The following is a 57,671-nucleotide window of genomic DNA, read 5'->3' as shown; positions in this document are numbered from 1 at the left end:
TGCCTTTTGTATTTTATGATTATAATCCAAAAGATACCCGTAGAGACGTTACTTGTGTTCCCTATAAATATGGTACAGCAGTTAACGGTGTAGCAAAACAGGAGTTAGGTTCATTAAATACTTGGTATTTTGGAAAATACCGTTATGAATGGATGACTCGTAAAGTTGTTTCAGATAATGATGATGGAGTAAATAAAGTTTATATGCGTTATGCTGAAGTTCTTTTACTTGCGGCTGAAGCTGCGAATGAATTAGAGGGTGTTGCTGCGGCTAAGCCATATTTAAAAGAAATACGTAATAGAGCGTTCGCAGCAGCTGATCGTCCTTTAAATGTTGATGCATATCTAGCTGCTATAAACTCTAAAGATGATATGTTTAATGCCCTTGTAAAAGAAAACGAGTATGAATTTACAGGTGAAATGGAACGTAAACAAGCACTTATTCGCTGGAATTTACTTGCGAAAAATTTAGATCTTGCAAAAACTAAAATGAAAGCATTACAAACACGTACTGGAGATTATGCTGATGTACCAAGTACTTTATTTTTCAAATATGATCCAACTCCAGACGCAAAAGGTAACCCACTTACTACTCTTATTATTTATGGATTAAACCGTGGGGAAACAACAAGCCCTGGTATAGAATATACTGCCTGGACATGGGTTGCTCTTGATGATGCTAAAATAGCTTCACTTTACAAAACTGGTGTCAATCCAGATAACAGACAATTTTGGCCTATATGGCAAGTGTTTCTAGATTCAAGTAATGGTTTATTGAAAAATGATTATGGCTATTAAAAATCTTGCAAAAAAATTAATTATAAATTATAAGTTATTATGTTTATGAAAATAAAAAATATATTAAAAGGATTAATAGCCACATTGTTATTAACTTTAGCTATGACAAGCTGTGAGAATTACAATGAGTCGCTATTAGATGGAATAGGAAATACCAGAGAGTTTTCTCCTACCGGCCTTACAGCAAAACTAAGAAACCAGACAACAGTTGAATTAAATTGGACTGTAAAAGAAGGAGAAAATAATTATGTTGTAGAATTTAGTGCAGATGATCCAACATTTAGTACTATTTTCAAAACTGTAACGGTTACAGCTTCGCAATTGCCAATACAGATTAAATTAGAAGGTGAAACTGTTTATTCAATCAGAGTAAAAGCAGTAACCCCTGGTTTAGATGATTCGAAATGGTCTATTACTACAGCAACAACATTGTCAGAACAACTTTTCTTACCGATAATTCCTGGCGATATAACTGGAAAGCAAGCGACTCTTAGATGGGTTGCCAATAGTAATGTTACCCAAATTGTTCTTACTCCAGGTAATATCACACATACAATTACAGCCGCTGAAAAAACAGCTGGTATTGCAACAATAACAGGGTTAGCAGGTGAAACAACTTACAATGCTATTTTACAAAATGGCTCCAAAAACAGAGGCCAAACAAGCTTCACAACGGAAGTTGATCCTACAAATGCTATTGTAATATCACCTACAGATGATTTAATGAGTGCAATTGCTACTGCAGCTTCTTCAGGTAAAGTTCTACTTTTACAACCTGGTGACTATACTTCGCAAAGTGGGCTTGTGACTTTAAGTCAAACATTAACTTTGAGAGCTCTTACAAGTTGGAATAAGCCAAAATTAAAAATAAATATCTTACTTAATAACGGAGTAGGTAATCTTAATTTAATCGATTTAGATTTAACCGGAGTAGGTATTACAAATGCTAGTGTAATAACAATTTCCTCAGCTGGAACTTTTAATGATATTTTAATCAGAGGTTGTTATGTACACGACTATACTCGTTCCTTATTTGCAAACACTGCCGGTGCTGCTAAAATAAATTCGTTAACAGTTTACAACAGCATTATTAAAAATGTAAATACAAATGCTGGTGCTGAATTCATTGATGTCAGAACTGCTTATATCAAGAGCATTGTTCTTCAAAACAGTACATTTGATACTTGTTCAGATTCACGCGAATTTATTCGTTTAGATCAATCTGCTGGTTTAAATAATACAGGTTTAACATCCGATGTATTAATTAATAGCTGTACTTTATACAAAATATGTACTACAGTAGCCGCAAAAAGAATTTTATATCTTCGTTTTGCTTCAAATACTTCTACTGTAAAAAACACATTGATTACAGATACACCAACTGCATTATATTCGAATCAGAATGGTACAGCTACCCCTACGACACCGCCTACGTTTTCAAATAATAATTACTTCAATGCAAGTTTATTATATACAGTTGGCGCTGCTGCGATTACTGTTGATAAATCAACAACATATGGCACTTTAGATCCACAATTCTTAAGTGCTACAACTGGAGATTTTACAATTAAAAATCAAGCTTTGCTAGATAAAAAAGTTGGGGATCCTCGTTGGATAAAATAAAATATTTAAAAAGAGGTTTGCAGTATAGCAAGCCTCTTTAAATATAGATTAATAAGTTAATAAAAATAGGAGTTTGAGATGTCATCAAACTCCTATTTTTAAATTTTAAAAAAGCCTTGCAATAGTAAATTGAGAAAATTACTAACAATATTTTTTTTAACTTACAATGTTTTGCAAGCTCAAGCTAATTATCAAGTTCCTGATTTGGAAACAAAAAAACTATCTAGAAGCATCCCGTTCTACATTACACAAGTTTGTACAAGTAGTGGATTAGGTGAAAATCCATATAGAGACGGTTCTTTTGACTATTACATAAATGAAAAATAAAAACAGACAATTCTCATGGATTAGATGCTTTTCTTTTAACAACAATCGAATTAGATAAATAAAAATTAGTAAACATTAAATAAATACTCATGGTAAACGGAAAAACAAACGCTTTTAAAGCAGTAACTCTTTTTATTTCATTTGCGTTTCTTAACTGTAAGACGACAGCTCAAGAACCTGCAAAAAACACTGCCCCACAGAGTCAAATTACAATTTCAAAAGACTTAAAATGGTCAGACAAAATGGCTTTGACACTAATGAAACGTCACCCTGAAAGCTATATGATTGACGATTCAAAAGCTCCAAAATGGGATTACGTACATGGATTAGTTTTGTATTCATTCCAGGAATTATATAAAAAAAATTCTGACCCTAGATATACAGCCTATATAAAAAGCTATGTCGATAATTTTGTTCAAAATGACGGCACAATTAAAACGTATGAATTAGAGAAATACAACATTGACATGATTGTTGCAGGACGATTACTTTTTAATGTATATGCTACTACTAAAGAAGACAAATATTTAAAAGCAATGCAGTTGTTACGCAAACAGCTTGAGGAACATCCAAGAACTCAAAGCGGTGGTTTTTGGCATAAAAAAATATATCCTAACCAAATGTGGCTAGACGGTTTGTACATGGGAGAACCTTTCTATGCGCAATATACTGCTGCTTTTGAAAACGGAAAAAATCTAGATGATGTCGCCAAACAATTTGAACAAATTCAATTGCACGCAACTGATCCAAAAACCGGATTGTTATATCATGCATGGGATGAAAGCAAGCAAATGCCTTGGGCTAACAAAGAGACAGGAAATTCACCAAATTACTGGTCAAGAGCTTTAGGATGGTATGTAATGGCACTTGTTGATGCCTTAGATTATTTTCCTAAAGATCATCCTAAACAAAAAGAATTAGTGGGGTATTTAAATAATGTTGCTGCTAGTTTAGCAAAATATCAAGATGGAAAATCTGGCTTATGGTATCAAGTTACAGACAAAGCTGGAGAAAAAGGAAACTATTTAGAAGCTTCAGGATCTTCAATGTTTGCTTATGCTTTTGCAAAAGGAGCAAACAAAGGATATCTGCCAGCAAAATATAAAAAACTTGCAAATAAAGCATTTGACGGTTTAACCAAGCAATTAATAAAAACAGATGCCGATGGTGGAATTACTTTAACTCAAGCTTGCCAAGTGGCTGGTTTAGGAGGTACTCCATATAGAGATGGATCTTATGAATATTATATTAATGAAAGAAAAAAAGATAATGATCCTAAAGCTACTGGCCCATTCATTTTAGCCGCTTTAGAATTGAACAGATAAAAAATTATATTCCATAATTGAAATGAAGTTTACAAAAATCACAGCTGTTTTTTTATGTTGTATTGCCATTCAAACTGCAATAGGACAAGAAAAGAATGAAAAACAATATTCGCAAGTTTGGGTATCTGATAATGGTGATGGCACATATAAAAATCCAATTCTGTACGCAGATTATTCTGACCCAGATGCAATACGCGTTGGAGATGATTATTATATGACTGCTTCCTCTTTTAATTGTATTCCTGGTCTGCCTATACTCCACTCAAAAGATTTGGTAAACTGGAAATTAATTGGATATGCTCTTTCAAAACAAAAACCTCTAGAAGTATTTAACAAGGTCCAACATGGAAATGGTGTTTGGGCTCCTTGTATTCGGTACCATAACAATGAATTTTATATCTATTATCCAGATCCTGATTATGGCATCTATCAAATAAAAGCCAAAAATCCACAAGGCCCATGGAGTGAACCTGTCATGGTAAAAGAAGGCAAAGGGCTTATAGACCCTACTCCATTATGGGATGAGAATGGAAAAGTATATCTCGCTTATGCATTTGCAGGAAGCCGTGCTGGCATCAAAAGCCAACTGGCTGTCTGCACTATGAATTCCGAAGGCACATTGGCTAATAATGATGACGTAATGATTATTGACGGACATACTGAGGAAACAACTATTGAAGGTCCTAAATTCTATAAACACAATGGCTATTACTACATATTTGCACCAGCAGGCGGTGTTGCAACAGGTTGGCAAACAGTTTTAAGATCCAAAAGCGTTTTCGGGCCTTATGAAAAAAGGAAAGTAATGGATCAAGGAAAATCCAGTATAAACGGTCCTCATCAAGGTGCTTGGGTTCAAACCCAAACAGGAGAAGATTGGTTTATTCATTTTCAAGATCAATTTGCTTATGGCAGAGTGGTTCATTTACAGCCTATGAAGTGGGAAAATGATTGGCCGGTAATTGGAATAGACGAAGACAAAAATGGTACAGGAGAACCTGTAATGAGTTATAAAAAACCAAATGTTGGAAAAAAATATTTTCCAATTGAAACACCACCGGAAAGTGACGAATTCAATCTTCCTAAACTGGGACTGCAATGGCAATGGCATGCCAATCCTCAAATAACTTGGGGACTTCCTACTACCATGGGATATTACAGCCTGAATTGTATTCCTGTTCCTAAAGAAGCATCAACACTTTATGAAGTACCCAATTTGTTATTGCAAAAATTTCCATCGAATGAATTTACTGCTACCGCAAAAATTAAATTCAACCCGCGATTTGATGGAGAAAGCATGGGATTAGTCATTATGGGATTGGATTATAGCTATATCTGTTTCAAACAAGAGGCAGGTAAATTATACCTCTCTCAAAAAACGGCCAAAAATATTGATAAGAAAGGAATCGAAATAGAAAGCACCCCAATTCCTATCAGTAATCAGAATCTTTATTTACAAGTCAAAGTGAAACCAGGAGGAATCTGTACTTTCTATTATAGCGAAAATGGACAAAATTTTATCCCTTTCGGCGAATCGTTTACAGCTAGAGAAGGCCGATGGATTGGAGCCAAAATTGGTTTTACAGCACTAAGACAAGGCTTTATAAATGATGCTGGCAATGTAGCTATCGACTGGTTCAGAATAACAAAATAATATATTTTTAAAATGAAAAGTATAAAAACAAGCATCACAATAACCTTCCTGTTATTATTCAGTATCAGCGTTCATGCGCAAAAAGAGCAAAAATGGGCTTCTATTATTCGTGATAATGAAAGTAGCTGGTTTGCCACCAATGAAGCCAAAGCAATAGCCGAAAATGTATTGTTGTACCAACGCAATATTGGAGGTTGGCCAAAAAACATTCAAATGCAAAAACCATTGACGGGAGAAGAAAAACAGAAATTAATTTCGTTAAAATCTGATCCAAACGAAATAACAACGGATAATGGAGCAACCTACCAAGAAATGCTTTTTTTATCCAAAATGTATGCTCAAGTACCAGATGAAAGATATAAAAACGCATTTCTTTCGGGCTTAAATTATTTGCTTGAAGCGCAATATGAAAATGGTGGGTGGCCACAGTTTTTTCCATTGAAAAAAGGATATTACACTCACATTACCTATAATGATGATTCGATGGCCAATATTCTGAACGTCTTGAAAGAGATTGCTGAAAAAACGGATTATTACAGTATAAAAGTTCCCGATGCCACTGCTGAAAAAGCAAAAAAAGCTTTCGACAAAGGAATTAACTGCATCCTAAAAACACAATACAAGCAAAATGGAGTGTTGACAGCTTGGTGCGCACAGCACGATGAAATCACTTTTCTACCGGCAAAAGCAAGAGCTTATGAACTGCCTTCTTTAAGCGGCAAAGAATCGTCCAAAATTGTTTTGCTTTTAATGTCTCTTAAAAATCCATCCCCCGAAGTTATTACAGCTGTTAACAGTGCTGTGGCTTGGTTCGAAAAATCAAAACTTACTGGCATCAAAGTTGAAACTGGAATTGGAGAAAACGGCAAACCAGACAGAGTGGTTATACAAGACGCAAATGCAGAACCTTTGTGGGCGCGTTTTATGGAGCTGGAAAACAATGTACCTTTCTTTTGCGATCGCGATGGAATAAAGAAAGCAACATTAGCCGAGATTGGTTATGAACGAAGAAATGGTTATGCTTGGTACACGAATGAGCCGAAAGAAGTCTTAAAAAAATACGAAAACTGGAAAAAAAAAATTGAACCCGAACTCGTAGCTCCTGCAAAAAAAACAGAAATAACTTTAAAGGACGAATTTAATATTGTCGTAGACCAAAAAGGAAATGGCGATTTTAAAACAATCCAAGAAGCTGTAAATGCTGCAAGATCATATCCTAGCAAAAGAATTACCATCTTTATAAAAGACGGCACTTACTATGAAAAAGTAAAAGTTCATGCATGGAATACCACTATTTCATTCATTGGCGAAAGCCGGGAAAAAACAATCATAACGTATGATGATTATTTCAATAAAATAGGTCTTGGACGAAACAGCACTTTTTACACCTACACCGTTTTGGTAGAAGGAAATGATTTCTTTTGCAAAAACATAACCATTAAAAACACTTCTGGACCAGTAGGCCAAGCGGTTGCATTGAATGTAAATGCGAATAGAGTAATGTTTACTAACTGTACTTTTTTAGGAAATCAGGACACACTTTACACTTCGGGAGAAGGAACCAAAAACTATTTTAAGGGCTGTTATATCGAAGGCACAACTGATTTTATTTTTGGAGACGCAACGGCACTTTTCGAAAACTGTATTATTAACAGTAAAAGTGACTCGTATATTACTGCAGCATCAACGCCAAAAGACACTATGTATGGGTACATTTTTAAAAACTGTAAACTTACAGCTGACAAAAATGCAAGTAAAGTATATCTGGGACGCCCTTGGAGACCTTATGCAAAAACTGTTTATATCAATTGCGAAATGGGCAAGCACATTCTGCCGGAAGGCTGGCACAATTGGTCAAAACCAGAGGCTGAAATTTCCTCATTTTATGCTGAATATAATTGCACAGGTGAAGGTTTCCAACCCAAAACCAGAGTTGCTTGGTCTCATCAATTAAAAAATTCGGAAGCCAAAAAATATACTATTGAAAACATATTAGATTCGGGCTCTACTCCATCAACAAAACAATGGTATTTAAAAAACAATTAAAATAAAAAGCCATGAATTATAAATTTCTCATTGTATTCTTTTTATCATTATCCTGTTTTGCTCAAAAAAATGATTTCCCATCTGATAAAGTAAATGAAATTGTAAAACGCATTCAATTGCCTGCTATTCCATCCTTTAAAATTGAAGTAACAAAATTAGGCGCAAAAGGAGATTCCGTAAGTAATGCTAAACCTGCTTTCGATAAGGCTATGGCACTCTGCAAAAAGAATAATGGCGGTACAATTATTGTTCCCAAAGGTGTTTATACCCTAAACGGTCCAATTCATTTCGTCAGTAATGTAAAATTACATTTAGAAGATGGCGCAAAAATCAGGTTTGGCTCTAATCCAAAAGATTACCTACTAGTTCTAACCAGCTGGGAAGGAACAATGCTCTACAATTATAGCCCGTTAATTTATGGGAATAACGTAGAAAACGTTGCTATTACTGGAAATGGAATTATCGATGGCGAAGCTAAAAACACTTGGATAAAATGGAAACCTCTTGAAAAGAATGACCAACTATTGACGAGAGATATGAATCACAAAAACACTCCAATCAAGGATCGTATTTTTGGCGAAGGTCATTATCTGAGACCTCAATTAATTCAGTTTATCAATTCCAAAAACATTCTTATCGAAAATGTCAAAATTGAAGATTCTCCATTTTGGTGCATTCATTTACTAAAAAGCAAAAGCATAACTGTGCGTGGCGTAAAATACAATGCACACAACAATAATAATGACGGAATTGACCCTGAATATTCAAGTGATATTCTGATTGAAAATGTTCTTTTTGATAATGCCGATGATAACGTTGCTATCAAAGCTGGAAGAGATGATGAAGGACGCAGCAATTCCAATACTCCTTCTGAAAATATTGTCATTAGAAATTGTGAATTCAAAGGACTGCATGCAATTGTAATTGGAAGTGAAATGTCAGCAGGAGTTCGAAATGTATATGTCGAAAACAGCAAATTTCGCGGTTATTTGAAAAGAGGCATTTTTATAAAAACAAATTCGGATCGTGGCGGTTACATCAAAGATATTTATTTCAATAATCTCGCATTTGGAAAAGTAGAAGACTGTCTTTATATCACCGCAAATTATCATGGAGAAGGCAGTGGATTAAACCCTTCCAACGTTTCTGACATTTCGTTTTCCAATATCAGCTGTATCGAAGCGACTAATACCGGAATTGTAATCGAAGGATTCCCAGATAAAAAAGTGACAAACATCAAACTGAATAATATCAATATACAATCTGCCAAAAACGGAATGACAACTACAAACTCAGAAAATGTAACCATAAATGAAGTTGTAATTGGTCAAAAAGCAACCACACCTACAGCAGTAAAATAAACTTCAAAAACTAAAGACTATGAAATGGCTTTCCTTATTTTTTATACTAATTACAATTAATTGTTTCGCACAAAAACCAACTATCTACGGCATTGGAGATTCTACAATGGCCAATAAAGTAAAACCCGAAGAAAACCCAGAACGAGGCTGGGGACAACTGTTCCCTATGTTTCTTACCGACAATATAAAATTCGACAATAGAGCTGTAAATGGACGTAGTACTCGAAGTTTCATTAACGAAAAACTTTGGGATGCAGTGTACAAACAGTTAAAAAAAGGTGATTATGTTTTTATACAATTTGGACATAATGATGAGAAAGAAAAGGACTCTTTGCGTTACACCAACCCTCATACGGCATACCGTCATAATTTGATTCGATTTATAACCGAAACCAGAGAAAAAGGAGCTACTCCAATCCTATTTTCTTCAGTAACCCGAAGAAATTTTAATGAAAAAGGAGTCTTAATCAGTACACATGGCGAGTATACTTTAGAAGCCCGATTAGTAGCTCAGGAATACAATGTTCCATTTATAGATATGGAATATTTATCAGAATTAGTTGAGCAGTCCTACGGACCGGAAAAATCTAAACAACTGCATCTGCATTTCAAAGCCGGAGAAATTCCATATTATAAAGAAGACAAAGCAGATGATACTCACTTTTCTGTAAAAGGAGCTACAGAAATGGCTAAAATAGTAGCAGAAGAAATTAAAAAAACAAACTTGGATATCATAAAATATATCAAATAATAAACCTTAATATAGTTTTCAGTCAATATTATAAGAAGGAAATTGAAATGAGAAAAATTAGATTATATATTTTAAACACTGATTAATAAGTTTTTATAATTATAATATTGTAAAATTTGAGAATTTGAGAATTCTTGTGGTAAATACATCAGTATTTAAGACACAATGCGCTAAATTTCATAGCTTTAATCCATTATTTAAATAATAAAACGACTCATCAAACCAAGACAACATGCAGGAAAAAAATAAGACACTAGGAGAGTTTATTATTGAAAATCAAAAAGATTTTCCCTATTCATCGGGCGAATTGTCCCGAATTTTTAATTCTATAAAATTAGCATCAAAAGTAGTTAGCTACAAAGTAAATAAAGCCGGGTTGGTTGATATTATTGGAGGCGTAGGCGAAAAAAACATACAGGGAGAAGACCAGCAAAAACTGGATGTTTATGCCAATGAGGTTTTCATCCAAACCCTAATAAACAGAGAAATTGTATGCGGTATCGCCTCCGAAGAGAATGACGATTTCCTTACCATAAAAGGAAGCGACAATGGTAATAATAACAAATATGTCCTTTTAATGGATCCTTTGGACGGCTCATCCAATATAGATGTAAATGTATCAGTAGGAACCATTTTTTCGGTTTATAGAAGAATAACTCCCGTGGGAACTCCTGTCAAACTGGAGGATTTTTTACAGCCCGGAACAGCCCAGGTTGCCGCTGGCTATGTAATTTACGGAACCTCAACCATGCTGGTCTATACCACTGGTCAAGGCGTGAATGGCTTTACGCTGAATCCTGCAATTGGCACCTATTACCTATCCCATCCAAAAATGAAATGCTCTGTTGACGGTAGTATTTATTCTGTAAACGAAGGAAACTATATTCATTTTCCGCAGGGGGTAAAAGACTATATCAAATATTGCCAGCAGGAAGAAGATGACCGCCCCTATTCCTCTCGGTATATTGGCAGTTTAGCTTCCGATATTCACAGAAATATGATTAAAGGAGGCGTCTATTTATACCCGACAAGCTCCAAAGCCATAAAAGGGAAACTTAGGCTTTTATACGAATGCAATCCAATGGCATTTATCGTGGAGCAAGCAGGAGGAAAAGCTTCTGACGGAGTAAACCGAGTAATGGAAATAGAACCAACTGAATTGCATGAACGGACTGCTTTCTTTTGCGGAAGTTACAATATGGTCGAAAAAATAGAAGAATGCATCAAAAAAGCTTCGTTGAGTAAATACTAATAATCGCAACTCAATTTTTTGAAGCAGAAACATAAGGCATTTTTGGAAATATCGTCCCGTTTTCCATTACAATTTTTTGTACCGAACACCGGCACAAAAAGATTTTCACTTCAACCGGGGCTAAAAGGAAACATAGTGCTTCCCTGTTATCATTTACAATCACAATTAACTCAGCATAAGATAAAAAAAAACAGCTTAGAAAAATTTCTAAACTGTTTTTTTATGCTAAAACAAAGTAACCTGTCCGTCGTCATCCAGCTGGATATCAACAATATCATCCATTTGTCCTTGTACTTCTATTTCTTCGGGAATAATTTCCTCAGGAGCTTCATACGGCAAAGGCTCTAGCAAATTCACCTGCTTCAGTTTCTCTGTCGTCAGCTGGTTACCGAGCGCCTTAAATCCTTTTACAGCAATAAAAGACTCAATATCAACAGTCATATTCTCTTTCTGCACCCCTTTAACTTTGGTAAAAACTAATTCAGCTACGGGACGATAATCTGTCGCAACAATTTCCAATCTGGAGTTGGCATGTTCCGTGATAAAACATTCCTCTTTATTTTCTGTTTCCACCAAGAAACGCTTTAAGAAATAACGTTCTTTTTCTCCGTCATAATAAATCGCCGAAATTGGTTTTTTTGGAATCCATTTCTCTAACACTATCATATCTTCATCAAAATGAGTCGCTAATTCGGGAGTAACGGCTTTAATTTTTCCCGCTTGCGAAATCACCAAGATTTTATCGCTCGGCCTAAATTCGCCCAGCAATTCTCCTCTCGCATCTACATTCAACCGCTGAACAGTGTCATCAAACCAAATTTTTCTTGGCAACAGCGTCGAAATACCTTTCTCCTTCAATTCAATTTTCTTGATTGGATATTTGGTTACCAAATTACCTTTGGAAGCACGGCCTTTGATAGCCAAAGAAGCAAAATCAATATCAAATTTCAGTTTTTTGATACTTCCAACTTGGCGCAATAAAATTGTAATTACCTCAGCCTCACCATTTGGATTACAAGAAAAATATAAGGTTTGTGAACCTTTAGTTTCATTAGTTAAATCGTATAATTTGTCTCTGGTAACACCGGAAACATTAAATCGCTTAATATATGATGGCCCCGATTTTCCATCACGATAAATCATATTGTAAATAGTGCGTTTATCACTTTTGTCAAAAATGGCAATATGAATAATGTCTTTTCCAACAAAAGTTTTCGCATCGACTTTGGTAATCATCATTTTACCGTCACGCAAAAACACTATTACATCATCAATATCGGAACAATCGGTAACATATTCGTCTTTTTTCAAACTTGTTCCAACGAAACCTTCCTCTCTGTTTACGTACAATTTGGTGTTTCTCAAAACTACTTTTGTTGCTTCAATATCGTCAAAAATACGCAACTCAGTCTGACGTTCTCTTCCTTTTCCGTATTTCTCTTTTAATTTGGTAAAATAAGCAATGGCAAAATCGGTAAGATGCTCCAAATTATATTCTACTTCCTTCATTTCGTCTTCTAACTTAGCTATAAAATCATCAGCTTTATCGGAATCAAAACGAGTGATACGAATCATCGGAATCTGAGTCAATCGTTGCAGATCATCATCATGAATCTCTCTGACAAATGATTTCTTGAAAGGCTCAAATCGCTCATATAAATAGACATACAGCGATTCTCTGTCTCCATACAATTTGAAATCAATATACATTTCTTCACGTATGAAGATTTTTTCTAAAGTCGAGAAATGCCATTTATTTTTTAATTCTTCCAACTGAATTTCCAGTTCTTGCCGAAGCAGATCAACTGTTCTTTCTGTTGAAATTTTCAACATATGAGAAACCCCAATAAATAATGGTTTGTTATCTTCAATCACACAACCCAAAGGCGCTACCGAAGTTTCACAAGCCGTAAAAGCAAACAAAGCATCAATCGTTTTATCTGGAGAAACGCCTGGGAAAAGATGAATTAAAATTTCAACTTCCGCCGCGGTATTGTCTTCAATTTTCTTAATTTTGATTTTGCCCTTATCGTTGGCTTTCAAAATACTGTCAATCAAAGTCGTTGTATTAGTTGAAAACGGAATTTGAGTAATCACCAATGTATTTTTGTCGAGTTGGCCTATTTTGGCGCGAACCCGAACACGTCCGCCACGCATTCCGTCATTGTAATTCGACACATCGGCAATACCCTGTGTCAAGAAATCCGGATATAATGTGAATGGTTTTCCTTTCAGTATTTTAATGGACGCATCAATAAGCTCATTAAAGTTATGAGGCAATACTTTCGTCGAAAGACCAACCGCAATACCTTCCGCCCCTTGAGCCAAAAGCAATGGAAACTTTACCGGAAGATTGTTGGGTTCAGCTCGACGTCCGTCATAGGAAACGCCCCAATCGGTAATTTTTGGAGAATACAAAACTTCCAAAGCGAATTTAGATAAACGCGCTTCGATATAACGGGAAGCGGCTGCCCCGTCACCCGTTAGAATATTTCCCCAGTTTCCCTGACAGTCTATCAATAATTCTTTCTGGCCAATCTGCACCATCGCATCACCAATACTCTGATCTCCGTGCGGATGATACTGCATAGTGTGCCCAACAACATTGGCAACTTTATTGTAACGGCCATCATCCAGTTCCTTCAAAGAATGCATAATTCTTCTCTGCACCGGTTTGAAACCATCCTCAATAGCAGGAACGGCGCGCTCCAGAATTACATAGGAAGCATAATCCAAAAACCAGTCTTTATACATTCCGGTTACTTTCGTAATCACGCCCTCACCTTCTTCTTCCTGATTTTCGTAAAAATGCTGCCCTTCAAAATGTTTGGCTTCTACATGAATACTATCTTCCGAATCATTATCCTCCTGATTTTCATCATTAGAATAATCCTCCGAATTATTGTCTTCGTTTGCCGGAATTATGTTATCGTCTTCTTCGTCTTTCATTTATTTTGATTCCGAAATTAATTGTATTAAATCTTCTCTGCTTGGCAGAATTGTTTTGTATTTACTGGCAAATATTTGCTCGTTATTTTCAGGTAAAGTATATTCTACAACCAAATCACTTTTATTTTGGCAAAGTACAATTCCTATGGTTTTATTTTCATCTTCCAAACGCATCTCTCTGTCATAATAATTGACATACATCTGCATTTGCCCTAAATCCTGATGTTTTAATTCTCCTATTTTTAAATCAATTAAAACAAAACATTTTAAAACTCGATTATAAAAAACCAAATCTATTCGGAAATGTTTATCATCAAAAGTAATTCGATTTTGTCTCGCTACAAAAGTAAAACCATGACCTAATTCTAATAAAAAATGTTCAAGTTTATTAATAATTTCTTCCTCCAATTCCGATTCAGAATACTGATGCAATTCTGGCAATCCTAGAAATTCTAAAATATAAGGATCTTTGATGATATCTTTTGGTTTCTCAATAATCTGGCCTTTTTCAGAAAGTTTCAAAATTCCTTCTTTATCTCGACTTAAAGCCAATCGTGTATAAAGTGCCGAATCATATTGGCGTTTTAACTCTCTTAAACTCCACCTGTTCTTAATTGCTTCAATTTCATAAAATTTTCTTTCTTTTACTTCCTCAATATTCATCAAGAAAATATAATGAGACCATGTCAATATAAAATTCAAAGTAGATTTAGGCAATTCACTTAAACTTCCATTTTCAAAAATACGAGACACTGTCTCGTATTTTTGATTCACACCTTTAGAAATACTAGACACTGTCTCGGAAATTGAATACACCAAATACAATTTCCTCATATTCTGCAAATTATCCACAGAAAACCCCTTCCCAAACTCATTAGTCAACTGTTCTGAAAGTCCTTTTAAAAGTTTTTTACCATATTCAGCTCTGTCTTTTCCATTTTGTTCTTCTTCTACAATCATTCTTCCTATCTCAAAATAGGTAAAAACCATTGTTGAATTTACGGTATGCAAAACCTGTTGCCGAGCATTTTGCAATAGTTCGACTACTTGAGAGAATAAAGCTTTATTTTTAAGTTCTTCTGACACTAGTAAATCTGCATTATTTCACTTCTTCCAAAACATCCAACTCCACTTTCAAATTCTTGATAATAAATTCTTGTCGGTCTGGAGTATTTTTTCCCATATAAAATGACAATAATTGCTCAATCGAAGTGTTTTTGTCCATCATAATTGGGTCAAGACGAATCGTATCACCAATAAAATTCTTAAACTCATCTGGCGAAATCTCTCCCAAACCTTTAAATCGAGTGATCTCCGGTTTTGGTTTAAGTTTTTCGATAGCGTCTTTTCGTTCTTCTTCTGAATAACAATAAATCGTTTCTTTTTTATTTCGAACCCTAAAAAGCGGTGTCTGCAAAATATACAAATGCCCTTCCTTTATTAATTCAGGAAAAAACTGGAGGAAAAATGTAATCAATAGCAAACGGATGTGCATTCCGTCGACATCGGCATCGGTTGCGATTACGATGTTGTTGTAACGCAGTTTTTCCAATCCGTCTTCTATATCAAGTGCTGCTTGCAGTAAATTGAATTCTTCATTTTCATACACAATTTTTTTGCTCATTCCGTAGGAATTCAAAGGCTTACCACGCAAACTGAAAACCGCTTGGGTATTTACGTCACGTGATTTTGTAATTGATCCGGAAGCCGAATCCCCCTCGGTAATAAAAAGTGTGCTTTCTAAATTTCTCGGGTTTTTAGTATCTGGAAGATGCGCACGGCAATCCCTCAATTTTTTATTGTGCAGATTGGCTTTCTTAGCACGATCCGTAGCCAGCTTTCTAATTCCTGACAATTCTTTTCGTTCTCGTTCAGCCTGAAGAATTTTACGCAGTAAAGCTTCGGCTGTGGGAGGATTTTTATGTAAATAATTATCTAATTTGGTTTTAATAAAATCATTTACAAAAGTACGTACAGAAACTGGCGGTGTTCCATCATCCGAACCCATATCCATAGAACCCAATTTGGTTTTAGTCTGCGATTCAAAAACAGGTTCCATTACTTTGATGCTAATGGCACTCACTATCGATTTACGGACATCTGACGCCTCGAAACTTTTGTTGTAAAACTCACGAATGGTTTTCACGATTGCCTCTCTGTAAGCAGCTAAATGCGTTCCTCCCTGCGTAGTATTCTGACCATTAACAAATGAGTGATATTCCTCGCTGTATTGTGTTTTACTGTGCGTTAAAGCAATCTCGATATCATTGTCTTTCAAATGAATAATCGGATACTCTAAGTCTTCTTCACTGATTGTTTCTTCCAATAAATCCCTAAGACCATTCTCTGAAATGTATTTTTCACCATTGAAAATAATCGTCAAACCATTGTTCAGATAACAATAATTTTTGACCATTTTGATAACATATTCCAAACGGAATTTGTAGTTTTTAAAAATAGTTTCGTCAGGCGTAAAAGTAACTTTGGTACCTTTTCGCTTGGTTGTATCAATTATATCCTCTTCCAAAACTAAATTTCCTGCAGAAAATTCCGCTGCTTTTTGCTTGTCGTCACGAACAGATTCTACACGAAAATGATGCGACAAAGCGTTAACTGCTTTTGTACCCACACCATTCAAACCAACCGATTTCTGAAAAGCTTTGGAATCGTACTTTCCTCCCGTGTTCATTTTCGAAACAACATCAACCACTTTCCCTAACGGAATCCCTCGCCCATAATCACGAACCGAAACCGTTTTGTCTTTTATGGTCACTTCAATAGTTTTCCCAGAGCCCATCACGAACTCATCGATACAGTTATCTAGAACCTCTTTTAATAAAATATAAATACCATCATCCGGCGAAGAGCCATCACCAAGTTTTCCAATGTACATCCCGGGACGCATACGGATATGTTCTTTCCAGTCGAGAGAACGGATATTATCTTCGGTGTATTGATTTTGATCTGACATTTTGAATTTTGTGGATTTTAGGCTAATGTAGTGTAATTTGACAAAATTAAAAAATGTGCAATATCAAAATTATCAAGAATGATATTGACAGCTTATTACAGTAACAAAAGTTGATTAATTTTTGAAGTATTATTAAAAAACTTTGCGAAAGGAAAAGCCTTAATTTTGTAATCAAATTAAATACTATCTTTTTTGCACAAACTTAAAAGTTGCAATTACAGAACCAGAGGCATATATTTTTATAAATCTTCCGTCTCTTTTTGTATAGTCCACCTCAAATTGTTCTAAATCATCATCTATTTTATTAGGATTAACACTTATCGTATCCCCTTTCGTTGCATATCCAATTTCTTGATTTTTTGAATGATTTTTAATTTTAAAATTTATTTTTTGATTCCCTCGAACTTCTATTACTCCATTTATTGGTTCAACAATTTCAACCTCTTTATTGAAATATTCATCAAAAAAAAGAGGTCCTTTCAAAAAAAAGTCTTCATCAAGACTTTTATTATCCCACACCTTTGAAACAGGCATATGTTTCGCAAAGAAAATTTTCGGATTTGAATCAAAATAAATTGGGTTAAATTTTTTAACCCACAAATTATTTTCATTAATAATTGCACCCGCTCCCCAAGTAACATCAACCAATCGCCAAGTTCCATCTATCATTACTGCATTCCAAGTATGATTGATTGCAATTTTTTTTCTGCCGATATCATCAAATTTAGTTTTCGAACCTCCTTCGATAATTTGTCCCTGCAATCCAACCAATGTTGCTAAATGATAATACAATAGAGAATATCCATTACAGACAGCTTTCTGTTTTCTAAAAACAGTATTGATTTCCTTATTTCTAATTTCATGCCATTTAAACTCTCTCTCTGATTCATTATCATAAGAAAATGATTTTGCAGGTTTTGGATTCAAATAGGTTTCAATATCATAATTTATATGTAAAGCCATCCATGTAAAAACAGCTCTTGCTTTGTCACCTTCTGAGGTGAAATCTTGTTTGATTTTATTTGCTAATTCCAAAGGACTATTGAATGATGCAGGGTAATGCTCTACAACCTTATCAACCCGCTGATAGTCTTGAGAATATATTGAATTAAAAAAAAGGAAAACAAACAACAGTTGAAATATATTTCTTTTCATCTAAAAATTGGTTACAATTTCCTTAAGCTGATTGTCTAATTCGGCATTCGAAATAACATTTGCATCAACATCAAAATTATCATTAAAACTTGGCAATGAGAAAACCGCCTTAATATCGGCAGTAAAACGCGGAAAATTGTTTTTAGCAATTTCCAATACGCTTGCTCCGCCTCTTGCTCCTGGCGAAGTAGCCATCAATAACATTGGTTTATCCTGAAATATTTTTCCGTTTATTCTGGAACACCAATCCACTGTGTTTTTGAAAGCTGCACTGTAATTTCCATTGTTTTCGGCAAGAGAAACCACCAAAACATCAGCAGTAGCAATTTTTTCCAAAAATGCTTTCGCTAAAGAATGCTGCCCAATTACAGCTTCTTTATCAACGCTGAATAACGGCATTTCATAATCGTTTAAATCTAAAACTTCCACTTGGGCATTTTCGAATAAACCTGCAGCATAAGTAGCTAGTTTTTTGTTGATGGATTTTTTACTGGGACTTCCTGCAAAGGCAATGATTTTCATAATGGATTATTTTTTATTTAAAATAGTTAGTCAGATTTTTTATTTCTAAATGCGAATTTGGGTTAAAAGTAATTAAAATAGAAACATTAAAAAACTAAAAAAACCTGCAAGATTTAACTCTTGCAGGCTCTCTAGCTATTTTCTAAAAGCTATACATTAAATCTAAAATGCATTACGTCACCGTCTTTTACAATATATTCTTTTCCTTCCACTTTGAATTTTCCAGCCTCTTTGGCTTTAGCTTCTGAACCATATTGAACATAATCTTCGTATGATATTACTTCGGCACGGATAAACCCTTTTTCGAAATCGGTATGGATAACTCCTGCAGCTTGAGGCGCGGTTGCACCAATATTAATAGTCCAAGCGCGAACTTCTTTGACACCAGCGGTAAAATACGTTTGCTGCTTCAATAATTTATAAGCTGCTCGAATTAAAACTGATGCTCCAGGCTCAGTCAATCCCATATCTTCCAAGAAAACCTGACGCTCTTCATAGCTCTCTAATTCGGTGATATCAGCTTCTGCTCCTACTGAAAGGATAATTACTTCGGCCTCTTCATCTTTAACCAGCTCACGAACTTGATCAACGTATTTGTTTCCGTTTACAGCTGAATTTTCATCAACATTACAAACATACAATACTGGTTTTGCAGTAATCAGCTGAAATGATTCCATTAAAACTTCTTCGTCATTACTTTGAGGAATAATTGTTCTTGCCGATTTTGCCTGCAATAAATTTTCTCTTATTCGGTCTAAAAGTGCTTTTTCAGTCTGAGCTTCTTTATTTCCGGTTTTTGCAGCACGGTTTACTTTTTCTAAACGTTTTTCTACCGTTTCTAAGTCTTTTAGCTGCAATTCAATATCGATAGTTTCTTTATCGCGAATTGGGTTTACATTTCCGTCAACGTGAACAATATTGTCATTATCAAAACAGCGCAATACATGAATAATAGCATTACACTCTCTTATGTTTCCAAGAAATTGATTTCCTAAGCCTTCCCCTTTGCTTGCTCCTTTTACCAAACCCGCGATATCAACGATATCTACAGTAGCCATTTGAACGCGCTCTGGCTTTACTAGTTCTTCTAATTTATTGATTCTTGGATCTGGAACGTTTACAACTCCAATATTAGGTTCGATAGTACAAAATGGAAAATTGGCACTTTGCGCTTTTGCGTTCGATAAACAATTGAATAATGTTGATTTTCCAACATTTGGTAATCCTACAATTCCTGCTTTCATGTTATGTTTGTTTACAAATAACAGAGAACTGTTATTTATTTTATGATATTCTTTTTTAAAGTCTGCAAATATAAGATTTAAAAAATGCTTGTTAAACAATTTTTTAAGATTAATATTTTTTATCCGCTTTAGAGTATTTTTCTTAACTTTTATCATCATTTATGTTAAAAATAGCTATATTTAAACCATAAACAACCAATAACCATACAATCCAACCAATTATGAAAAAAATTATTCAATTATTCTTTTTGCTAAACATCACGTTTATGCTGGCGCAAAAAGAAGTATCAGGAGTCGTAAAAGACAAAACAGGCAATCCGATTTCTGGAGTTAATGTTCTTGAAAAAGGGACTAAGAATGGTATTCCTACTGACATTAATGGCGCATATAAACTAAATGTAAATGAAAGTGCAACTTTGACTTTTAGTTATATTGGTTACAAAACTGTTTCTAAGGCAGCTAATACAGCAATAATCGATGTGATTTTATCTGAAGAAGGAGAACAAGAACTTCAAGAGGTCCAAATTGTAGGTTCGAGAAACGCCAAAAGAACCGTAGTCAATTCGGCAGTTCCTATTGATGTTATCAGTATGAAAGACGTTACTACTCAAAGTGGAAAAATTGAAATTAATCAATTATTGCAATATATAGCACCTTCGTTTAATGCCAACAAGCAGTCAGGTTCTGATGGAGCCGATCACGTTGACCCTGCTTCATTGAGAGGAATGGGGCCCGACCAAACATTAGTTTTAATTAATGGAAAAAGAAGACATCAATCCTCGCTTGTTACCCTTTACGGGACTCGTGGCAGAGGAAATACAGGAACCGATTTGAATGCCATTCCTGCATCAGCCATCAAAAGAATTGAAATTCTGAGAGACGGTGCGGCGGCACAATATGGTTCTGATGCCATTGCCGGAGTAATCAACATCGTTCTAAATGACAATACTGACCAGTTGAATGGTTCTGTCACTTATGGAGCTTTTAATACAGATGCAAAAGGAGATTTTTTACCGGGAACACCTAATACTAAAGACTTCAGATTAGATGAAAATGGAAATGGCAATACTTACGGAAAAAACAAAACCTTTGACGGGAATGCTATAAAAGTAGGAGCTAATTACGGAGTTGCAATCGGAAAGGACGGTGGTTTCGCTAATTTTACCACAGAATATTTTAGCAAAGACAAAGTATTGCGACCTGGGTACGATTTCCGAAAAGGTTTTGGAGAAGCATCAATGGATAGCTATAATTTCTCTGGAAATTTCTCTCTTCCTGTTTCTGAAAAAACCGATATCTATGCTTTTGCCGGACGAAATTATAGAGATACCGATGCTTACGCTTTTACCAGAAATAGCGGAGCTGCCAATGTAGTAGAGTCCGTTTATCCTGGAGGATATACCCCTAGAATTACCTCTATCATTCTGGACAACTCAGTTACTGCAGGAATTAAAACAATAACTAATAGCGGATGGAAAGTTGACATTAGTAATACGTATGGAATAAATAAGTTCCATTATACTATTAAAGGAACCATGAACCCTTCCTTATTAGAAGCTTCCCCTACAGAATTTGACGCTGGAGGACATAGTTTGGCTCAAAATACAACCAATTTTGACATCTCAAAAAATTACAATAATGTATTAGAGGGAATGAATTTAGCTTTTGGGGCAGAATACAGAACCGAAAACTTTATTATTTTTGCCGGACAAGAAGCTTCATATTCAACATATGATACTGATAGACAAGTTATCACTAATCCTGCTACTCAATCTCCTCCTATAGATCCAGTTTCAGGAGATCCAAGACCAGGAAGTTCGCAGGGTTTCCCAGGATATAGCCCATACAATGCCGTTGACAAAAATCGCAGTAATATTTCATTATATGCTGATTCTGAATTAGATATTACAAGAAGTTTCATGTTAAGCGGAGCTGTCCGTTATGAAAACTATAGTGATTTTGGCGGTACCATCAATGGAAAATTAGCTTCAAGACTTAAAATTACCAATAAAATCAATCTAAGAGGTTCTGTAAGTACTGGATTCCGTGCTCCTTCATTAGCTCAATCTTATTATGGCCTGCACTTCACTAATATTGATGCAAATGGCGCTACAGAAATTTTACTTTCCCCAAACAACAGCCCTGTAACTAAATCTTTTGGAATTCAAAAACTAAAAGAAGAAACAGCAGTGAATGGCTCCCTTGGCGTTACAGCTTCTTTAGGCGATTTTACAGCTACTGTAGATGGCTATTTAATCAAAATTAAAGACAGAATTGTATTGACAAGCTATTTTGATGCATCTGGTTTGGGTTTGGGTGTAGATCAAACGCAATTTTTTGCTAATGCAGCAAATACAAAAACACTTGGTTTAGACGTCGTTCTTGCTTGGAAGAAAAAATTTGGCGAATCAAATCTTAGCGCAACACTTGTAGGAAACATAAATCATATGGAAATTACAAAAGTGAATAATGGAAATTTAGACGCAGAAACTTTTTTCGGCGCACGTGAACAAGCATTTTTATTAGCGTCAGCTCCAGACAGTAAATTTGGTCTGAATCTTAATTATTCTAGAAATAAATTTGATGCAGGATTAGCATTTACCCATTTCAGTGAAGTAGTTCTAATTGACTATTCTGGAGAGAAAGATGTTTATAGTCCTAAAACCATAACCGACTTAACTATTGGCTATCAAATAACTAAACAATTAAAACTGACTGTAGGAAGCAATAACCTATTCAATATTTATCCAGACAAACAAGATGAAACTGGAAATACAGAAGCAGGAGGATATTGGGACGCAGTACAAATGGGATTTAATGGAGCCTATTATTACACTCGATTAGGTTTTTCATTCTAAAAAAAATCAACTAAAAATAAAGGACTATCGCAAAGACAGTCCTTTATTTTTTTTCTTAATTTTATATTATACAAACAACTATCATGGCAAGTTTATTTAATGGAAAAATGGCAGCTATTTTTGATGCCATGTATCAAAGTTTTATCGACTATGATGAAGAATATGAATTTTACAATAAATTAATCCAAGAAAAAAACTGCAGTTCCATTCTTGAAATAGGAAGCGGTACTGGAAATCTTGCCAAGCGGTTTCAAGAAAACAATCAAAATTACATGGGCCTTGATTACAGTCAAAGTATGATTGAAATTGCCCAAAAGAGAAACAAAGACTGTATTTTTATACATGGAGACATGCGTAATTTTGAACTGGAAAAACCCGTAGATGCCATTATTATAACTGGCCGTTCGACAAGCTATTTAATCAACAATGAAGACATTATAGATACTTTTGAATGTGTTTACAAAAATTTAAATCCAAGCGGTATTTTTATTTTTGACATTATTGATGCCAATCGTTTTATTCCTTTCATAAAAAAAAACAAAACGATTGTTCATGAGGCTACATATGAAGGAATTAATTATATGCGGGAAAGCCAATGGGAAACCACTCCTTTAGAAAATTTCATGCTGGACTGGAATGCTACATACTATCAAATTACAGACGATGAGAAAGAGGTTCTGTCTGAAGATTTCTCTACAGTTCGGGTTTTCACCTTAAATGAAATCGAGCTTTTCCTGTATCTTAATAATTTTGAAATACTGAAAGTCATTGACCGAAAAACATATGCTTATGACACTTATGTAATTATGAGCCAAAAAAAAAGACTCTAATCTAATTTTTGATTTTATTGATAATCTCCAATTCTTTAGCCGTAGGAGTTAAGCCGGAAACATTCCAATAATCCGTCAAGATAGAATTTTTTGCATTGAAGAGTGTCTTGTCTTTAAAAACTTGACTTTCCTTATAAGTGAAATTTTGAATATTAAAATTAGTGGTAATCAGATTATTTAATATTTCAATGTTTTTTATTTCATTCCCAACATTAACACTATAATTGATTTCCTCATTAGAACTTACTAAATAATAGTTTCCAAAATCAGCTCTATAGTTTGTTTTAAACATTGACCTAATTATATTTTTAGTTCCTTTTGCAGTATTCTCTTCAACATTAGCCAAAGATTCAGGGGAAACCATTGCAGTTATCTCTATTATTAATTTTCTTTTAACATCATAAACAATTTTAAAATCATCTAATAGTTCTGTTGTTTTTTCGACAGGAATTGGTGTAGCTATTATATTATTATAGTCTTGATTTAAAGGATTTACCTTTACAATAAAATTATACTTTTTTCTTATTTTGTCATCTGTTAATGGCCTCAAAACTGAAAAAATATAATATTTCTCCATCATGGAATTTAAATTATACCCCAATAGATCCGAAAAATTCAAATCATCAACTAAACCAAAAGAACGGTTTTGCTCTAATAATAAAATTGATTTTACCTTTTTTTGTTCTTTATATAATTGAAAATTAATGAGTCCGTCATTAAAATAAGTATAATCACCATTTAATTTAAAAAACTCTCTGGAATACACTTTCAATCTAGCTGGGATATTGAGGGTTTTAATGGAATTACCAACTAAATCCTTAATAATTTCATGAGGATCTTTATTTGTAATTACAATATCGTCTAGTGTGTTGAGTTTACTTTTCAGATAGAAAATATTTTCCATTTGATTTAATGAAGCCCACTTTATCGTAATGGGCAAATAAGAGGAATGAGTCACTTTTAAATTCGAGCCCCCCTTGAGTTCAAACACAACAGTCCCCTCAGCATTAGTCATTAAAACTTGTTTTGTTTTTAAAACTAAAACAACCGCCGCTTCGATTGGCTGATTGGTATCAAAATCCAATAGTATTATCCTTTTTTCATTGATTTGTGAAAAAACAGTAAAACTTACAATAAACTGAAACAAAACAAGTATTCTTCTCATATTTATTCAATATAAATGACTAGTTTCTGAAAAATCTTTTAAAAATATAAAAAATAAATTACAACCTTAACTTTTCCTGAAGAAAAAAAGATTTTAAAAACAAGTTAATTATATAAAAAAAACCTGCGAAAATAAAACGCAGGTTTACTTTTATGCAGTTCGAAAACTATTACTCGTTATGCAGGAAAGCTTGTCTGTTTAACAAAGTTTCTTCAGATTCAACATGGTTTTCATCTGGAATACAACAGTCAACAGGACATACGGCAGCACATTGAGGCTCATCATGAAATCCTTTACATTCTGTACATTTTCCCGGAACGATATAATAAATTTCATCAGATATTGGTGTTTGTGCCTCATCTGAATCCACTTCGGTACCATCAGGCAAAATTACTTTCCCTCTTAGTTTTGTACCATCCTTATATCTCCAGTCATCTGCTCCTTCATATATAGCTGTGTTTGGGCATTCTGGTTCACAAGCCCCACAATTGATGCATTCGTCAGTTATTATAATAGCCATTTTTAGTTTAGTTTTAAGTTTGAAAGTTCAAGGCCAAAAGTACGATAATACGAAATACGAATACTCAACACAACTTTTGCCTAGAGCTTATAAAAAGCTTATTTTTGTGCAAAATTACAATCAAAACTTTTCATAAACAAACATTATGACATTAGATACAAAAAAAAGTGCATTTGTTAAACTAGGAGAATTCTTAAATCAATTTAAAGATGAAAATTGCATCAAGGATGAAACCGTATCGGGCAATGATCTGTTTTTTGAAAAATTTATCGATTTAATTCAGCTTTCTCAATCTCATAATGGCTGGTATACTCCGGAACAGGTTCGTTTTGCAATAACCTCTTGGTCAGAAGCATTAACCGAAGATAATTTAACCAAATGGCTTTCTGAATATGATTTTAGTGCCGTAAAATCTAAAAACGTAGCACTAATTTTGGCTGGAAATATCCCGTTAGTCGGGTTTCATGATTTCTTATCTGTTTTGCTGTCTGGACATAATGTTTTGATTAAAACATCATCAAACGATCAGCACTTATTGCCATTTTTGGCCAATTATCTAATTGCTGCCGAACCCGATTTAAAAAACAAAATCCGATTTGTTGAAGGAAAACTAGAAAATTTTGATGCCGTAATTGCTACCGGAAGCAACAACACAGCCCGTTATTTTGAATATTATTTTAAAAGCAAGCCTTCTATCATACGAAAAAACAGAAATTCTATTGCAATAATAAATGGCGAGGAAACCAAAGAACAATTACTCGCGTTAGGAGAAGATATTTTTAGATATTTTGGACTGGGATGCCGTAATGTTTCGAAACTATTTGTTCCAAAAGGCTATTCCTTCGAACCCTTTTTTGAAGCTATTTTTGAATACCAAGATGTCATTCATTATGAAAAATATGCTAATAATTACGATTACAACAAAGCCGTTTTCCTGATGAGTAATTTCAAGTTATTAGACAACGGCTTTTTGACCATTAAAGAAGATTCGAGTTATAGTTCCCCAATCTCAAGCTTATTTTATGAATATTATGAAAACTTAGAGGACTTACAAAAGCGCCTGGATGACGAAAGCCAGCAGATTCAATGCATTGTAAGCAACAATCTTGTAAAAAACAGCATTCCGTTTGGAACTACTCAAAAACCAAATTTATGGGATTATGCAGATAACATTGATACGGTATCGTTTTTATTAACGGTATAAATCAATCTTTTTATATTATTATGAATAATTCAATGGTTATTCGTACCGTATTTCCGAAATTTGCACTTTAAAAAATTCAGCCTTTAGCTATAACTTGAAATTGTCTATTTTAAAAATCCAAAAGAGATATAAAAATTGGTAATTTCTTTTGACAGCTAATCGAAACAAATAAAAACAAACAGTAACTACACCATGAAAAAACACAACTACAGCGCAGGACCTTGTATTTTACCGCAAGAAGTTTTTGAAAAATCAGCTCAAGCCATTTTAAATTTTAATGACTCTGGTTTATCTCTATTAGAAATTTCGCATCGCAGTAAAGATTTTGTCGCCGTAATGGAAGAAGCAAGAGCTTTAGTTTTAGAACTTTTGGATCTAAAAGGAAAAGGATATCAAGCTATATTTCTTGGAGGGGGAGCCAGTTTAGAATTTCTGATGGTTCCTTATAACTTAATGAAAGAAAATGGAAAAGCGGCATATCTGGATACAGGAACTTGGGCTTCTGCTGCCATAAAAGAAGCAATTTCCTTTGGAACTACAACTGTTGTTGCTTCTTCAAAAGAACAAAATTACAATCATATCCCAAAAGGATATACTATACCTGCCGATGCAGATTATTTTCACTGCACCAGCAACAATACAATTTTTGGAACTCAAATGAAAGAATTTCCAGAAACAAACATACCGCTTGTTTGCGATATGAGTTCTGATATTTTTTCAAGAAAAATTGATTTTTCAAAATTTGACATTATATATGCGGGAGCACAAAAAAACATGGGGCCTGCAGGAACCACTTTGGTTGTTATCAAAGAGGAAATCCTTGGAAAAACTGGACGGGCGATTCCAAGCATGTTAGATTATGCCAAACACATCAAAGCAGACAGTATGTACAATACACCACCTGTTTTTCCTGTTTATGCATCTCTGTTAACCTTGCAATGGCTGAAGAAAATAGGCGGAATTGAGGTTATCGAAAAAATAAACGATGCTAAAGCTGATTTACTTTATACTGAAATAGACAGAAATCCATTATTTAAAGGAACTGCTGCAGTTGAAGATCGTTCTAATATGAATGCAACGTTTTTATTGAACGACGAATCTCATGCAGTTAAATTTGACGAAATGTGGAAAGCTGCAGGAATTTCTGGATTGTCAGGACACCGTTCAGTTGGCGGTTACAGAGCTTCTATGTACAATGCGCTTCCACTGGAAAGTGTTCAGGTTCTTGTTGATGTAATGAAAGCTTTGGAAAGTAAAATTTAATAATTTAAGGATTAAATGATTTAAAGATTTTAAATCATTTAATCTCTTTATTACAACATAATTGAATCTTTCAATTTTTAAATGATTCAATCTTTAAATAAAAATTTAAATGAAGATATTAGCAAACGACGGAATTTCTAAAAGCGGCATTACTGCTTTGGAAAAAGTTGGTTTTGAAGTTATTACCACAAAAGTAGCACAAGAACAAGTTGCTAATTTTATAAACAAAAATGATATCGGAGTACTATTAGTCCGTAGCGCTACAAAGGTTCGAAAAGATATTATTGATGCTTGCCCGAGTCTGAAAATTATTGGCCGTGGCGGCGTTGGAATGGACAATATTGATGTTGAATATGCCAAAAGCAAAGGAATTCATGTTATAAATACTCCGGCATCTTCTTCGGAATCTGTGGCCGAACTGGTTTTTGCACATTTATTTACAGGTGTGCGCTTCCTGCATGATTCCAATAGAAACATGCCTCTTGAAGGCGACATCAACTTTGAAGATTTGAAAAAAGCGTATGCCAATGGTATTGAGCTTAGAGGCAAAACACTTGGAATAATAGGCATGGGACGCATTGGCAAGGCTGTTGCAAGAATGGCTATTGGGCTAGGGATGAAAGTTATTTACAGCGACATGCACATACCGCATAAAGACCTGAAAATTCATTTTTTTGATGGACAAACTATTAGCATATCGCTTACTTCTCAATCTTTAGAATCGCTGTTTCAAGAATCGGATTTTATCACTTTGCATGTTCCTGCTCAAGACGATTATGTAATTGGTGAAAAAGATTTTGAATTAATGAAAGACGGTGTTGGAATTATTAACTGTGCTCGTGGCGGTGCCATTGACGAAGTGGCATTAATAAAAGCATTGGATAGTGGTAAAGTATTATTTGCAGGATTGGATGTTTATGAAAATGAACCTAATCCCGAAATTACAATTTTAATGAATCCTAAAATATCATTAACACCACATATTGGAGCTGCTACCGAAGAAGCCCAAGACAGAATTGGCATTGAACTAGCACATCAGATCATCCATTTACTAAACCAAGTAAACACTTGATTTAAAACTACATAGTTAGAAATTATTAACACATTAATAATTTCTAACTTTTTTTTTGATTATATTTGATATGAACCTTTAATCAAAAAAACTATGTTTGAGCAATTAACACAATTAGTACAGCAATTTGGTCAAGATGATGTCGTAAAAAACAATGCAATTCCAAATGAACATAATGAAGCTGTAATGGAAGAAGCAGGAAATTCCATCTTTTCGAGTTTACAAAAAATGGCTTCTGATGGCGGAGTTGAACAATTGGCTGGGTTACTTAATGGGAATAATGCTCAAGACTCATCAAATCCTGCTGTACAGCAAATTACCCAACAGCTCACAGGAAGCTTAGGAGAAAAATTTGGCTTGGACACTACTACAGCAGCTGGAGTTGCCGGAAGTATGATTCCTAAAGTTCTAGGCGGGCTGGTAAACAAAGCCAATGATCCTAATGACAGTTTTCAAATTACAGATTTAATCGGAGCAATTTCAGGAGGAAGCGGACAAACTTCGGGGATTATGGATGCCATTTCAAAATACGGAACGCAATTTGGTTTAGACCAAAATGCCGATGGAAAACTAGATATGAATGATGCTATTGCGGCGACAAAAAGCAGTGGCGGTATTAGTGGGTTTCTCGGAAAGCTTTTTGGAAAATAGGATTTATTCCGACACTAAAACTTAAGAAAAAGGCATTTACAGTTTTGTAAATGCCTTTTTGCATTAATAAAACTAACTGACAATCAATATAAAATTCGTAAATTTATATGATTAATTATCGACTCAATAGGTTTTATAATACATCCGAAAATTATTATTATGAAAAATTCAATTTGCATATTTCTTATTCTCTGTGTAATTATTGCGTGCAGCACTTCCAAACCGAATGTTTCGAATACAGAGAAACCAAAAACAGCAACTAATGACACCATAAAGATTGTAAATAAAGAATTACAGTATGAAGTTATTATTATCGAGCCGGGTTTTGATTTTTGGCTGCAATCGACTGCTTTTCCAAGAGGGTATTATTCTCAAAGCTATTTAGAAAACAAAAATAATTTTTATGTTCTGGAATGGAACAATCGCGTTCGCCAACCTCAACTTTATCCGCCCAATTTATACGAAATGATCATCGATTATCAACCAACTATCAATTATGGTTATGAAGTAAACTATCTTATTTATAACTACATGATTTATTTCCAAAACAAATACAATCAAAGATTATATGGTCGTGTTCCTCCTAGATAGCAAACTGTAACGATTCCATTTTTGGCTAAGAAAAAAGAGTCAACTTTATGACTAAAAATGTTCTGGTTTTTCAACCTTCATTAATGATTTAAATACCAAAACCTGCTATATTTGTAAAAAGGAATTAAATTAATAATGAAAGGATTAAAACAGCGTTGGGGGCTCACATCCAATTGGCAATTGGCAATAATATTTGTGGTTTTTGCTATTACAGGATCTGCATCTGCATGGTTGTCTAAGCCTTTTTGTGTATGGCTAGGAATTGCAAAAGAGGGTTTAGGCCATTGGTACACTCCTATTCGCCTATTGCTAATTTTCCCTATTTATCAAGTTTTATTAGTTGTGATAGGTTTCCTTTTTGGGCAATTTAAATTCTTTTGGGCTTTTGAAAAGAAAATGCTCAGAAGTATGGGACTAGGATTTATTTTTAAAGAATAAAAAATATTTCCCACTATTTATTTTTACCTGCATTGCCTTTAATCCAATACGTATATATCCAAGTAATAGTAAAAGATGGGATCACATCGGTAAACGGAATTATTTCCTCCACAAAAGTTAAAATACCAGCTACCTTACCTACCCGGCCTTCATACATTCTGGTCATCAAAAAACCAGCCAATGGTGCCCAAACCACATCGGCAAACTCTCCAATTCCTGGAATTACAAAAGATACCATTCCCATTGCATCAAAAAGTAAACCTAATAAAAGTTTGATTGTTTTTTGTCTATGAAAAATATCTTCAGTTTCTAAATTATTCATCTGGATAAAAATTAATTCAAATATAAATCTACGAAATCCAAACCGCATTCCAATTAAGCATATAAGTTAAAAATTGCCAAAGCCGTTACAATATCGACAGAAACTTTTGTTTCTTTGTGAAAACAGTTTCAAAACAATGATACACGCAAAAAACATACATAAATATTACGATCAGCTTGAAGTATTAAAAGGAGTAGATTTACATATTAAAAAAGGCGAGATTGTTTCTATTGTTGGTGCTTCTGGTGCAGGAAAAACAACTCTTTTGCAAATATTAGGAACATTGGATAAACCCAGTACAAAAAAGGAAAGCGAAAATCAAAATACTGGAAACCAGAGTTCATTAGTGATAAACAATGAGGATATTTTGAAAATGAACGACAAATCCTTGTCCAAATTCAGAAATTTAAATTTGGGATTTATTTTTCAATTTCATCAATTGCTCCCAGAATTTACAGCATTAGAGAATGTTTGTATTCCTGCATATATTGCTGGGAAAAAAGTTTCTGAAACCGAAAAAGAAGCAAAAAAACTATTAGAATATTTAGGATTATCCCATAGAATAAATCACAAGCCAAACGAACTTTCAGGTGGTGAACAGCAACGTGTGGCTGTTGCGAGAGCATTGATCAACAAACCCGATGTTATTTTCGCCGATGAACCTTCCGGAAATCTGGATACGCACTCTGCAGAAAATTTACACCAATTATTTTTTCAGCTGCGGGATAAATTCGGGCAAACATTTGTGATTGTAACCCATAATGAAGAATTGGCTAATATGGCTGATCGAAAATTAATAATGGTAGATGGCCAAATTAGCAATCCATAACTAAAATGAATCAAACTGAACTCAAAACTTTCCTTGACGAAAAAGTTGTTCAATACAATACCCTAGATTTTATTGAAAGCGACCCTGTCCAAATCCCGCATTTGTTTACGCAAAAAGAAGACATTGAAATTGCTGGCTTTTTGAGTGCAACAATTGCTTGGGGCAATCGAAAAATGATTATCAAAAACTCTCATAAGATGATGAATTTGATGGGTAATTCTCCTTATGATTTTGTACTTTCCCATAGCGAAGATAATTTAGAGCAATTAGAATCCTTTGTTCACAGAACCTTCAACGGGCAAGATTTCATAAGTTTCATAAAAGGACTGCAGCACATTTACAAAAATCATGGCGGACTTGAAGCTGTTTTTTCTAAACATCAGGAAACCGATTCGATGCAAAAAAGCATTTCAGAATTCAAAAAAGCATTCTTCGAAATTCCGCATCAAAACCGAACCCAAAAACACATCTCAGACCCAATGAATGGTTCTGCGGCAAAACGCATTAACATGTACCTAAGATGGATGTGCCGTCAGGACAACAAAGGTGTAGATTTAGGAATTTGGAAAAACATTCCACCTTCACTTCTATCTTGCCCGCTTGATGTCCATTCTGGAAATGTAGCCCGAAAACTAGGTTTGCTTACAAGAAAACAAAACGATGGAAAAGCCTTGACAGAACTAGACACAAAACTCCGTGAACTCGACCCCAATGATCCTGTAAAATATGATTTTGCTCTGTTTGGATTGGGAGTATTTGAGGGGTTCTAAAATATCTTTTCCCACAATTTTTTTTATTTCTGCATACATATACTTGTACTTGATTTTTTTTGATCAGAATTAATTTTAGTTCATGCCAATCTGCATTTAATTTATTTTCCTACATTTAGAATATTGATTATCTTTATAATTATCTTTTAATCTCTTAAAGAAAATTAGCAAGTAGTTTAGTTTATGTAAACTCCTAAAACATACCTTTTATCGATGGATGTGTTTATTCATTATTTTATCAGAATAATTTTGCCTATCCAAATCTGTGGTTGTATTTTATTAATCGCTGTTTTAATTTTCAATAGATACACTTACGATTTATTTCTGCCAAGATTTGAAGCGACAAAAAATGAAATTGGAAAAAACAAAGCTTTGCAGAATCTAAATTTAAAAAAATGAAATTTCATCACTTAAAAATACTTGTATCTCACCGCCTCGTTAGTTCTTATTTTTTGGCTGTCAAGTTTCTTCGAAACATACTCAAAAACATCAAACAGTATCGCAGACCCTAATATTGGTACGAATATTTGCTATAAACTAATAAATGATTTTTGGTCAGCCATAATTGTGAGTTTAGTGCTTTTACCTTTATTTATACTTATTGGGTATATGCGAAAAACGTTTTCCATACAATTCATGACGGTACTTTTTACTCTAGTTGTACTCGTGCAATTTGCATTGGTAAAATACAGCTGCACCACGCTTGTCAACCTGGGAGCCGATTTATTAGGATATTCATTTTCGGATATGTACCTCACGATAACAGCATCAGAACCGCTCTCTTTTATGTTCTTTATGCCATTTATAATCATTCCTTTATTGTACTTAGGAATCAATTTCGTTTTTACAAAATTTGCTAACAAACGGCTGGTTTCAATAACTGCAATAGCATTAATTCTTATTACTGGCAGTTTAAAACTCCTTCTTTCTAATTTATCTGATACAGCATACGAAAATAAATTAGCATTTCTCACCAAGGATATTATCCGGTTTGAAAGAGACAAAGATATAGCCAGCAACGATCAAAACATCAAATTCAAATCGGAATATCCGATGCTGAAACCCTTTAAAGCAACTCCAGATGTTTTGGCACCTTATTTTAATATAACTGATGAAAAACCAAATATTGTTTTTATTATCGTTGAAGGTCTTGGAGCCGAATTTATTGGTAAAAATGAATATGCAGGATTTACGCCATATTTGGATTCGATGATTCCAAAATCATTGTATTGGGAAAATTTTTTAAGTAATGGAGGAAGAACTTATGCTGTACTTTCATCATTATTGGGTTCGCTGACGTATGGAGAAAAAGGGTTCTTGGAATTAAATCCGATACCTTCGCATTTTTCCATTATAAATATACTAAAAGCCAATCAATACACCACCTCATTCTATTCTGGTGATGATTCCAATTTTGACAGAAAAATTAACTTTTTGGAGAAAAACGGTATCGATAATATAATCGACAAAAATAATTATGGCTCTGAATACACTCAAATCAAAGCCAACTCGAGAGGTTTTTCCTGGGGATATCCTGATGCTGAAATTTTCAAAAAAAAACTTATTGAAACCAATAAAATAAAATCGCCGCGTTTAGACATTATACAAACACTTACCACTCACGAACCTTTTGATTTTCCAACAAAAAAAGATTATTTGAAAAAAATTGACGGCATTATTGATACACATCCAAATCTTAAATCTCAAAAAGAGAATATCAGTTCTTATAAAGATATTTTTGCCTGTTTGAATTATACTGATAATTCTATTAAAGACTATATGAAAGAATACGCCAAAAGACCCGATTATAAAAACACCATCTTTATAATTACCGGCGATCACCGTTTGATTCCTATTGAACAAAAAGATAATTTATGCCGTTTTCACGTGCCTTTATATATTTTTAGCCCGATGCTTAAGAAAACCGAATCTTTTAAATCGGTTTCTTCGCACTGGGATGTTACACCAAGTTTAGTTTCTTTTTTGTTTAACAATTATAATTTTAACAAACTGGATCAAACCGCTTGGATGGGAAAAGGACTTGACACGGCAAAAGATTTCAGAAATACTCAAGACATTCCTTTGACTCGAAATAAAGGGACTATTGATGATTATGTTTATAAAGATTATATGTATTCCAGAGGCGAATTGTATAAGATAAAAGATAACTTTGATACCGAAAAAATCAGTGATAGCAATGTTTTAAACACTATTTCTAACAAATTTAATGCTTTTAAGCAACTGAATGCCTACTTGACACAAAAAAACAAAATCATTCCAAAATCATTAGATTTAAACAAACAGAAGGACTATCAGTTTTCAAAAGAAGAGCAAATTATCATTGAGAAATTGACTAAAGAATTAAACGATGACCAAATATTTTTAGCAGCTAGAGATCTGGCTGCCAAAAATGAATATAAAACGGCTCGATTACTTTGCAATTTTATACTAAGTGAAGTGCCTAACTATGCTGATGCACAAATCTTAAAAGCCAAAACTCTGGGATGGGAAGGAGAATATAAAAAATCAGAAAAAGAATTGCAGATTGTCATCGAAAAAACGCCTTTTTATGACGAGGGTTATTTAACTCTAATGGATGTATATTGGTGGGACAAACGAAACGAAAAAACTATAGAAATTGGTAAACTTGCATTATCGAAAGGCATAAAAAATCCTAATATCAAGGTAAAGATGGTAAGGGCGCAAGAAATAATAAACAGTTCAAAAAACAGAAGTAATGAATAATCATATAAAAAACGAATACAAAAATTTTCAAAAAAATTATATTTTACTTATTATAACATTATTTTCAGGCACGTTTCTAATGATTGGACAGGAAAAAGCATTCAATGGCGATCCCGACGTGTCATTTAAAACGGCCCGCGATTTGGCATTCAACAAAAACAGAAAGCAAGCACAAGATACATTACTGCATATCTTGACTAAATATCCTAATTATCATGATGTTCGTGAATTTTTGGCTTCGACTTATGCTTGGGATGGAGATTATAAAAAAGCAAGAACCGAATTTCAAAGAATTTTAGGAAAAGATACAAATAGGAAAACCACATGGATAGGAGCCATCAAAAATGAAATGTGGGGAGACAATCCTTTTCTTGCTTTGAAATTATCAAAGAAAGCACTGAAAATTTTCCCAAATGATACCGAAATACAGGACCTGCAAAAAAAAGCTCAAGAAAGCACAATGATTCCGTCTGCTACAGCAGGTGCGGTACAAACGCTATCAAGCAAAATTCCAAACGACTCTATAGCCAAACAATCTGATTCGAATTTGAAAAAAATAGTTAGAAATAATACCATTGGTGTTACTTCTGAAATTGATATTTACTCGGAAGTATATGACCCTATGATTTACAATGCGATAAAATATGGACGCCAAACCAAGTACGGCAGTATTATTGCAAGGGCAAATATCGATAGAAGACTTGGGGATTATGGGACTCAGTTTGAGATCGATTTATATCCGAAAATTGCAAAAGGAATGTACGCCTATCTAAACTTTGGAGTATCAGATTCGTATTTATTCCCTGATTATAGATATGGTGGAGAAATTTTTAAATCGCTTCCCAAAAGTTTTGAAGTTTCGCTAGGATTTAGAGCTTTGCAATACGACACAACCACTATGATTTACACAGGTTCTGTGACGTGGTACAACGGAAATGACTACTGGTCGTTACGTCCTTATTTTACCCCAGGAGACAATGGATTAAGCTCCTCAGGGACATTAACGTACAGAAAATACAGAAGCGATGCTGATAATTATTTCGGCATTAATGCCGGAATTGGGATTTCTCCAGAACTCAATCAGAATTATTATTTTGCAAATGATAAACGAATTGTAAATCTTAAATCCCAAAAACTGAATGTTGGTTATTATTTTTCTACCAACAGCAAACAGAATGCTTGGGGCGCTCAAGTCGGGATTATTCATCAGGAAATTCCATTTGACCAAGGCAATTTTTTCTGGATTTCGACCCTTTCGCTGTCATGGGAAATCCGATTTAGATAGACAAATCTTCCGGACAAAAATCCCTTTTCTATTCGCTCATTTTTTCATGAAATGATAATGAATTACGCCTACAATTATATTTCAAAGACAATTTTATTGCTTTTCACCTATTTCTACTAAAAAGTATTTATGCATAAATTTGCACAAAATTCTTGAGTTCATACTTGAAAAAGAAGCCTATCATTCGCAAAAACAAAACGTAGTATAAAGCCAAATAAAACCCTCACTGTAAATATTTAGTGTTTAAAAAAGTAATTTCATAAAAATCATCAACCTTTATACACTATCTCAAAATAATAACACAGAGTTTTTTTTACAGCAATTTCGAAATAAAGTCAAAGTTTGCATGACTTTCTATCCTTAGTTTCAAAAAACCTATCTTTGCACAAAATTAAATTACAAATGAGTACTTTCGAACAATTCAACCTCCCTAAATCTGTACAAAAAGCAATAACCGATTTAGGTTTTACATCTCCTACTCCTATTCAGGAAAAAACTTTTTCTGTGATAATGTCAGGCCGTGATATGATGGGGATTGCACAAACTGGTACTGGTAAAACATTTGCCTATTTATTGCCTCTTTTAAAATTATACAAATTTACTCCTGGACATACTCCAAAAATAGTAATCCTTGTTCCAACCAGAGAACTTGTGGTTCAGGTTGTTGAGGAGGTAGAAAAATTAACCAAATACATGTCTGTTCGTACAATTGGCATCTTTGGTGGGGTTAATATCAATACTCAAAAAACTACAGTTTATCAAGGATGTGATATATTAGTAGGAACACCTGGAAGGGTTATGGATTTAACATTAGACAATGTAATCCGTTTTGAAGAAATGCAAAAACTTGTTATTGATGAGTTTGACGAAATGCTAAATTTAGGTTTTCGCACGCAGTTGACTTCGATTTTGGCTATGATGCCAAAAAAACGCCAAAACATTCTTTTTTCGGCAACAATGACTGATGAAGTGGATGCCATTTTGAATGATTTCTTTGACTATCCGGAAGAAGTCACGCTTTCGCCATCAGGGACACCTTTGGAAAATATTAAGCAGCTTACGTATCAAGTCCCAAATTTCAATACCAAAATCAATCTTTTAAAACATTTATTAGAAACCAATGACGATATGAGCCGCGTATTGGTTTTTGTGAATAACAAAAAGATTTCCGATATGGTTCACGAACGCATCGAAGAAGATTTTGAAGGTCAGTTTGGAGTTATTCACTCCAATAAATCTCAAAATTATCGTTTGAGTACGATGGCTGAATTTCAAGAAGGAAACCTTCGCGGTTTAATTACCACCGACATTATGGCGAGAGGTTTGGATATTTCTAACATTACTCATGTCATCAACTTTGAAATGCCGGAATTACCGGAATTATACATGCACCGTATTGGTAGAACAGGCCGTGCAGACGCAACTGGTACAGCTATAAGTTTAATTGCTCCTCGTGAAGAAGAATCAAAAATTGCCATTGAAATTTTGATGGATACCGAGTTAAAATATGAAATTTTTCCTGAAGAAGTCGAGATTTCGGAGAAACTAATAGGCCCTGAAAAAGACAGACAGCCTATTAAGCTTTTGATGAAAAAAACAAAGCTGGAAGGCGATGGGGCTTTTCACGAAAAAAGCAAAAAAAATAAGAAAGTTAATTTGGGAGGACCTGGTGTTACCAAGAAAAAAACTCACGGTTCTGTCAATAGAAATATGCTGAAAAACCAAGCTAAAAAAAGAAAAGATAAGAAATAGGATTTTCTGTTTTCTGTAAAAAATAACCCGTGATCGAATCGCGGGTTATTTTTTTTATGAAATGTATTTATTATTTCCTTTTTTTAACGTCAGTCACTGTCTCACCAAAAATCAAACAGACAGGAGAACACAAATCAAAACTTTTTCCTGAATCTGTTAATGTTCCTTTGCTTTTGTGAATCTTAAAAATTACAATATTGTTAGTATATTGATGTCCGACCAAAAGAAACTTTCCTGTAGGGTCAATTACAAAACTCCTCGGTCCTTTGCCTAATGTGCCGGTTTGCCCTTTCAATTGTAATTTTCCTTTCTTTAAAATCTTAAAAACCGAAATATTGTTTGCTTCCCCTCTATTGGATGCATATAAAAACTTTCCATTTGGAGAAATCTCAATATCTGCAGAGCTAAATGTACCCTTGAAATCTTTTGACAAAATAGTCGTTTCAAAGACTTTTGTAAGTTTTCCTTCCTTATAACTGAACGATGTCAATGAACCATCTAATTCTTGTAATAGGTATACATATTTTCCGTTTTTGCTAAACTTTAAATGTCTAGGGCCACTTCCGGGAGTTACAGAAACACTGTCTTTCAGGGTTAAAACATCGCTAACGGCGGTGGGATTATAATTATACACGTATACTTTATCCGTGCCTAAATCATTGCTCAAAACATATTTTTTATCTGGCGAAAAATAAACCATGTGCACATGTGCTTTTTCTTGCCGATCAGGATTTACTCCTTTCCCATAATGCTGCACTACTTGCTTAGCTTCTGTTAAACTGCCATCTGCATTTTTCCCAAAAACTGCAATATTCCCTCCTGAATAATTAGCCACAATCACATTATTATCATCATTGATAAGGTAACAAGGATCTGCACCTTTGGAGTCTACTTTATTTATAGTACTTGGTTTTCCGCTTGCCGGATCAAAACTAAAAGAACTTACCGTACTTTCATTTCCGCTTTCATTAACTGCATATAAAAATTTACCATCCTTAGAAAGTGATACATAACTAGGGCTAGCAATACTATCGGAACTTTTTTTCAATCTGATTTGAGCCTTTTTAGTATTAAACTCATATACATAAATTCCCCTACTGCTGCATGAATTAGTATAAGTCCCAACAATAAGATTTAGAATGTTTTTTTGAGCCTGTATTGAAGTAACAGTAATGATTAATAGCAGCAATAAGTATACTTTTTTCATATAAATAATTTTCAGAAGAGCTAAAATACTTATAATCTTTCAGAATCTCCTTATTTGTTTCCATTTTTGAAAAATAATAGCAACATTATAAGAAACTGTCAACAAATTTGTATTTTTGACTCACTAATTCAAGGAGTCCAATTGTAATAAACCCTGTGAAGCAAACAAAACCTTAGAATGCATTTTAAACAACCCGAAATTCTATACTTTCTTTTTCTGTTGATTGTTCCAATTTTGGTGCATTTATTCCAATTAAGACGTTTCAAAAAAGAATATTTTACCAATGTCCGATTTCTAAAAGCCCTTTCGATCCAAACCCGAAAAAGTTCTAAAATCAAAAAATGGTTGCTTTTGGCATGCCGTCTTCTTTTATTGACATGTATAATTCTGGCTTTTGCACAACCTTTTTTCGAATCAAAAGACAGCAAAAATGCCAGTAACAAAATGTATATTATTCTGGACAATTCCTTTAGTATGCAGGCCAAAGGAAAAAAAGGGGAATTATTAAAACGAGCTATTCAAGAACTATTAGAAGAAACTCCTGAAAACGCTAATTTTTCGTTGCTTACCAATACCGACAGTTACTGGGATACCGATATTAGAACTATTCAAAATGAGCTGCAAAATCTAAAATACAGCCCAGTACCTTTTCAATTAGACAATATTTTAGCAAAAGTAAAAGCACATAAATCGGCCTTCAAAAAAGATATTGTGGTCATTACTGATGCTGTGGGATTAACTCCAAATCAATTAAAGAATATTGAAACGGATAATATTCCGTATTTCATTATTCCAAAGGCAGAACAAAAGAATAATGTAGCGATAGACAGTGTTTTTATCCGCCAAACACTTGATGATTTCTACGAATTAAGCATTAACACTACCAATTACAGCGAAGATTTCAAACCTGTTTCGATGGCTTTATACAATCAAAACAAACTGATTGCAAAAACCATTATTAATTTTAAAAACAAAAAAGAAACCATCAATTTCACTATTCCAAAACAGGCTTTTCACGGTTATGTTTCTATAGAAGACAATGATCTAGCATATGATAACAAATTATTTTTTAGTATTTCAAAAATTAAAAAGAATAACATCATCAGTATTGGAACACCCGAAAAAAATAATTTCCTGAGTCGGATTTACACCAATGATGAATTCAATTACAGTTCTTTTACAATCAACTCATTAGATTACAATCTTATCGACAAGCAGGATGCTATTATTTTAAATGAACTGGACGAAATCCCTCAAGCGCTACAAACCACTTTGAAATCCTTTGTCAAAAAAGGAGGAAATCTAATTGTAATTCCATCCGAAACAGCATCAGTCCCTAATTTAAATACGTTATTAAATCAATTTGGCAGCACTCAATTCAAATCATTGGAATCGAATGAAAAACTGATTACTAAAATAAATTTCAGTCATCCGTTATTTGCTGGTGTTTTCGAAAATAAAACCAATAATTTTCAATATCCAAAAATCAAAAAAGGTTTTACTGTTTCCGCCGCAAGTCCAGCAGTTTTAAGTTTTGATGACCAATCACCTTTTTTAGTAGGATTACAGAATTCCGTTTCATCTGTTTATGTATTTTCGGCGCCTTTAAACACTTCGAACTCTAATTTCCAACAGTCTCCTTTGATTGTTCCTGTCTTTTATAAAATGGCTTTAAGCAAGCTAAATAATGGAATTAATGCAAACACCATTGGCAATAACACTTCCTACCTAGTTTCAGTTAATTTGGCTAAAGATGAAATTTTAACTGTAAAAAATACTGAAGAACAATTTATTCCGGTACAACAGCTGTTAAATAATAAAGTGCAGTTATTCTTTAGTGACTACCCCGAAAAGGCAGGCAATTACACGATATATGATTCTAAAAAACCAATAGAAAACATCAGTTTTAATTACCCTAGAACAGAAAGTAATCTGGACCAAGTGAACGAAGCCCTATTATCCGATTATAAAACAAGTGATTCCATTTCAACCATTTTTGACACGCTTCAAAGCAACCGAAGCGACAATCAGATTTGGAAATGGTTTATTATCTTTGCACTGCTTTTTCTGGCATTGGAAATGGCAATTATCAAATTTGTGAAGTAAAAAATCCGACACAGATTACACAAATTGCCACAAATTTATTTAAAAAATTAAGTCATAATTGATAGCAAAAAAACATTACCAACAACTTGCGGTAGTACCAAATAATTAAACAAGCACTATGAAAATAATCATCCGAAGCGCCAAAATTATTGATTCGAAAAGTCCCTTTAACAACCAGACTGCTGATCTTTTAATTGCTGATGGTTTTATAAAAAAAATTGGAACGGCACTTCCTAATGCAGATAACATCGAAGAACTAAAACTAGACAATCTTCATCTTTCCCAAGGATGGTTTGACAGCAGTGTTTCCCTTGGAGAGCCAGGTTTTGAAGATAGAGAAACTATCTCAAACGGACTGGATGTTGCTGCCAAAAGCGGTTTTACTGCCATCGCATTGCAACCCAATTCCTATCCAATCATTGACAATCAAGCACAAGTAAATTTTGTAAAAAACAAAGCCAACGGTTTTGCAACACAACTTTTCCCAATTGGAGCTTTAACCAAAGAAAGTGAAGGCAAAGACATGGCCGAATTGTATGATATGAAAAATTCCGGAGCTATTGCCTTTGGTGATTATACAAAAAGCCTAGACAATGCCAATTTGCTAAAAATAGCCCTGCAATATGTACAGGATTTTGACGGACTGGTTATCGCTTTTGCACAAGACGATAAAATAAAAGGAAACGGCGTTGCCAATGAAGGTATTGTTTCCACCCGATTGGGACTGAAAGGTATTCCAGATTTGGCCGAAGAACTGCAAATTGCCCGAAACTTATTTTTACTGGAATACACAGGAGGCAAAATGCATATTCCAACAATTTCTTCAGCAAAATCAGTTCAATTAATTAAAGAAGCTAAAGCAAAAGGACTAAACGTAACCTGCAGTGTAACTATTCATCATTTAGTATTGACTGATGAAAAACTGGAAGAATTTGACACGCGTTTTAAAGTAACACCGCCATTGAAAGCCGAAAGTGACAGACAAGCATTACTCAATGGAGTTATGGACGGAACCATAGATTTAATCACATCTGATCACAATCCAATAGATATCGAACACAAAAAAATGGAATTTGATTTAGCAAAAAACGGAACTATCGGACTGGAAAGCGCTTTTGGCGCATTGATGACTGTTCTGCCATTAGAAACAATAATCCAAAAATTTACTGCAGGAAAATCGATTTTCAGCATTCCAGCTAACAGCATCAGCGAAGGTGAAATAGCCAATATTACTTTATTCAACCCAGAAGGCACTAGCGTTTTCACAAATGAAAATATACTTTCAAAATCAAAAAATTCAGCCTTTTTAGGTACAGCTCTAAAAGGCAAAACCTACGGAATTCTGAACCAAGGGAAATTAATCTTAGGATAAAAATAATGAATAACAACATCGAAGCCGGAAAAACAACTGCAATTACCAGTTATATTTTGGGCATTGGCGTATTAATCGCCATGTCAATGAACAGTGAAGACAAAAACGAATTTGCTTCCTTTCACATCCGTCAAGGACTGGGACTTACACTTACGTTTATTTCTTTGGGACTAATCATTAGCAATTTTAACAGCTTGATGATTTCTGCTCCTATGTGGATTTTCGTTTCTGTTTTGTGGACTTATGGTATTTTCAGTGCCATAAAAGGGGAAACAAAGCCAGTTCCATTGCTTGGGGAATATTTCCAAAAATGGCTTAAAAACATATCTTAAATAAAATTTCAAAATCAAGAATTATTTAGCCTGTTCACTTTCGTTCAAGTCTAAAATCTGAATTCTAAATCTAAAATCAAACAATGAATCTATCCTTAGAATATAAAATACGAGAGCCTAAAGTGATTCTCGATAAAAATCCTGTATTGCTTTTACTTCACGGATACGGCAGTAACGAAGCCGATTTATTTTCGTTTGCCACAGAATTGCCAAACGAGTATTATATTATTTCAGCTCGTGCTCCTTATGACCTTCAATACGGAAGCTATGCATGGTATGCCATAAATTTTGATGCAGACCAAAATAAATTTTCAGATAATGAACAGGCACGAATTTCAAGAGATGTAATTGCCGGTTTTATTGATGAATTAATCGCTAACTACCCTATTGATACCCATGATGTCAATCTGATTGGTTTTAGCCAAGGATCGATTTTAAGTTATGCCGTTGCACTTTCATATCCAGAAAAAGTAAACAAAGTAGTAGCAATGAGCGGTTATCTTAATTTAGAAATTGTAACTGAAGATTACTTAAAAAATAATTTAAGCAAGCTCAAAATATTTGCCTCTCACGGAACAGTAGATCAGGTAATACCAGTAGATTGGGCTAGAAAAACACCTGGAATTTTAGAAAAATTAGGCGTAACAATCACTTACAAAGAATACCCTGTAGGTCATGGTGTTGCTCCGCAAAACTTTTTTGATTTCAAAAATTGGCTTTCTGGTAAATAAAATAAGTTTTCAGCCACAGTTTTCAGTATGGACTGCGGCTGAAAACTAAAAACTCTTACTTTTTTACTTTTGGTATATAATTGATTGATTCACTTCAAAAGAAACGCTTTCATCTTCGTTGATAAAATACTTCAGCAATACTTCACCCCAATATTCGCCATCACTATAATCTGCTATTATCCAGCGGTGATTTAGCACTTTTACTTTATTGATAATAAATTTATTGGCTCCCAATTGTTCTTGTCCCGTATAAGGATTACCTTTTGGATTCGCGTTCAAATCCAATAATTGAGCAGTAACATAAGGAACTAAGGTCGCATAATTTCTGATTTTATCAGGTTTAGCCGAGTCGAAATAATTTTGGGCGTTTTCATTTCTTTCCAATGAAAAATAATCAGCATCGGAAAGTTTATTGGTAACCGCCTGCAAGCTGTCTTTTAGCTTAGCAGTCGATTTTTTATATTTATCCTGCTCAAAAGCCACTTCTTTGCTTAAATACATATACGTATAAACATTAAAGACTAAAGACAGAATTAAAGCATAAAGGAGTAATGATTTTTTCATTGGTGGATTAAATTGTAATTTCTAAATTATCGTAAGCCAAGAAAACATTTTCCGGCAGTTTTTTTTGAACCTCTTCATGAAAACCGAGCATATGGCTAATATGTGTCAGATAGGCTTTTTCAGGTTTTAGCAAAGCTATAAAATCGAGCGCTTCCTTCAAATTAAAATGAGTATTATGAGGTTCTTCCCGCAATGCATTAACAACCAAAACTTTCAGATTTTTTAGTTTAGCTATTTCTTCTTCATCAATAGTTTTTACGTCTGTCAAATAAGCAAAATCATCAATTCTAAATCCAAAAACCTGCAAATCTCCATGCCACACACTTACCGGAATAGCTGTTTTATTACCAATTGAAAAAGGCTTATTATTTTCGATTTCAATAATTTTTACCGAAGGCGATCCAGGATATCTATTGACAGTTTCGAATATGTAATCAAAACGTTTTTCTATATTGACAAGCACTCTTTCATGAGCAAATATTGGAATCGGTCCCTGTCTGAAATTAAAAGGCCGAATATCATCCAAACCAGCAGTGTGGTCAGCATGCTCATGGGTAAAGAGGATTCCGTCTAATTTTCTGCAGTTAGATGACAGCATTTGCTGTCTGAAATCAGGTCCGCAATCGATCACGTACGAATGGTCTTCCCACGAAATCCAAGCTGAAACCCGGAGCCTTTTATCCTTAAAATCAGTGCTTTTGCAAACTTCATGATCAATTCCTATAATTGGAATCCCTTGGGATGTGCCAGTACCTAAAAAATATACCTTCAATTTGTTTGTTTTTTTTACAAAAATAGAATTAATTCTCTTTTATGAGAAGCCTAATTAGTTAACTTTGTGACATAATTGCCGAATTTAAACAAAAAAAATGGAAGCCAAAAAGATAAAACTAAAAGGAGACAAAGTTATCGAGCAAATCCCTTCCTTAAAGGACAAAGCACTTCGTATTAATTTAAACGAAAATATATACGGAACTTTTGCTGAAATTGGAGCTGGTCAAGAAACAGTTAGACATTTTTTTAGATCAGGAGGATCCTCTGGAACAATCGCAAAAGCCATGTCGGCCTATGACAAAGACTTTAGCGATGCCGTTTACGGAACTGAAGAAGACGGCCGTTATGTAACTGAAAGCCGACTAAAAAAAATGTTGACTTTTGAAGGAGAATTGATCGAGGAACGATTAAGCCGGACAAAACATCCTAACAAAATGTTTTTCAGTTACGCCAATACTGTTGCTACCATAGATTTTGCCAAACAATTTAAAGGCCATGGCTGGGTTGGAATTAGATACCAGTTGGATCCAACCGAAGACTATAATGAAATAATTATCCACATCCGTTTCAAAGAAACTGATTCCAGATTACAACAAGAGACATTAGGAGTTTTAGGAGTTAACCTTATTTATGGTGCTTTCTACAAATACAATGACCCAAAAAAATTACTGCGCTATTTATACGATCACTTAGATAAAGACCAACTCGAGATTGACACTATTAATTTCTCAGGCCCACGTTTTGCTGATGTTGATAATCGTTTAATGAGTCTGCAACTGGTAAAAAACGGTATGACCGATGCCGTAATGTTCAACCCAAAAGGAAAAAATGTTCTGCCAGCTGCCATTCTTTACAAAAAAAACATACTTGCTTTTAGAGGAAGTTTCCGTCCGGTTACCAAGGTAAACATGGATATGTATGCCAATTCCTTAAAGATGTTTTTGGAAGAAAATAAGGTAGAAAAAGAAAACACTTTGGTTATTTTCGAAATAACGCTGTCTAATCTTCGGTCTGACGGAGAAATTGACGAAAGAGATTTTATGGATCGTGCCGAATTGCTATGCTCATTGGGACAAACTGTAATGATATCCAACTTCCAAGAATACTACAAAGTAGTTGAATATTTCTCTAATTATACCAAAGCCAGAATGGGGCTTGCCATGGGTGTAAACAACTTAGTAGATATATTTGACGAGAAATACTACCGCCATTTAAGCGGTGGAATTTTAGAAGCCTTTGGGAAATTATTTTACCGCGATATGAAAGTCTTTTTATATCCAATGCTTGGTGAAGAAGGAGAAATCATTACTTCCAAAAACTTAAAAGTGCATCCTAGAATGAAAGAATTATACAAATTCTTTAAATTCAATGGAAAAGTGGTAGATATCGAAGATTACAACCCCGAAATATTAGAAGTATTCTCCCGCGAAGTATTAAAAATGATTAGCGCAGGAAAACCGGGCTGGGAACCAATGCTTCCTTCAGGAGTAGCCGAAATTATTAAAGAAAAACATCTTTTTGGCTATCAGACAAACACACTTTTAGAGGAGAGTAAATAATTTAATCTAAATTTAAAAAATCCAAGAAAGACAAATCGTTTTTCTTGGATTTTTTTTAAATATCAAGAAAAACTTAAATACCAAAAAGTTATTATATATTTTTGATAAAAAGTATTAAAACCAAAATAATTTAAGCATAAATAACAAAAATGAAATTGCCTATTGTAATTCACCAAAAGCCAACTATACTAGAAATATTTTTAATTATAATCATAGTATCAATTACTTTTATTCCTTTCGTTTACGGGATAAATACCAAACACCCCATATTTTGTCTTAGCATCATTTTTGGTATCATCTGCTTTATACAATTTAATAGAATTACAAATGGTAAATTCACTCATTTGAAAATGATTCAAAAAACAATAGTAGTTGTTTTTTCAGAAAACAATATTGAGATTAACGAAAATCAAAATACTACGATTCACAAATGGAGAGATTTACATGAAATCGAAATCAATATATTCGCTTATAAAGGTCGGTTTTATGGTGGGGACCATCTGACATATAATGGAATTGAGAATTCAATAAAATTCATCGAAAACGGACAAAAATTTAAATATCAATTTTACATCGAAAATGTTAATCAATTTAAATCATTAAAAGAACAATTTAACACAACAATTCTACCCCAATTAAAACAATTCCAAAATTTAAAAAAATTAAGCTATTTACAATCTCAATTAAAGTTTTCTAGAGACAACAACAACCTTAATAATGATATCGATTATCTAGACGTTACAGATTATCTATAAAATCATCACAAAAGGAATTCTCTTGTGGTGATTTTGATTTATTTTAAAATTTGCTCAGCGTGTTCTTTAGTTTTTACAGCAGAGATAACATCCATAATGATTCCGTTTTCATCAATTACAAAAGTGGTTCTGTGAATACCGTCATATTCTCTTCCCATAAACTTTTTTGGCCCCCAAACTCCAAAAGCATTTATTACTGACTTATCTTCATCAGCCAATAACGGAAAAGGAAATTCATATTTATCTCTAAACTTTGTTTGTGCTTTAGCGCTATCTGCGCTTACTCCCAAAAGTGCATAATTATTAGCTTGAAAACGCTCAAAATTATCCCTTAAATCACAAGCCTCTGCTGTACATCCAGGTGTAGAAGCTTTTGGATAAAAGAAAACCACCAGTTTTTTTCCTTTATAATCTGCTAATTGATGTGATTTTCCATCTTGATCTATCCCCGAAAATTGTGGGGCTTGCTCTCCTATTTTTAATGTAGTCATTTTTTTGAGTTGCTGGGTTACTAAGTTGCTAAGGTACTAAGTTTTGTAAAAAGTGGCATTCAAATTCAATTCAAAAACTAAATAATACTATTTTTACATTTAAAAGATAATATTAAAAACTCAGATTCTTAGTAACCCAGCAACTCAAAAAAATGACCAAACAGGAACGCGTAACATTTGTTATAAATACGTTGAATAAACTATATCCCACAATCCCGATTCCGCTAGACCATAAAGATCCCTATACTTTACTGATTGCCGTTTTACTTTCGGCACAATGCACAGATGTGCGGGTTAATCAAATTACTCCCATACTTTTTGCTAAAGCCGACAATCCGTATGATATGGTTAAAATGTCTGTGGAAGAAATCAAGGAAATCATCCGCCCTTGCGGTTTATCTCCAATGAAATCGAAAGGGATTCATGGATTGTCACAAATTTTGATAGAAAAACACAATGGGCTTGTACCGCAGAGTTTTGAATTTTTGGAAGAATTGCCTGCTGTAGGACATAAAACGGCCAGCGTTGTAATGTCGCAAGCTTTTGGAGTTCCTGCTTTTCCAGTTGACACTCACATTCATCGGCTAATGTACCGCTGGAACTTAACAAATGGCAAAAATGTAGTTCAAACCGAAAAGGATGCCAAACGTATTTTCCCTGAAGAATTATGGAATGATCTTCACTTACAGATTATTTGGTACGGACGTGAGTATTCACCTGCGAGAGGATGGAATTTAGAGAAAGATATTATTACCAGAACGATTGGGCGAAAATCGGTTTTGAGTGAATTTGATAAAAAATAATCACAGCCTTAAATAACAAATTTCACTAATTTTATAAAAAATTAGTGAAATTTGCGGATATTCTAATTTGGTATAGATTAAAATACTTTTAACTTATAAAAATTAATTTACTACAATTTCAAAAACCTTTTCCTCTATTTTAAACATTTTCAATGCTTTAGAGTAGTTTAATAAAAAAGAAACAACTTCTTTATCTGGTTTCATTTTTTTGACAATTTTTAATTCTTTAGAGTAATTCTTTTCCATATGAATATAAATTTTATTTTATATTACAACGGAGTAATAACCCTTTTATTATCAATTAGTCAAAACAATTTGATGCTTATCTATAATTTTCCTCAAATTCATTATCGCATACCGCATTCTGCCTAATGCTGTATTAATGCTAACTCCTGTAGTTTCTGAAATTTCTTTAAAACTCATATCCTGGTACATACGCATAATTAAAACCTCTTTTTGATCCAAAGGAAGCTCTTCAACTAGTCTGCGGACATCAACCTCCACTTGTTCAGCAATAATTTGATTTTCGATCGTAAGAGAATCATCAGACATTATAGAAAAAATAGAAAATTCCTCTGTTTCTCTGTACATCGGCATTTTTTTTAACTTTCTAAAATGATCAATAATTAAATTATGGGCAATACGCATAACCCAAGGCAAAAATTTTCCTTCTTCGTTGTATGAATTTAATTTTAAGGTTTTGATTACTTTGATAAAAGTATCTTGAAAAATGTCATTGGAAACGTCTTTATCCGAAACTTTAGAATAAATAAATCCAAACACTTTGGACTCATGTCTCCTTATTAATATAGCCAATGCGTTTTCATCGCCAGCCATATAATCCTTTACTAATAAAGCATCTGTTTTTTGAATATTTGCCATAGCTATTCCTTTTTAGATTGTTAATTCTTGGGGGTAGTCTTTCTAAAAGGTAGTTCTATGCTATAGGCTTACGAAGTTTTAATCAAAGTTAAACATTTGTCAAATTTAACAAATTATTATTAAAAGAAGCAAGAAAAAAGATAATAAATATCATTTTTAAAAATTAAAGCTATGTTTTTTAACAAATTATTCTGGCTTCACAAAAGTCAAAACATTGTTATACATTGAAATTAAGCCAAATAGAATAACGTTATATAAATCTTTGGCTCATTATAAAATAAATTAGGAAAGTATTTTTTACTTCAAAATAATATGTAATATTTGGATTATGATTGATAAAAAGAACAAACCCACTTATACGACCAAAACAACAATTTAGCGCTAACCCAATTATTATTAAAAAATACAGATTGCAAAACAAAAACTGGTTTAAAAAGTAAATTCAGATTATAATTCTTTAGAGGCATTCATATTAAAATTGAGTACTTTTGTGAAAATTCATTTTTAGTATGCCAGTTGACATTTCCAAACTCGATCCAAAGAAAAACATCATAATAAAAGGAGCTCAAGTACATAATTTAAAAAATGTAGATGTAGCGATTCCTAGAAACAAACTCGTAGTTATTACTGGTCTTTCCGGTTCTGGAAAATCCAGTTTAGCATTCGACACCTTATATGCCGAAGGGCAACGCCGTTATGTAGAAAGTTTATCATCATACGCCAGACAATTTTTAGGCCGTTTAGACAAACCAAAAGTAGAATACATTAAAGGAATTGCCCCTGCAATCGCTATCGAACAAAAAGTAAATACGACCAATGCGCGTTCAACCGTAGGAACTTCAACCGAAATATACGATTACATCAAACTATTATTTGCCCGAATTGGAAGAACCTATTCTCCTGTATCAGGACAAGAAGTCAAAAAGAACACTGTTACCGATGTGGTAAGTGAAGTGAAAAAATTCGAACAGGACAGTAAATGGCTTCTCCTCGCTCCTATTCATCTTGAAGAGGGAAGACAATTGGAAGACAAACTAAAGGTCTTATTACAGCAAGGTTTCGCCAGGATTTTAGTCAATAATGAAATGGTCCGTTTGGATGATTTTTCTTTAGAAGAACAACATTCATTAGATCATAAAGACATCTTACTTATCATCGACAGAATCATTGTCAAAGATGAAGAAGAATTCTACAATCGATTATCCGATGCTGTGCAAACTGCTTTTTTTGAAGGAAAAGGAATTTGCTATTTACAGGAATTAAATTCAGACAAAAAGCTTACGTTTTCTAATAATTTTGAATTGGACGGAATTACTTTTCTGGAACCAAACGTACATTTATTCAGTTTCAATAATCCATATGGTGCTTGCCCTGTTTGCGAAGGCTACGGAAACATTATAGGAATTGATGCCGAACTAGTTGTTCCAAACACTTCACTTTCGATTTTTGAAAATGCCATTTTTCCTTGGCGTGGCGAAAGCATGGGATGGTTTCGGGATGAATTAGTAAATCATGCCTACAAATTTGATTTCCCTATTCATAAACCTTTCTTCCAGCTTACAGAAGAACAAAAAGATTTAATTTGGACAGGAAACAAATATTTCCAAGGGCTAAATGAATTTTTCAAAGAACTCGAAGAAAAAAATTATAAGATTCAAAACCGAGTAATGCTATCGCGCTACAGAGGTAAAACCAAATGTCATGTCTGCAAAGGAAAGCGCTTGAGAGTCGAAGCTTCCTATGTAAAAATAAATGGAAAAACAGTTTCTGAACTAGTTGATTTACCGATAAAGCATTTGGCTGAATTTTTCAAGAACATTTCGCTGGATGAGTATGAGAAACAAATTGCAAAACGGTTATTAATAGAAATCAATAATCGTCTTTCATTTTTAACCGAAGTTGGTTTGAATTATTTGACTTTAAACCGAAATTCATCCACGCTTTCCGGAGGGGAATCACAACGTATTAATTTGGCAACTTCTCTAGGCAGCAGTCTTGTAGGATCTATGTATATTCTGGATGAGCCAAGTATAGGTTTACATCCAAAAGACACCGAACGCTTAATTAAAGTCTTATTGTCATTGCGAGACCTAGGCAACACGGTGATTGTAGTAGAACACGATGAAGATATCATGAAAGCCGCCGACATGATTATCGATATTGGTCCTGAAGCAGGAACACAAGGCGGAAATCTTGTCGCACAAGGCACTTATGACGAAATCTTGAAATCAAGCTCGCTAACCGCCAAATATTTGAATGGTGAACTAGAAATTAGTGTTCCAAAGAAAAGACGAACATCAAAAAATTTCATTGAAATAAAAGGCGCGAGAGAAAACAATTTGCAAAATATAGATGTTACCATTCCTCTAGAAGTTTTAACTGTGATTACTGGAGTTTCTGGCAGTGGAAAAAGTACGCTTGTCAAAAAAATTCTTTTTCCTGCCATGCAGAAAAAAATAGATAATGCAGGTGAAAAGGCAGGACAATTCAGTGAACTTTCCGGTTCTTTTTCACAAATAAAACATATAGAGTATGTAGATCAAAATCCAATTGGAAGAAGTTCCAGATCTAATCCTGTAACCTACATCAAAGCTTATGATGATATTCGGGAACTGTATGCCAAAGAAAAACTTTCCAAGGTAAGAGGCTATCAAGCCAAGCATTTCTCTTTTAATGTTGATGGCGGAAGATGTGAAACCTGTAAAGGCGAAGGTTCGATAAATGTAGAAATGGTTTTCATGGCCGATGTCCAACTCCCTTGTGAAACCTGTAATGGAAAACGTTTCAAAAAAGAAGTTTTAGAAGTAGCTTTTGACGGAAAAAATATTCATGATATTCTAACCATGACTATTGATGATTCCATTGTTTTCTTTGAAAAAAATAAACAGACAAAAATCATACAAAAACTGCAGCCTCTTCAAGATGTTGGTTTGGGATACGTACAATTGGGACAATCATCATCTACGCTTTCCGGCGGTGAAGCACAACGCATCAAACTCGCTTCTTTTTTGGTTAAAGGAACTATCAAAGAGAAAGCTCTTTTTGTTTTTGACGAACCTACAACAGGATTGCATTTTCATGACATCAAAAAACTAATGGCTTCGTTTGACGCTTTGATAGAGAAAGGACATTCAATACTGGTAATAGAACACAATCTCGACTTAATAAAATGTGCTGACTGGGTCATAGATTTAGGCCCTGAGGGAGGTGAGAATGGAGGTCAGTTACTCGCTGTAGGAACTCCTGAAGAAATAGCAAAAAACAAAAAGTCAATTACTGCAAAATATTTAAAAGAAAAATTATAAAAGATTTCAATCAGTTTCTTTTGTCAAACTAAAAAGCGATGAGTCTATATTGCTTCATGGCTTTTCTATTAATATATTTAATTCACATATTGTTTTTAATAAACAATTTACACTTACTACAGAGATACAGTGATTTTCTCTAAACAACCCAATCTTTGTCAGACTTTAAAATTAGCCTAAATAACAGTTCTCCTCAAAAACAACACCTTCCTCATCTATTGCAATCAAAACTTTTTTGTCTTTAGCAGTAACCTGTGTCATATATAACCAAGGTAATGACCACATACCAAGAGTTGCGCAACAAATCAAAAAATTTAAGCTATGGTTAACTTTTTTACCCTCTTTATAGAGTACCGTAAAAGGTGTTTTTTCATTTTGCTCTATAACTACAAAACCATTTTGAATTTTATTCGCAATAACTTTTGTAAAGAGATGTAATTTTTCTTGTTTAATAAACTGATTTTTCATCTTTTGACATTTAAGTTAATAAGCATTCATATTATATTTTTTGTTAACATTACAAATGTACCCTGCCTTTAATAATTCCACAATACCCACTTTTAGGGATATTTAAAAACATAATTCATAAATAACTGATTTATAGGTAATTACAAAACAATAAATTTAAAAAGAGTAAAAAAAATCGTCAGAATAAAGTTAAAAACAAAATAAACAATATTTAACTTACAGAAAAAATAAAGCAAAATAAAAAATTAACAAGTTATTGATTATTAATTTTACATAACTGAAACTATCAGAATTTTAATGAGATCCAAGATAAATTAACGCAGCAGGTTTGAATGTCTTGGTATATACATTAATTATACTAACCAAATTCATCCAAACTGGTTCGTAAAACAAAAGGAGCGTTAAGACTGCTACAACAATTCAGTTCATCATAGTTATTTCAATAAGTACTGCATGGGGATACCAACCGGAAGACATTATAAATTTATTCTCAATAAATTTTATTTGTTTCTTCTGATTTTTAAAATCACTTTATCCAAAGCCTGATTTATTTCTGATGAAACAACAAACTTATAATTGATGAATACATACACAAAAGTCACCAAAACAGATTTTAAAACTATTGCTATAATTGGGTTCATTGGAAACTTCCAAAAATAAAACAATAGAAAAACAGCAAATGTAATCCAGATAGAATACAGCGTCTGTTTTGTAAATGGATACAGATGCATTCGTTTCACAACAAAAAGCAATTTGGCAACACTATAACAGGTAATAGATAATAAAGTTGCGAATGCTGAACCTATAATTCCATATAAAGGAATAAAAATCATATTTAATATCACTGTCAAAACCACCAATCCTACTCCCAAAAACAATACGGCACGATAGTACTTTGAGTTAAAAATAATCGCATTATTATTCCCCAATATCAAATCAAAATATTTTGAAAGTCCAATTATAAACACAACAACTATTCCGCCTGCGTAATCTTTTGGAACAATCTCATACAGTTGATTGATATTAACAAAAATACAAAGCATTACAAACCCTCCGACAATTTGAAGATTTATGGAAGTTTTTTTATACAAATCATTCAGCTCATCATGCTTATTCTCGTGCATTAATTTGGCCGTAATCGGGTAAACAATCTGATGCATGGCACGACTCGGTACAGAAATTACCAAAGCTATATATGTGGCAACCGAATAATATGCAATATTTCCAATCTCCATATACTGATTAAGCATAATTTTATCGCCATCCAAAAGCAGATTAGCAACACTGCCTGATAAGATAATATACGATGTGTATTCTAAAATTTCTTTTACATTATGAGGGATCGTAAACTGGAAAACCGGTTTTTTAATTCGGAATGCATAAAACATAGTTACCAAAAAAGCAACAAAGTAAATACCAGCAGTCAAATAAATAAAATCGACCACTGTAATCCATTTAAAATAAATCCCTAAAAGAGCTATTAACGAAAACAATCGTAACCCTACTTCTTTAATGAAATTACCAAATACGGAATGCATATGAACTCTTGCCCAAGCGTAAAAAATTTCGAAATAAGCCATACAAATCCCGATGAAAGGGATGAGCCAAATAAAATCTTTTACTATTGGATTCTTTTTGGTGACAAAAAAGGAAATCTCATCATAAAAAAACAAACCGATCAACATGATCAGGACAATTAATAAAATAGGAAATAACACAGTAAATGATAAAAACTCATTACGTTCTTTCTCTGTTTTGCATTGGGAATAAAACTTAACCAATGTGTTTTGCATACCAATGGCAAATAAAGGCATTATTACATTGGCACAAGACAAAATATAATTAGACAAACCATAAAATGTTTTACCTAAAATGTGAGGAAATAAAAAAAGAGTGCTTATTCCTCCAATTCCAAAACCGATATAAGTTATTATGGTATTTTTTAATGACTGATTTAATACTATGCCCATTAATAGGAAGTTAAAGTTTAAGATTGAAAAGCTTAAAGTCTTCCAACTTTAAACTTTTGAATGAATCAATTGTGCCAATTCTTTGGTCAAATTCTTTCTGGAATATTTTTGCAAACCTACACCATAGGATTGTAATTTCCCATCTAAAAACTGATTATAATAAGTTATAATGGTATTTTTCAGTTTATCTTTTTCAGTATAGTCAAAAAATACCCCTGTATTTGTATCGGTTATGATTTCGGAAAAATCAGATTTTTTTGGTCCAATAGCTATAATAGGCCTATTCGAAACCATATACTCAAATAATTTACCAGGAATAATACTTTTAGTCTCTTCCGAATTAATTTCGATAAGCAGCAAAACCTGAGAATTTCTTTGATGGGCCACTGCTTCCGAATGGGAAACATATCCTAAATTATTCAGATACTGATTCAAATTAAATTGAGAAATAGTGTCCAATACTTCCTGACTGACAGCTCCAATTAATTTTAATTCTAAATGCGACTTAAAATCCGGTATTTCATGAATTAATTCTGTCAAAGATTCCCATAAAATAACGGGATTTCGTTCTGAAAGAAATGAACCGATATGTGCCAAGCTAAACTTAGAATCAAGAGTTACTTCAGTTGCTGGCTCATTATCATAACCATTGGTAATAATGCTTATAGGCTTATTAGTTATTCCCTCAAATTCAGTTTTTGTAGTTTTACTGGTTACAATCACCCTATCCGCAGTATTAAGCACTCTATATTCTTGTGCTCTATGCTTTCTCTCTGCTTTAACAGATAGCCGCAATGCTTTGTGATACCCTATTGTAGTCCACGGATCCCGAAAATCGGCAAGCCAGATTAGATTAATTTTTTGTTTTAAATCCAATCCGATTAAATGCAGACTATGCGGCGGACCCGAAGTAATAATAGTCTCAATATTATTTTCTATGATATACTTTTCTAAATAAGCAACAGATGGTTTTACCCAAAAAACTCGTGCATCTGGAATAAAGAGATTCCCCCGTATCCATAATAAAGTCTTCTCCAAGAAAGTTTGCTTCTTCTTATTGGGAATAATGCCAGAGCTAATTTTTTTAGTTTTATTTTTAGAAAAAAAAGAAGCTAGCTGATAGGGTTCAAAAATTTTATTTTTTAAAATAATCGTTTTCTCCGAAACTTCTTTTTCCAAATTAGCATCAACAATTGGATATGTAGGATTCTCCGGAATATATACGATCGGCTGAACATCAAAATCAGGTAAATATTTCACAAACTTAAGCCAGCGCTGTACCCCTGGTCCTCCAGCTGGCGGCCAATAATATGTTATAATGAGGATTTTTTTTAATTCTGGTTTCAATTTTTTATTTTATTATTAAGTAAAGGTACAGCATAGAAATACTCGTAGTATCTCTACATCACATCTTTCTACAATGTCTCTTTATTTGCTGCAGCTTTCTTTCTCTCAACATACAATCCTCCTGCTAAAAGAAACAACATTCCAATACAGCTAACTAATGTAATTGTACCTCCTGTTTTTACAACTTGAGGATCAAACTTAAACTCAATGCTATGCTTTCCTGCTGGAACTACGATAGCTCTTAATGTATAATCAGCTCTCATAATGGGAGTCTCTTTACCATCAATAAGTGCAATCCAGCCTTTTTCATAATACATTTCAGAAAAAACAGCTAAACCTTCTTTCGAATTAACTGAAGTATATTTTAAATCATTAGGCTGATACGAATCTAAAGTTATAACAGCCGAACTGTCTTTGGCGAATGCCTTACCTTTAATCGCAGCAAACTCATTTTCATTAATCACAGCTGTTTCTTTAGAATTAAACTTATCTAAAGCCTTCATTTCTCCATCTGCATTTTTCACAAATTGCACTTTATTAACAAACCAAGCATTCCCATTAACGTCTGGATTTATAATTGGAGATTCTTTTCCTTCCTTATCTGTTTGTATTACGTATTTTACATTCAGCATGTTAAGAATTTCCATATTGTTTTTGGCAATTTGATAATCAAACAATTGCTGAATACGTTTTGGCCTGACAGCACTATATCCACCAATAGCTTTATGAAAAT

At 33.7% G+C, this 57,671-nt stretch carries 49 protein-coding genes (2 of these 49 running past the window's edge); 29 read left to right on the top strand and 20 right to left on the bottom strand.

Annotated elements, in window-relative coordinates:
* From AC1DVP_RS00755 to fbp, 8 genes are all read left to right on the top strand, one after another.
* Window positions 1-797, top strand: the 3' portion of a protein-coding gene (locus AC1DVP_RS00755) for a RagB/SusD family nutrient uptake outer membrane protein (RefSeq protein ID WP_477181644.1). Its footprint begins 1,000 nt before the window's first position; the window shows 797 of its 1,797 coding nt (coding positions 1,001-1,797); the start codon falls outside the window, past its left edge; it ends in the stop codon at window positions 795-797.
* Window positions 798-842: 45 nt separating this feature from the next.
* On the top strand, window positions 843-2,420 hold the full coding sequence (locus tag AC1DVP_RS00750) for a DUF5123 domain-containing protein (protein ID WP_477181643.1): 1,578 nt from the start codon (window positions 843-845) through the stop codon (window positions 2,418-2,420).
* Window positions 2,421-2,836: 416 nt separating this feature from the next.
* Window positions 2,837-4,072 carry a glycoside hydrolase family 88/105 protein gene (locus tag AC1DVP_RS00745; protein WP_477181642.1) on the top strand — a complete coding sequence of 412 codons (1,236 nt, stop codon included), beginning with the start codon at window positions 2,837-2,839 and terminating at the stop codon, window positions 4,070-4,072.
* Window positions 4,073-4,094: 22 nt separating this feature from the next.
* On the top strand, window positions 4,095-5,726 hold the full coding sequence (locus AC1DVP_RS00740) for a glycoside hydrolase family 43 protein (RefSeq protein ID WP_477181641.1): 1,632 nt from the start codon (window positions 4,095-4,097) through the stop codon (window positions 5,724-5,726).
* Between the two features lie 12 nt (window positions 5,727-5,738).
* Window positions 5,739-7,772: a pectate lyase gene (gene pelA / locus AC1DVP_RS00735; RefSeq protein WP_477181640.1), complete on the top strand. Its 2,034-nt coding sequence runs from the start codon at window positions 5,739-5,741 to the stop codon at window positions 7,770-7,772.
* 11 nt (window positions 7,773-7,783) lie between these two features.
* Window positions 7,784-9,133 carry a glycoside hydrolase family 28 protein gene (locus AC1DVP_RS00730; protein ID WP_477181639.1) on the top strand — a complete coding sequence of 450 codons (1,350 nt, stop codon included), beginning with the start codon at window positions 7,784-7,786 and terminating at the stop codon, window positions 9,131-9,133.
* A 19-nt stretch (window positions 9,134-9,152) separates the two neighbouring features.
* Window positions 9,153-9,884 carry a rhamnogalacturonan acetylesterase gene (locus AC1DVP_RS00725; RefSeq protein ID WP_477181638.1) on the top strand — a complete coding sequence of 244 codons (732 nt, stop codon included), beginning with the start codon at window positions 9,153-9,155 and terminating at the stop codon, window positions 9,882-9,884.
* Window positions 9,885-10,116: 232 nt separating this feature from the next.
* Entirely contained in the window at window positions 10,117-11,136 is a 1,020-nt protein-coding gene (fbp, locus tag AC1DVP_RS00720) for a class 1 fructose-bisphosphatase (RefSeq protein WP_477181637.1), read from the top strand.
* Between the two features lie 225 nt (window positions 11,137-11,361).
* Here fbp and AC1DVP_RS00715 read toward each other — a convergent pair whose 3' ends face one another.
* From AC1DVP_RS00715 to ychF, 6 genes are all read right to left on the bottom strand, one after another.
* Window positions 11,362-14,085 (bottom strand): DNA gyrase/topoisomerase IV subunit A, encoded by a 2,724-nt coding sequence (locus AC1DVP_RS00715; protein WP_477181636.1) that lies wholly within the window; start codon window positions 14,083-14,085, stop codon window positions 11,362-11,364.
* On the bottom strand, window positions 14,086-15,171 hold the full coding sequence (locus tag AC1DVP_RS00710) for a PDDEXK nuclease domain-containing protein (RefSeq protein WP_477181635.1): 1,086 nt from the start codon (window positions 15,169-15,171) through the stop codon (window positions 14,086-14,088).
* 13 nt (window positions 15,172-15,184) lie between these two features.
* Window positions 15,185-17,056 (bottom strand): DNA topoisomerase IV subunit B, encoded by a 1,872-nt coding sequence (locus AC1DVP_RS00705; RefSeq protein ID WP_477181634.1) that lies wholly within the window; start codon window positions 17,054-17,056, stop codon window positions 15,185-15,187.
* Window positions 17,057-17,239: 183 nt separating this feature from the next.
* Window positions 17,240-18,211 carry a transglutaminase domain-containing protein gene (locus tag AC1DVP_RS00700; protein ID WP_477181633.1) on the bottom strand — a complete coding sequence of 324 codons (972 nt, stop codon included), beginning with the start codon at window positions 18,209-18,211 and terminating at the stop codon, window positions 17,240-17,242.
* Window positions 18,212-18,733 carry an NADPH-dependent FMN reductase gene (locus tag AC1DVP_RS00695; protein WP_477181632.1) on the bottom strand — a complete coding sequence of 174 codons (522 nt, stop codon included), beginning with the start codon at window positions 18,731-18,733 and terminating at the stop codon, window positions 18,212-18,214.
* Between the two features lie 149 nt (window positions 18,734-18,882).
* Window positions 18,883-19,977 carry a redox-regulated ATPase YchF gene (ychF, locus tag AC1DVP_RS00690; protein WP_477181631.1) on the bottom strand — a complete coding sequence of 365 codons (1,095 nt, stop codon included), beginning with the start codon at window positions 19,975-19,977 and terminating at the stop codon, window positions 18,883-18,885.
* Between the two features lie 221 nt (window positions 19,978-20,198).
* On the opposite strand from ychF, the gene AC1DVP_RS00685 reads away from it, so the two are divergent.
* Entirely contained in the window at window positions 20,199-22,835 is a 2,637-nt protein-coding gene (locus AC1DVP_RS00685; protein ID WP_477181630.1) for a TonB-dependent receptor, read from the top strand.
* 83 nt (window positions 22,836-22,918) lie between these two features.
* Window positions 22,919-23,665 (top strand): class I SAM-dependent DNA methyltransferase, encoded by a 747-nt coding sequence (locus tag AC1DVP_RS00680; RefSeq protein ID WP_477181629.1) that lies wholly within the window; start codon window positions 22,919-22,921, stop codon window positions 23,663-23,665.
* A 1-nt stretch (window position 23,666) separates the two neighbouring features.
* Here AC1DVP_RS00680 and AC1DVP_RS00675 read toward each other — a convergent pair whose 3' ends face one another.
* Both AC1DVP_RS00675 and AC1DVP_RS00670 read right to left on the bottom strand, forming a co-directional pair.
* Complete coding sequence (locus tag AC1DVP_RS00675; protein WP_477181628.1) at window positions 23,667-24,830, bottom strand: hypothetical protein; 1,164 nt, start codon at window positions 24,828-24,830, stop codon at window positions 23,667-23,669.
* A gap of 169 nt (window positions 24,831-24,999) precedes the next feature.
* On the bottom strand, window positions 25,000-25,350 hold the full coding sequence (locus tag AC1DVP_RS00670; RefSeq protein WP_477181627.1) for a 4Fe-4S dicluster domain-containing protein: 351 nt from the start codon (window positions 25,348-25,350) through the stop codon (window positions 25,000-25,002).
* A gap of 145 nt (window positions 25,351-25,495) precedes the next feature.
* Between AC1DVP_RS00670 and AC1DVP_RS00665 the strand changes: the two genes are divergently transcribed.
* The 6 genes from AC1DVP_RS00665 to AC1DVP_RS00640 all read left to right on the top strand — a co-directional run bounded on the left by AC1DVP_RS00665 (window position 25,496) and on the right by AC1DVP_RS00640 (window position 30,569).
* A complete protein-coding gene (locus AC1DVP_RS00665; protein ID WP_477181626.1) occupies window positions 25,496-26,554 on the top strand; it encodes an acyl-CoA reductase in 1,059 nt (352 codons plus the stop codon).
* A 192-nt stretch (window positions 26,555-26,746) separates the two neighbouring features.
* Complete coding sequence (serC, locus tag AC1DVP_RS00660) at window positions 26,747-27,817, top strand: 3-phosphoserine/phosphohydroxythreonine transaminase (RefSeq protein ID WP_477181625.1); 1,071 nt, start codon at window positions 26,747-26,749, stop codon at window positions 27,815-27,817.
* A gap of 109 nt (window positions 27,818-27,926) precedes the next feature.
* The gene (locus tag AC1DVP_RS00655; protein WP_477181624.1) at window positions 27,927-28,889 is read left to right on the top strand and encodes a D-2-hydroxyacid dehydrogenase; all 963 of its coding nucleotides are present in this window, start codon (window positions 27,927-27,929) and stop codon (window positions 28,887-28,889) included.
* Between the two features lie 93 nt (window positions 28,890-28,982).
* Window positions 28,983-29,540, top strand: coding sequence for a DUF937 domain-containing protein (locus AC1DVP_RS00650; RefSeq protein ID WP_477181623.1), 558 nt, complete (start codon window positions 28,983-28,985; stop codon window positions 29,538-29,540).
* A 159-nt stretch (window positions 29,541-29,699) separates the two neighbouring features.
* The gene (locus AC1DVP_RS00645) at window positions 29,700-30,131 is read left to right on the top strand and encodes a DUF6146 family protein (protein ID WP_477181622.1); all 432 of its coding nucleotides are present in this window, start codon (window positions 29,700-29,702) and stop codon (window positions 30,129-30,131) included.
* Window positions 30,132-30,266: 135 nt separating this feature from the next.
* Window positions 30,267-30,569: a DUF6787 family protein gene (locus AC1DVP_RS00640; protein WP_477181621.1), complete on the top strand. Its 303-nt coding sequence runs from the start codon at window positions 30,267-30,269 to the stop codon at window positions 30,567-30,569.
* 13 nt (window positions 30,570-30,582) lie between these two features.
* Here the strand turns inward: AC1DVP_RS00640 and AC1DVP_RS00635 are convergent, their stop codons facing one another.
* Entirely contained in the window at window positions 30,583-30,891 is a 309-nt protein-coding gene (locus tag AC1DVP_RS00635) for a hypothetical protein (RefSeq protein ID WP_477181620.1), read from the bottom strand.
* Window positions 30,892-31,027: 136 nt separating this feature from the next.
* Between AC1DVP_RS00635 and AC1DVP_RS00630 the strand changes: the two genes are divergently transcribed.
* The 5 genes from AC1DVP_RS00630 to AC1DVP_RS00610 all read left to right on the top strand — a co-directional run bounded on the left by AC1DVP_RS00630 (window position 31,028) and on the right by AC1DVP_RS00610 (window position 38,272).
* Entirely contained in the window at window positions 31,028-31,720 is a 693-nt protein-coding gene (locus tag AC1DVP_RS00630) for an ABC transporter ATP-binding protein (protein ID WP_477181619.1), read from the top strand.
* A 5-nt stretch (window positions 31,721-31,725) separates the two neighbouring features.
* The gene (locus AC1DVP_RS00625) at window positions 31,726-32,490 is read left to right on the top strand and encodes a TIGR02757 family protein (protein ID WP_477181618.1); all 765 of its coding nucleotides are present in this window, start codon (window positions 31,726-31,728) and stop codon (window positions 32,488-32,490) included.
* A 609-nt stretch (window positions 32,491-33,099) separates the two neighbouring features.
* Window positions 33,100-35,235, top strand: a complete 2,136-nt coding sequence (locus tag AC1DVP_RS00620; protein ID WP_477181617.1) for a sulfatase-like hydrolase/transferase — start codon at window positions 33,100-33,102, stop codon at window positions 35,233-35,235.
* Complete coding sequence (locus tag AC1DVP_RS00615; protein WP_477181616.1) at window positions 35,228-36,520, top strand: YaiO family outer membrane beta-barrel protein; 1,293 nt, start codon at window positions 35,228-35,230, stop codon at window positions 36,518-36,520. Before AC1DVP_RS00620 ends, AC1DVP_RS00615 begins: the two co-directional genes overlap by 8 nt.
* Before the next feature lie 402 nt (window positions 36,521-36,922).
* Window positions 36,923-38,272, top strand: coding sequence for a DEAD/DEAH box helicase (locus tag AC1DVP_RS00610; protein ID WP_477181615.1), 1,350 nt, complete (start codon window positions 36,923-36,925; stop codon window positions 38,270-38,272).
* Window positions 38,273-38,342: 70 nt separating this feature from the next.
* On the opposite strand, the gene AC1DVP_RS00605 is transcribed toward AC1DVP_RS00610, so the two are convergent.
* Entirely contained in the window at window positions 38,343-39,479 is a 1,137-nt protein-coding gene (locus AC1DVP_RS00605; protein WP_477181614.1) for a lactonase family protein, read from the bottom strand.
* Window positions 39,480-39,656: 177 nt separating this feature from the next.
* Between AC1DVP_RS00605 and AC1DVP_RS00600 the strand changes: the two genes are divergently transcribed.
* The 4 genes from AC1DVP_RS00600 (at window position 39,657) to AC1DVP_RS00585 (ending at window position 44,020) form a co-directional block, all read left to right on the top strand.
* Entirely contained in the window at window positions 39,657-41,585 is a 1,929-nt protein-coding gene (locus AC1DVP_RS00600) for a BatA domain-containing protein (protein ID WP_477181613.1), read from the top strand.
* A gap of 118 nt (window positions 41,586-41,703) precedes the next feature.
* Window positions 41,704-42,957, top strand: coding sequence for a dihydroorotase (locus tag AC1DVP_RS00595; protein ID WP_477181612.1), 1,254 nt, complete (start codon window positions 41,704-41,706; stop codon window positions 42,955-42,957).
* Between the two features lie 5 nt (window positions 42,958-42,962).
* On the top strand, window positions 42,963-43,289 hold the full coding sequence (locus AC1DVP_RS00590) for a hypothetical protein (protein ID WP_477181611.1): 327 nt from the start codon (window positions 42,963-42,965) through the stop codon (window positions 43,287-43,289).
* 83 nt (window positions 43,290-43,372) lie between these two features.
* A complete protein-coding gene (locus AC1DVP_RS00585) occupies window positions 43,373-44,020 on the top strand; it encodes an alpha/beta hydrolase (RefSeq protein WP_477181610.1) in 648 nt (215 codons plus the stop codon).
* Between the two features lie 63 nt (window positions 44,021-44,083).
* On the opposite strand, the gene AC1DVP_RS00580 is transcribed toward AC1DVP_RS00585, so the two are convergent.
* Both AC1DVP_RS00580 and AC1DVP_RS00575 read right to left on the bottom strand, forming a co-directional pair.
* Window positions 44,084-44,584 carry a hypothetical protein gene (locus AC1DVP_RS00580; protein WP_477181609.1) on the bottom strand — a complete coding sequence of 167 codons (501 nt, stop codon included), beginning with the start codon at window positions 44,582-44,584 and terminating at the stop codon, window positions 44,084-44,086.
* A gap of 7 nt (window positions 44,585-44,591) precedes the next feature.
* Entirely contained in the window at window positions 44,592-45,356 is a 765-nt protein-coding gene (locus tag AC1DVP_RS00575) for an MBL fold metallo-hydrolase (RefSeq protein ID WP_477181608.1), read from the bottom strand.
* Window positions 45,357-45,453: 97 nt separating this feature from the next.
* Between AC1DVP_RS00575 and AC1DVP_RS00570 the strand changes: the two genes are divergently transcribed.
* Window positions 45,454-46,917 carry a TonB-dependent receptor gene (locus AC1DVP_RS00570; RefSeq protein ID WP_477181607.1) on the top strand — a complete coding sequence of 488 codons (1,464 nt, stop codon included), beginning with the start codon at window positions 45,454-45,456 and terminating at the stop codon, window positions 46,915-46,917.
* A gap of 218 nt (window positions 46,918-47,135) precedes the next feature.
* Here the strand turns inward: AC1DVP_RS00570 and AC1DVP_RS00565 are convergent, their stop codons facing one another.
* Complete coding sequence (locus AC1DVP_RS00565) at window positions 47,136-47,261, bottom strand: hypothetical protein (RefSeq protein WP_477181606.1); 126 nt, start codon at window positions 47,259-47,261, stop codon at window positions 47,136-47,138.
* 6 nt (window positions 47,262-47,267) lie between these two features.
* Between AC1DVP_RS00565 and AC1DVP_RS00560 the strand changes: the two genes are divergently transcribed.
* Window positions 47,268-47,672, top strand: a complete 405-nt coding sequence (locus AC1DVP_RS00560) for a hypothetical protein (protein WP_477181605.1) — start codon at window positions 47,268-47,270, stop codon at window positions 47,670-47,672.
* 38 nt (window positions 47,673-47,710) lie between these two features.
* Here the strand turns inward: AC1DVP_RS00560 and bcp are convergent, their stop codons facing one another.
* Window positions 47,711-48,163 (bottom strand): thioredoxin-dependent thiol peroxidase, encoded by a 453-nt coding sequence (bcp, locus tag AC1DVP_RS00555; RefSeq protein WP_477181604.1) that lies wholly within the window; start codon window positions 48,161-48,163, stop codon window positions 47,711-47,713.
* Window positions 48,164-48,315: 152 nt separating this feature from the next.
* Between bcp and AC1DVP_RS00550 the strand changes: the two genes are divergently transcribed.
* Window positions 48,316-48,966: an endonuclease III domain-containing protein gene (locus AC1DVP_RS00550; RefSeq protein WP_477181603.1), complete on the top strand. Its 651-nt coding sequence runs from the start codon at window positions 48,316-48,318 to the stop codon at window positions 48,964-48,966.
* Window positions 48,967-49,068: 102 nt separating this feature from the next.
* Here the strand turns inward: AC1DVP_RS00550 and AC1DVP_RS00545 are convergent, their stop codons facing one another.
* Window positions 49,069-49,212 (bottom strand): hypothetical protein, encoded by a 144-nt coding sequence (locus AC1DVP_RS00545; protein WP_198512278.1) that lies wholly within the window; start codon window positions 49,210-49,212, stop codon window positions 49,069-49,071.
* Window positions 49,213-49,263: 51 nt separating this feature from the next.
* Window positions 49,264-49,848, bottom strand: a complete 585-nt coding sequence (locus AC1DVP_RS00540) for an RNA polymerase sigma factor (RefSeq protein WP_477181602.1) — start codon at window positions 49,846-49,848, stop codon at window positions 49,264-49,266.
* 509 nt (window positions 49,849-50,357) lie between these two features.
* Between AC1DVP_RS00540 and uvrA the strand changes: the two genes are divergently transcribed.
* Window positions 50,358-53,153 carry an excinuclease ABC subunit UvrA gene (uvrA, locus tag AC1DVP_RS00535; protein ID WP_477181601.1) on the top strand — a complete coding sequence of 932 codons (2,796 nt, stop codon included), beginning with the start codon at window positions 50,358-50,360 and terminating at the stop codon, window positions 53,151-53,153.
* Window positions 53,154-53,324: 171 nt separating this feature from the next.
* Here uvrA and AC1DVP_RS00530 read toward each other — a convergent pair whose 3' ends face one another.
* The 4 genes from AC1DVP_RS00530 to AC1DVP_RS00515 form a co-directional block, all read right to left on the bottom strand.
* Complete coding sequence (locus tag AC1DVP_RS00530; RefSeq protein ID WP_477181600.1) at window positions 53,325-53,621, bottom strand: hypothetical protein; 297 nt, start codon at window positions 53,619-53,621, stop codon at window positions 53,325-53,327.
* A gap of 500 nt (window positions 53,622-54,121) precedes the next feature.
* Entirely contained in the window at window positions 54,122-55,591 is a 1,470-nt protein-coding gene (locus AC1DVP_RS00525; protein ID WP_477181599.1) for an oligosaccharide flippase family protein, read from the bottom strand.
* A gap of 48 nt (window positions 55,592-55,639) precedes the next feature.
* Window positions 55,640-56,938 carry a glycosyltransferase gene (locus AC1DVP_RS00520; protein WP_477181598.1) on the bottom strand — a complete coding sequence of 433 codons (1,299 nt, stop codon included), beginning with the start codon at window positions 56,936-56,938 and terminating at the stop codon, window positions 55,640-55,642.
* A gap of 68 nt (window positions 56,939-57,006) precedes the next feature.
* On the bottom strand, window positions 57,007-57,671 hold the 3' portion of the coding sequence (locus AC1DVP_RS00515) for a YfhO family protein (RefSeq protein ID WP_477181597.1). The gene runs 1,762 nt beyond the window's last position; 665 of the gene's 2,427 nt are visible here — the last part of the coding sequence; its start codon lies beyond the right edge, outside the window; it ends in the stop codon at window positions 57,007-57,009.

This window comes from Flavobacterium sp. P3_A6, assembly GCF_056403035.1.
Note: the sequence above shows the minus strand (reverse complement) of the source record. Positions and strands in the feature narration are given on the sequence as shown.

Excerpts from the sequence above, each read along its gene's own strand:
- AC1DVP_RS00600 (WP_477181613.1), top strand. The coding sequence starts at position 39,657 with ATGCATTTTAAACAACCCGAAATTCTATACTTTCTTTTTCTGTTGATT.
- AC1DVP_RS00530 (WP_477181600.1), bottom strand. The coding sequence starts at position 53,621 with ATGAAAAATCAGTTTATTAAACAAGAAAAATTACATCTCTTTACAAAA.
- bcp (WP_477181604.1), bottom strand. The coding sequence starts at position 48,163 with ATGACTACATTAAAAATAGGAGAGCAAGCCCCACAATTTTCGGGGATA.
- serC (WP_477181625.1), top strand. The coding sequence starts at position 26,747 with ATGAAAAAACACAACTACAGCGCAGGACCTTGTATTTTACCGCAAGAA.
- ychF (WP_477181631.1), bottom strand. The coding sequence starts at position 19,977 with ATGAAAGCAGGAATTGTAGGATTACCAAATGTTGGAAAATCAACATTA.
- AC1DVP_RS00745 (WP_477181642.1), top strand. The coding sequence starts at position 2,837 with ATGGTAAACGGAAAAACAAACGCTTTTAAAGCAGTAACTCTTTTTATT.
- AC1DVP_RS00595 (WP_477181612.1), top strand. The coding sequence starts at position 41,704 with ATGAAAATAATCATCCGAAGCGCCAAAATTATTGATTCGAAAAGTCCC.
- AC1DVP_RS00675 (WP_477181628.1), bottom strand. The coding sequence starts at position 24,830 with ATGAGAAGAATACTTGTTTTGTTTCAGTTTATTGTAAGTTTTACTGTT.
- AC1DVP_RS00655 (WP_477181624.1), top strand. The coding sequence starts at position 27,927 with ATGAAGATATTAGCAAACGACGGAATTTCTAAAAGCGGCATTACTGCT.
- AC1DVP_RS00725 (WP_477181638.1), top strand. The coding sequence starts at position 9,153 with ATGAAATGGCTTTCCTTATTTTTTATACTAATTACAATTAATTGTTTC.
- AC1DVP_RS00525 (WP_477181599.1), bottom strand. The coding sequence starts at position 55,591 with ATGGGCATAGTATTAAATCAGTCATTAAAAAATACCATAATAACTTAT.
- AC1DVP_RS00700 (WP_477181633.1), bottom strand. The coding sequence starts at position 18,211 with ATGAAAAGAAATATATTTCAACTGTTGTTTGTTTTCCTTTTTTTTAAT.
- AC1DVP_RS00615 (WP_477181616.1), top strand. The coding sequence starts at position 35,228 with ATGAATAATCATATAAAAAACGAATACAAAAATTTTCAAAAAAATTAT.
- AC1DVP_RS00560 (WP_477181605.1), top strand. The coding sequence starts at position 47,268 with ATGATTCAAAAAACAATAGTAGTTGTTTTTTCAGAAAACAATATTGAG.
- AC1DVP_RS00695 (WP_477181632.1), bottom strand. The coding sequence starts at position 18,733 with ATGAAAATCATTGCCTTTGCAGGAAGTCCCAGTAAAAAATCCATCAAC.
- AC1DVP_RS00650 (WP_477181623.1), top strand. The coding sequence starts at position 28,983 with ATGTTTGAGCAATTAACACAATTAGTACAGCAATTTGGTCAAGATGAT.
- AC1DVP_RS00640 (WP_477181621.1), top strand. The coding sequence starts at position 30,267 with ATGAAAGGATTAAAACAGCGTTGGGGGCTCACATCCAATTGGCAATTG.
- AC1DVP_RS00620 (WP_477181617.1), top strand. The coding sequence starts at position 33,100 with ATGCGAAAAACGTTTTCCATACAATTCATGACGGTACTTTTTACTCTA.
- AC1DVP_RS00685 (WP_477181630.1), top strand. The coding sequence starts at position 20,199 with ATGAAAAAAATTATTCAATTATTCTTTTTGCTAAACATCACGTTTATG.
- AC1DVP_RS00605 (WP_477181614.1), bottom strand. The coding sequence starts at position 39,479 with ATGAAAAAAGTATACTTATTGCTGCTATTAATCATTACTGTTACTTCA.
- AC1DVP_RS00740 (WP_477181641.1), top strand. The coding sequence starts at position 4,095 with ATGAAGTTTACAAAAATCACAGCTGTTTTTTTATGTTGTATTGCCATT.
- AC1DVP_RS00630 (WP_477181619.1), top strand. The coding sequence starts at position 31,028 with ATGATACACGCAAAAAACATACATAAATATTACGATCAGCTTGAAGTA.
- AC1DVP_RS00570 (WP_477181607.1), top strand. The coding sequence starts at position 45,454 with ATGGAAGCCAAAAAGATAAAACTAAAAGGAGACAAAGTTATCGAGCAA.
- AC1DVP_RS00580 (WP_477181609.1), bottom strand. The coding sequence starts at position 44,584 with ATGAAAAAATCATTACTCCTTTATGCTTTAATTCTGTCTTTAGTCTTT.
- AC1DVP_RS00545 (WP_198512278.1), bottom strand. The coding sequence starts at position 49,212 with ATGGAAAAGAATTACTCTAAAGAATTAAAAATTGTCAAAAAAATGAAA.
- AC1DVP_RS00635 (WP_477181620.1), bottom strand. The coding sequence starts at position 30,891 with ATGAATAATTTAGAAACTGAAGATATTTTTCATAGACAAAAAACAATC.
- uvrA (WP_477181601.1), top strand. The coding sequence starts at position 50,358 with ATGCCAGTTGACATTTCCAAACTCGATCCAAAGAAAAACATCATAATA.
- AC1DVP_RS00680 (WP_477181629.1), top strand. The coding sequence starts at position 22,919 with ATGGCAAGTTTATTTAATGGAAAAATGGCAGCTATTTTTGATGCCATG.
- AC1DVP_RS00665 (WP_477181626.1), top strand. The coding sequence starts at position 25,496 with ATGACATTAGATACAAAAAAAAGTGCATTTGTTAAACTAGGAGAATTC.
- AC1DVP_RS00670 (WP_477181627.1), bottom strand. The coding sequence starts at position 25,350 with ATGGCTATTATAATAACTGACGAATGCATCAATTGTGGGGCTTGTGAA.
- AC1DVP_RS00540 (WP_477181602.1), bottom strand. The coding sequence starts at position 49,848 with ATGGCAAATATTCAAAAAACAGATGCTTTATTAGTAAAGGATTATATG.
- AC1DVP_RS00585 (WP_477181610.1), top strand. The coding sequence starts at position 43,373 with ATGAATCTATCCTTAGAATATAAAATACGAGAGCCTAAAGTGATTCTC.
- AC1DVP_RS00625 (WP_477181618.1), top strand. The coding sequence starts at position 31,726 with ATGAATCAAACTGAACTCAAAACTTTCCTTGACGAAAAAGTTGTTCAA.
- AC1DVP_RS00705 (WP_477181634.1), bottom strand. The coding sequence starts at position 17,056 with ATGTCAGATCAAAATCAATACACCGAAGATAATATCCGTTCTCTCGAC.
- AC1DVP_RS00750 (WP_477181643.1), top strand. The coding sequence starts at position 843 with ATGAAAATAAAAAATATATTAAAAGGATTAATAGCCACATTGTTATTA.
- fbp (WP_477181637.1), top strand. The coding sequence starts at position 10,117 with ATGCAGGAAAAAAATAAGACACTAGGAGAGTTTATTATTGAAAATCAA.
- AC1DVP_RS00565 (WP_477181606.1), bottom strand. The coding sequence starts at position 47,261 with ATGAGTGAATTTACCATTTGTAATTCTATTAAATTGTATAAAGCAGAT.
- AC1DVP_RS00610 (WP_477181615.1), top strand. The coding sequence starts at position 36,923 with ATGAGTACTTTCGAACAATTCAACCTCCCTAAATCTGTACAAAAAGCA.
- AC1DVP_RS00590 (WP_477181611.1), top strand. The coding sequence starts at position 42,963 with ATGAATAACAACATCGAAGCCGGAAAAACAACTGCAATTACCAGTTAT.
- AC1DVP_RS00645 (WP_477181622.1), top strand. The coding sequence starts at position 29,700 with ATGAAAAATTCAATTTGCATATTTCTTATTCTCTGTGTAATTATTGCG.
- pelA (WP_477181640.1), top strand. The coding sequence starts at position 5,739 with ATGAAAAGTATAAAAACAAGCATCACAATAACCTTCCTGTTATTATTC.
- AC1DVP_RS00715 (WP_477181636.1), bottom strand. The coding sequence starts at position 14,085 with ATGAAAGACGAAGAAGACGATAACATAATTCCGGCAAACGAAGACAAT.
- AC1DVP_RS00730 (WP_477181639.1), top strand. The coding sequence starts at position 7,784 with ATGAATTATAAATTTCTCATTGTATTCTTTTTATCATTATCCTGTTTT.
- AC1DVP_RS00550 (WP_477181603.1), top strand. The coding sequence starts at position 48,316 with ATGACCAAACAGGAACGCGTAACATTTGTTATAAATACGTTGAATAAA.